The following is a 57671-nucleotide window of genomic DNA, read 5'->3' as shown; positions in this document are numbered from 1 at the left end:
GATCCCGGCAGCGTCATCACCTACACGGTGACCGGCGTGAACACCGGAGAGACCGCGCTGGCGCCGGTGAGCATCAGCGACGACCTCTCGGACGTCCTCGCCCACGCCGTCTACAACGACGACGCCACGGCGACCGTGATCGACGGATCCGCGCCCGCTCCGGTCGTGGACGGTGACGAGCTCACCTGGTCGGGCGCGCTCGCCGTCGGTCAGCGCGTCACCATCACGTACTCGGTGACCGTGAACGGCGACGCAGGTGGTGCGACGATCGCGAACACGGTCGCGGGAACCGCCACCCCGCCCGGTGGCGGGGAGCTCACGCCGCCTCCGGTGACGACCGAGAACCCGGTCGGTACCCCGGGCTTCACCTTCGTCAAGACGGCCGATCCCGGTTCGGAGAAGGCCGTGGCCGCGGGAAGCGTGGTCACCTACCGGCTCGTCGGCACCAACACGGGGGAGACCGGGCTGGATGACGTCGTCATCACGGATGACCTCTCCGGCGTGCTGCGGCATGCCGACCTCCGACCCGGTGCGACCGCCGTCGTGGGTGACCGCGCGGTGGCGGCTCCCGCGGTGGACGGGAACCAGCTGCGCTGGAGCGGCAGCCTCGCCCAGGGAGAGAGCATCACCATCACGTACTCCGTGATCGTGCACGCTGACGCGGCAGGCGCGAAGCTGCACAACGTGGCTGTGGGGACGGCCACTCCTCCCGGCGGTGAGACGATCACGCCGCCGACGAGTTCGACCGATAACCCGGTGCTGACGCCGCTCGCGCTCACCGGCGGAATCCTGGCCCCGTGGGTGCTGGCTCTGGCGATCGCTCTGCTGCTCGGCGGTGCCGTGCTGCTGATCGTGCGCCGACGCCGCTCGCAGGCCTGACGCTCGTCGGGAAGGCCCCGTCCGTCGTGATGCGACGGGCGGGGCCTTCGGCGTGTGCAGTCGGCGGGTGGTTGGCGCCGGCGCTCAGTCGGGCAGGAGGCCGTGACGGGCCGCCTGCTCCAACGCCTCGGAGCGATTGCCGGCGTCGAGCTTGCGGTAGATGCTGCGGAGCTGGGTCTTGAGGGTGTTCTGCGAGACGCGCAGCTCAGCGGCGATCGTCGGCAGCGGCGCACCGGACGTCAGCGTGCGCAGCACCACCTGCTCACGGGGGGTCAGGCGGGGGCGGCTCTCGAAGGACGGCAGAGCGGATCGCCGGGGGAAGGTGGCGCGACCGGTCGGATCGAGGTCGGCGCGGACCGCACCGAAGTCCTCCGCGCCCAGGAGCACGAGCGGAGTGGTGAGGCCGCGGTCCGCGAGCTGCGCGCTCAACGTCGCGCTCGACGGCTGCGCGGCGGCCGGGGACACCCGGCGCAGAGCGGCGCTGTGCACCGCCAGCGCTTCGGCGCGTTCTCGGGCCGTGGAGGGACGCAGGCGGGTCTGTCCCAGGAGTCGGACCACGTCAGCGGCCGCGCCGTCGATGAGAGCCAGACGTGCTCGCTTCACGACGGTGCCGAAACGATCGGACCCGGCATCGCGCTGGACGATGCTCTTCGCGGTGCCGACGTCGCCGAGGGCGAGGTGCAGCAGCACCCGCGGCCGGGAGAGCGCGTGGCGCACGTGGGCGGCGCTCGCCTCCCTCCCTCGGAGGCGCGCGAAAGACTCGAGGCGCTCCAGGCCCCCTGCTGCATCTCCCTCGTGCAGGGCGATCCACGCCTCCACGGAGGCCATCGTCGTCCAGTGCTCGCTCGTCGCTCGGTATGGCTCGAAGAAGCGGATGTGCTGCTTCGCCGCCGGGAGGTCGCCGTCCTCCACCGCGAGCATCGCACCGGCGATCCGGTAGAACGTGCTCTGGTAGCTGTCCAGGAGCTCCGGGTCCCACTCGCCGTCGCGCACGAGGGAGAAGTAGTGCCGCGCTTCGGGCAGGTCGCCGTTCAGGGCGTGGACACCCGCGAGGAGGCAGATGCCGTGGAAGCCGTTCGTGCTCCCGTGCGCCGCGGCGAGCGCCGTGGCCCGCTCCCAGACCTCGATGGCTTCGTCCAGCTGTCCGCCGTAGTACAGGGAGATGCCGATGTGCGTGCACATGAGTGGCACATCGCGGGCGTACTGCTGCCATTGCGATTCCGGTGTCTCCTGGAACAGCGCCAGGGCTCGCGCGGCCATCTGGGCGGCCGGCTCCGGCCGCCCGATGGCACGCAGGGAGGCGCTCTCCGCCGCCCAGATGAAGATCCGCTCCGTGGCTGACAGGGTGGGCCGACGGGAGTTCGCCGCAGCCACCGCCATGCGCAGCAGTTGGAGCCCCCGCTGGCGTCGGAGCCTGCTGGGTTTGAGGCTCATCCCCAGCAGCATGGCCACGAGCGGCTCCTGCTTGAGTCGTGCCACAGGGACGTCGGCGAGCAGCTCCGCGACCGCGCGCCGATCGCGGTGGAGCAGGCGATTCCACCCGGACATCGTGACGTGTTTCGCGAGCCGTAGATCGTCGTCCTCCAGGGCGAGTCGCAGCCCTTCGAGGGGCATGTCGCGGCGAATCGCCCCTTCTGCCGCGAGGCGTCGGAGGTGCGCGACTTCGCCGGGGAAGGATCGGCGCAGCTCACGGCGCAGCATGCCGCGCGTCAGCGGGGTGAGGGCGAAGGTGTCGCGTCCATCGTCCGACCACCGACCGAAGCCGAACGTCTCGGCCTGGTCGAGGGCTTTCGCGATGTCGGGGTCACGCGTGAGTGCGACGGCCAAGGGGAGATCGACCGAATCGGTCACGCTGATGCGCAACAGTCCCTCGAGGGTCTGCGTGTCGAACGCGCACTCGGCGAGCCGGTCCTGCAGATAGTCCTCGATCACGGTCGTCGCAGCGCGAAGCGACTCGGCATCCGCTCCGGCTCCGCGGAGGGCCAGCGCACGGATGAGCGCGGGGAAGCCCGCGGTCGCCTCCCGGATCTCGCCGGCCATGTCGTCATCGACCCCGAGCGCGCGAGAGATCTCCTCGGTGTCGAACATGAGGTCCGACGGCGCGATGACCTTCGTGTCGATCACGAGATCCAGACCCTCGCTGTCGAAGGGGCTGGGGCGATTGGTGGCGACGATCAGCCGCGTGCGCGGGGTGGTGGCGATGGCGCGGCACAGGGCGAACACGCCTTCGCGGTCCACGGGGGCCGCGTCGTCGAGTACCACGACCAGAGGACCTTCCGCGTGGCGCAGGCGCGAGGTCACGGCAGGCCATCCATCCTCCGCGAGGTCGTGTGCGACGTCTGTGCGCGGCAGAGCTCGAAGCAGAGCGCGGGCGAGCGCCGCGCTGGGCGCGGTGGCGGGCGAGGCGGTGATCCAGACCACGCGCGATGCAGTGGCGGACGCCCACTCCACGAGGGCGGTCGTCTTGCCCGACCCGGACGCGGCACGGATGAGCGTCAGAGGTGTGTCGGTCTCGAGTGTGGCGGTCAGCCGCGGCCTACTGATCGCGTGCGCCGATACTCGCGGTACATGTCCATCCCCCTGCGCGACAAATGCCGACACCCCAACCTCCCCAGGTCCCCGCCTCTACGATATTCCGAAATATCGGTGGGGCAAGCTCCCGGGGACGGTGTCGGCCGCTCGGGTGGAAGTCAGCCCATCAGGAACGAGAGCGATACCCCGACGACGATCGCGACACCCACGTAGATGAGGTTCGGCAGCTGGAATGAGTGGTCGAAGACGAACTTGCCCATCTTCGTCGTGCCGGTCTGGTCGAACGCCACGGTGGCCACCTGGCTGCCGTTCGCCGGCAGCGTGTAGATCCCCATGGTCGACGGCCACAGCCCCACCAGTAGAGGTGCCGGAAGCCCGATCGTGATACCGATCGGCACGATCGCGTTGGTCGCGCTCGATTGGCTCGTGGTGAGCATGGCGACCGCGAAGAGTGCCATCGCGAAGAGCAGCGCGCCGAGGAAGGCCGACGATCCGGAGACCACCGATCCGAGCCCGTCGACGATGAGGGTCTGGTTCGCCGCCACGAACGTGTTGGCGAGCCAGGCGATACCGAACAGGGCGATGGCCCCCACGATGCCGGCGGGGAAGGTCGGCTGCTTGGGGACGTCGGCGGCCTTGACCTTGCAGAACACGAAGATCAGGGCGGCGATGATGCCCATCGTGACCTCGATGATGACGGTCACACTGAGTCGGACGGGATCGCCGGCATCGTCGGTCCCGATCACCGGACGCAGATTCTCGAACAGCCCGAAGAACACGATCACCGCGACGCCTGCGAGGAACAGGGAGGCCGAGAGCACGGCCGTCGGCGGGAGCTTGTGCTCGTGCGCGTCCACCGCCGGGGGCTTGATCTGGTGGTCGGCCAGGCGTCGCTGGAACTCCGGGTCGTCGTCGAGGTCCTTGCCATGACGCATCATCACGAGCGCGGCGACGAAGAGCCCGGCGATGGAGGCCGGCCACATGATGAGCAGCAGTCCTCCGAGATCCACGCCCTGCGGCGCGAGCAGGACCACCATCGATGCGGTCGCGGCCGAGACGGGCGAGCACAGGATGCCGACTTGCGAGGCGACGGCCGAGACCGAGAGGGCGCGTTCGGGGCGGATCTTCTGCTGGTAGGAGACATCGTAGATCACGGGCAACAGCGGGTAGAAGATGTTGCCCGTGCCGGCCCCGACGGTGAAGAGGAACGACATGGCCGGGGCGAGGAACACGACCGACTTCGGTTTGCGCCGGATCACTCTGGCCGCGACGGACACCATCCAGTCGATACCTCCGGCGGCTTGCATGGTGGAGGCGGCAGTGATCACGGTGATGACGATGAAGACCGCGTCGACCGGGGCGTTGCCCGGCGCTTCGCCGAACACGAAGATGAGGAGGGCGACGCCCACCAGCCCCCAGACGCCGAGACCGATCCCGCTGGTGCGCGTGCCCATGTAGATCGCACCGACGACGATGATCAGCTGTGCGAGGAGGATCCACACGTTGTCGTTCATGACGACGGCCCCTTCGTGATCGGAGCGGACCCGGTGAGCACGGTCGTCGGCAGTTCGGTCTCGACGATCTTCCCGTCGATCGCCTCGACCCGCAGGGCGAGCGCGTCCTCGACAGGACTGATGGCGGTGACGAACTCGGAGTTCGCGAAGTGCAGCGACTGAAGGTTGCCGACGGCATAGCCCATGGAGAGCTCCCCGCTGAGGAGGGAGGCGTGAAAGAGAGGGCGCCGCTGATCCTCGGCGTCGTAGTGCGGGCAGAAGCTGCCGTTCAGGAACCCGAGTCCCTCGGGGAGCACCTGGAGGGTCGGACCGTAGCTGTCGGTCGTGCCGCCCTCGAACCAGCAGATGCCACCGGCGCTGCCACCGGTGAACACGACGTTCGAGTCGGGATCCTCCCACATCTCACGCATGATGACGTCGAGGCCCTGTCTCTTCCATACGTCGAGCATGTTCGCGGTGTTGCCGCCGCCGACGTGGATCACGTCGAACCCTCTCACGAAGCCCGCCAGGTCGTCGACCGCACGATGGAAGAGGGGGAGATGGTGCGGTGCGCACCGGTCCGAGTCGTAGGTGGAGTAGAAGCTCAGGATGTACGCGGCGTCGTCGCCGGTCGCCGTCCCGACGAAGAGGACCCGGGGTCGCTCCTTGCCGGTGAGTCCAAGGATGTAGTCGTGCGTCGGGTCGTTCCGCCGCTCCATCATGGCCTTACCGGCCCCAGTAGCCACCACGTGAGACATCGGCCGCCCTCCGACTAGATCGTGCCGCCACCATAGAGGGGCGGCACCCGCGGCGTCCAGAGGGTCTTCACCCCGGGCGGAGGAACGTATATCGGTACATCACCCGCCGCCTTCGGGTAGTGGATAACGTGTTACCCGGTGACCGGGGTTCACCCCCTCGCCCCGGTCACCGAGTGGCTTGTCCATCCGGAGCAGTGCGTTGCTCGGCGAGCCGCGCACGCAGAGCAGCGGTGCCGTCGTGATCCGTGGTGCCTAACCGTGGAGGCGTGCGGCGACGACCACGCCCTCGAGCAGTGCCACAGTCCGACTCCGTGCGCCCGCCGGGTGAAGACCGAGCGCCGTCGTGAGCTCGAGGGCGAGCGCGGCGTGCCCGGCGGCGTTCGGGTGGAAGGGATCGTTCATCAGGCCCCACGGCACCTCGCCGTCTCCGAGCGCGGCGAAGCGGGCGAACTGATCCACGAGGATGACGTCGTCGTCCGCGGCGACCCGACGCACCGCTGCGGCGAACTCGCCGATCCGCGCGCGCTCCGGGGCGTTGGCGACATCGATCGCGGGCGGCGTCTGCAGCACCGGGACGGCACCGAGTCCGCGCACGCGGACGACGAAGTCGTGCAGGGACGAGGCATACTCCTCCGGGGAGACCTCGGTGCGCTCGCCGCCGGTCGCGGCATCGTTCGTGCCGATCATGAGCGTGACGACATCGGGCCGCCAGGACTCGACGCGGCGGTCCCAGTCGTCGAGGATGTCGCTGATGCGGTGCCCGCTGATCGCTGTGTTCATGACCACGTCGCGCACGCGCTCGCGCTCGCCCCGGATGATCTCGTGCAGGTGCTCGGGGTAGCTGCGGACCCCCTGCGTGTGGACCAGGCCGTGGGTGATGGAATCGCCCGTGATCACCCAGTTCAGCGGTTCGGCGCCGACAAGGGCGTCGGCGAGGCGGCGGAGGTCGGCGGTGGCGGATTCGGCGTTCGGCACGGCATAGAGCCTATCGCCGCGGCCATCCTCACCGCGCTTCTGCGTGCGGGACGACCGCCCGCGGGCGCTGCGGATGCGAAAGACTGAAGGCATGACCTCTTCTGCGCTCGACACCCTCCTCGCCCGCATCGTCGAGAGCGGCGTGATCGATGAACCGGTCGCCGAGAACGGCCTCGTGTACGGGAGAGCGAGCATCGACGCGGCGGGCACGGTGGTGAAGGTCAACGTCGATCCCGAGTTCGACGGCGACCACGACGACGAGATCGACCAGGAGGCGTTGATCGCTGCGATCTCGCGCATCCTGTCGGTCAGCGAGTCCCGGTGGCGGGCCGTGGTCGACGAGGTGGCGACCGAGATCGACGATGCGGTCGACGATGAGCCGGTCGTCGAGCAGATCGATCTGCGTGATGACCTCGAGGCCACGTCGGTCGTGGTGTTCGCCGACGCCGTGCTGCTCGCCTTCCTCGCGCCGAAGCAGTTCCCCGATGCGCGGATTCTCGTGCAGTTGGATGAGGATCTCGAGGTCGACGGCATCGAGGTCCGAGAAGACCTGCTCGACCACGCATGACCACGCGCATCGAGGACTATGCCCTGCTGAGCAACTGCCGCACGGCGGCGCTCGTCTCGCGCGCAGGAAGCATCGATTGGCTGTGTCTGCCGCGGCTCGACTCGGCGTCGACGTTCGCGGCCATGCTCGGAGACGAGTCCCACGGTCGCTGGCTGCTGCATCCGACAGACCCCGGGGCCGTGAGCACCCGGCGATACGACGAAGACACCTTCGTGCTCGTGACCCGGTGGGAGAGCGGGGACGCGGTCGCCGAAGTGCACGACTTCATGCCGATCGGCCTCGACCCCGATGCCGCCATCCGCCGTAGCGACCTCATCCGCAGGGTCGTCGGGGTGCGCGGCTCGATGCGCTTCGAGCAGCGGCTGAGCATCCGCTTCGACTACGCCAGGGTGATGCCGTGGGTGCGTCAGGTCGGTTCGCACGATGCACCGTGTCTGGTCGCGATGGGCGGTCCCGATGCCGTGGCCGTGCGTGGCGCCGCTCTGGAGCCGATCGACCATCAGCATCGTGGCGAGCTGACGGTGACCGCCGGTGAGACGCGCGACCTCCACCTGACCTGGTTCCCGTCGCACCTCGACCTCCCTCCCACCCTCGACGGCGAGAAGGAACTCGGCGCGACGAAGCAGTGGTGGCAGGACTGGGCTGACCGGATCTCGCACGACGGTCCGCACCGCGACGAGGTGGTCAGGTCGCTGCTGATCCTGCGGGCGCTGACCAATCATGAGACGGGCGGCATCGCAGCTGCGGCGACGATGGCACTGCCCGAGGAGATCGGAGGCAGGCGCAACTGGGACTATCGCTACGTCTGGTTGCGTGATGCCGCTCTGACCCTCGAGGCCCTGTGCGCGCACGGCTTCCTCGGCGTGGCAGGCCAGTGGCGGGAGTGGCTGCTGCGAGCGGTCGCCGGTGATCCCGCCGATCTGCAGATCATGTACGGCCCGGCGGGAGAGCGAGATCTTCCGGAGCGTGCTCTGCCGCACCTGCCCGGGTACGAGGCGTCCACGCCCGTGCGGATCGGCAACGGCGCAGCCGACCAGTATCAGGCGGATGTCGTCGGCGAAGTCGTGGTGACGCTGTCGGCCGCGCGGGCGGCGGGACTCACCGAGTCGGGCTTCTCCTGGCCGCTGGAGCGCGAGTTGCTGCGGTTCGCCTCCGAGCAGATCGAGCGTCCGGATCAGGGCCTGTGGGAGATCCGCGGTGAGCCTCGGTACTTCACCCATTCGCGGGTGATGATGTGGGCGGCGTTCGACCGTGCGGTGCGCGCGGTCGAGGAGCACGGCTTCGACGGCCCCGTCGAGCGGTGGCGTGGGCTGCGCGATCGGATGCGCGAGGAGATCGATCGTGACGGCGTCGTCGACGGCCACTTCGTGCAGCACTACGAGACGACCGAGGTCGACGCCTCGCTCCTGCTCCTTCCGCAGGTGGGCTACTGTCGGCCGGACGACCCGCGGATGCGGGCGACGGTCGCACGGATCGAGCAGACCCTGATGGCGGGCGGGCTGGTGCGGCGGTACCGCACGGCGACGGGGGTGGACGGCCTCGCCGGGACGGAGGGAGCCTTCCTCGCGTGTTCGTTCTGGCTGGTCGAGCAGTACGCCATGACCGGACGGCGCGCTGAGGCGCAGGCACTCATGGAGAGGCTGTGCGCACTGGCGAACGACGTGGGGATGCTGTCGGAGGAGTACGACCCGGTGGCGGGGCGGCAGCTCGGCAACACCCCGCAGGCGTTCTCCCACCTTGCGCTCGTGCGGGCTGCCGATGCCCTGTCGCGGACGGAACCGCGGACGCGCTGACCTTTCCCGCGGTGCGGGCCCTTCCTAGGATGTGGACATGGCGGAACCGGTGAAGAAGCGGGACCCTCTGGTCCAGCGCCAGAGGTTCTCCGTCAACGCGGCTCTCGATGACGCCTTCTTCGTGTTCGCCGGTCTCGCCGCGGTCTGGCTCGCGTACCTCATCGTCACCGAAGCGTTCTCGTGGGGCTGGTGGGCCATCGCCTTCGCGGTCGTGTTCTGGCTGCTCCTCGCCTACCTCGTCCTGCCGAGACTGCACGCGATCCTCACGCGCATCTACGTGCCCAGTTACTTCATCGGCCGCGCACGCACGAGTGACGGCCTGCTCGGCGACCCGGTGAACCTGGCCGTCCTCGGCTCGGAGGAGCAGCTCACCCGGTGCATGGCCGAGGCCGGATGGACGCGTGCCGACGACATCACCGCGGAGTCGACGTGGCGCATCGTGCTGTCGACCGTGCTGCGGCGCAGCTACGACGAGGCACCGGTCAGCCCGCTCTTCCTGTTCGGTCGTCGGCAGGACCTCGCATATCAGCAGGAGGTCGAGGGCAACCCCGCCAAGCGGCACCACGTGCGGTTCTGGCGCTGCCCCGAGGGGTGGATGCTGCCCGGCGGTCACCGCGTGGATTGGGTGGCTGCCGGCACCTTCGATCGGGCCGTCGGCTTCTCGCTCTTCACCCTCCAGATCACCCACAAGATCGATGCGGACATCGATATCGAACGCGATCACATCGTCGGCACGCTGCGCCGCGCGCACAGCGGGGTGCGCATCGTCATCATCCGCGACTTCTCCACGGGCTATCACTCGCGAAACGGCGGCGGCGACAGCATCCACACCGACGGCGACCTGCCGGTCATCGATCTCCGCGGCGTCACGAAGGCACCTGCCTCGGGCTCCGCCGGGGAGCCCGAGGAGCAGGCGCCGGTCACGGAACTGCGGGGGCTGTCGTGAAACGCCCTCTGGCCACGGGGCTCGGCGCCGTGCTGATGTCGCTCCGCGTAGCGTGGGGGTTCATCTCGATCCTCATCTACGCGCTGAACTGGGCGGCGATCAGAGAAGAGGTCTTCTCTTCCGAGAACGGCCTGGAGGCGGTGCCCGGGGACGTCGCCGATCTCCTGATCGTCATCGGTCTCTGCGCGCTCGGCGTCTGGTACGTGTTCTACGGCGTGCTCGCCGGGCTCGTGTTCGCCGGAGCCAACTGGGCGCGCATCGTGGCGATGAGCTTCGCCTCGCTCAGCATCATCGTCGTGTTCCTCGACTGGTGGAACGCCGGCATCCCCGTGACGTTCCGCACATCGCTCGCGAGCGTGGCCCTCGACATCCTCGTGCTGCTCGCCCTGTCGGCGCAGAGTGCACGCGGCTATGCCCGGCGCAACGACCCCCGCTCGATCACAACCACTTCTTATACTTGAACACCCCGTAGAGGGCGACGGCGAACGCGGCCATCGCGCCGATCGCCATCGGATACCCGAAGGCCCAGTGCAGCTCGGGCATGACGTCGAAGTTCATCCCGTAGACCGTGCCGACGAGCGTCGGCGCGAAGATGATCGCCGCCCAGGAGGAGATCTTCTTGATCTCGTCGTTCTGTGCGAGCCCGGCCTCGGTCTGGCGGCGGGCCACGAGCGCGGAGTGCACGGTCAGCGCGTTCTCGAGGATGGCCCGGAACGAGTCGACCCGCTCGTTGACGCGGATCGTGTGGTCGAGGACGTCACGCAGCGACCGCTGCAGCTCCTCGTCGATGCGGTACTTCTCGGACCCGCGACGCAGCCACTCCAGCATCCCGCTCAGAGGATGCACCGCCCGCTGGAAGTTGATCACTTCGCGGGAGAGTTCATAGATGCGCCGGGAGAGCGCGCTGTCGTCGGCGCCGTCGCCGAAGAGCTGGTCCTCGATCTCGTCGATGTCGTTGAGGAGCCCCGCCACGATCGGCTCGTACCCGTCGACGACCTCGTCGAGGATCGCGTAGAGCACCGCTTCCGGTCCCATCGCGAGCAGCTCGGGGTGGGCCTCCATGCGCATCCGGACGGCGGCGAGGTTCGGCGACTCGGCGTGGCGGATGGTCACCACGAAATCGGGGCCGACGAAGAGGTGCAGCTCGCCGAACTCGATCGACTCCTCCTTGTCGCGGTACCGGGCGGGGCGGAGGACGGCGAACAGGGTGTCGCCGTAGCGCTCCACCTTCGAGCGCTGGTGCCCGGAGAGCGCATCCTCGACGGCGAGAGGGTGCAGGTCGAACTCCCGGGCGACCGAGGCCACTTCCTCGGGGCTGGGCCGGTACAGCCCGATCCAGGCGATGCCCCCGGCCGCATCCAGCATCCGGTAGGTCTCGTCCAGGTTCTTGGGGGTCTCCACGCGACGTCCGTGGACGTACACGCCGTTGTCGATGAGCGCCATGATGCGGCTCCGTTCTCGCGGGCGCACGGCAGCGGAGAGCTCCGTGCGCGGATTCGTCAGGGGGCGGATGACGCCACCGACGCTGCGGGAAGGACGTGCGCGTGCGGATCGGAGGATCAACGCGAGAGCGCAGGGAGTCGCGACGCAGCGAAGGCGGCGTCGTAACTATCACCGGACATCGCCATCACCGCCTTTCGGGACTCTTCGGGTCGAGCGACCCAACGCGCCAGCATACTCCTGTCGCCTGGGAACGGTGTCCACGGATCCGCGCACCACGAGGAGTGTGACCATGCCCTGGATACTGGTCACGACGCAGAGCGTGCACCTCAATGCGAGTCGCGCCCGACGCAGGTACCGGAGGTTCCTCGATCGTCTTCCGCACCGGGAGCATGCTCCCGACCCCGCGGAGCTGGTCGCGGAGAAGGACTGCTCCCGTGCCCGCTGGGTGCGCGAGGTTCTCTCGACGACCCGCGAGCAGGATCGACACCTCGCCGTGCTGACGGCGCTTGAGGGTTTCACGATCCGCGAAGCCGTCGGCATCGGCGAACCGGCTGCCAAGGTGCGGCTCTCGCGGCTCCGTGCCCGCCTCTCCCAGACGCCGCATGACCTCTCGATGACACGGTCGCACCGACATCGGCAGCTTCCACCTCGGGTAGCGCCCGCGGGCCTCAGGGGAGCAGTGTCGCGGTGTTGCCAGTGGTGATCGCCCACCGTGCTTCGGCCGAGAGCGAGGATGCCGCGAGCTGCAGGGCCGTCGCCTCGGGGGTCTGCACGGGGAATGCGCTGCCGAAGACCCAGCGCTCCGGGTCGTCCCCGAGCCGGTCGGCGACGTGCGTCGGCCCGTTGACGTGCCACAGGTCCAGACGCAGCCCCCGTGGGGCGCTGTCGCCGAGGTGCCGGTTCAGCTCGATCCAGTCCGCCCGGTTGAGGCCGCTCAGCAGCAGCGGATGTGCAGGGGTCTCCCGCACGAGGTCCGCGATCCGGTGCACCTCGACGTCGACCGCGGGGGAGAGCGGATGCCGCACCCTGGCGTCGTCGAGCCGGGCGATCAGCTGCAGCGGGAGGTCGCGTTCGGCACACGCTTCGAGCACCGGGCGCACGGTGGCGACGTCATAGCGGTGGAACCCCGGAGCGACGCGGACGCCCCGGGCACCCGCGTCCACCGCGTCGTCGAGCTCGTCCTGCCAGCCGGGGTCGCGCGGGTCGAGCGTCACGCACACGCGGAACAGCGGGTCGTCTGCGCAGGAGGAGAGCACGGCCTCATTGCCGGTGCGGGTGTCGAAGCCGAACAGTGATGCCAGGTGCGAGACCCAGACGGAGCGCAGCCCGAAGCGGTGGGCGTAGGCGCGCAGGTCATCGGCATCCGCGGCGGACGAGAGCCGATACGGCCACTGGCCCACGAAGCACGTGGTGTCGGTGGCGCCGAGGTCGGCGAAGGCGCGCAGCATCCGGTGCGCCTGGGCGGTCACGCGGCCACCTCCGTGAGCCAGCGGGCGACCGTGCCGCCGAACACCCGCTCCTCCGTGTCGGTGTCGAGTCCGGCCCCGAGCACCTTGCCGACGTTGGCCGCGAGGTCGATGTGGTGCAGGTCCGACCCGAAGACGACCCGGTCGGGACCGAGTCGCTGCACGGCGAGGGCGACCTCGCCAGCGCCGATGATCGTGCCCGAGGTGTCGACCGCGATGTTCGGCACCGAGCGAACGGTGTTCACCGCCGACTCCGGCTGACCGCCCAGGTGCGCCATCAGGAAACGTGCGTCGGGATGGCGTCGGGCGGCGGCCGCGATGTGATCGGCCGTGGATTCGTAGGGGAAGCGGCCGATGGTCTTGCGCCAGGCATGGGCGAGCACGATCAGGCGGTGCTCCGCGGCGTATTCGAGGATCGGATCGGTGAGCGGATCGTCGGCGAGTGTCGCGATCCAGAGCTTGATGCCGATCATCCCGCGCTCCTCGACGTTGCGCCGCAGGTCGTCGAGGCTGTCGCGGCCGAAGCGCGGATTGACGTAGCAGTAGCCGCGCAGCCGATCGGGGTGGCGGCGCAGCTCCCCCGCCAGCACGGCGTTCATCCGCCTGACCTCGTCGAGGTTCGGGTGGGGCTGGAAGCCCCCGATGTTGCTGCACAGGAACAGGTCGATGCCGAGCCGCGCGCCTGCCTCGAACACCTCGGGGTCGAAACGGCCCTCGTCGAGATGCGTGTGCGCGTCGATGCCGGTCACGCTGTCGCCTCACGAGCGGCCACGGCGGCGCGGCGCAGCGTCTCGTCGATGTCGGCCTCCGTGTGGGCGGCGTTGACGTAGACCACGCGGTAGAACGAGAGCCCGACGCGGAAGGCCGCCCGCAGGAATGCCTGCAGCTCCTCGTTCGGCCCCACGAACTGCAGGCACGCGGGGTGTCCCACGAGGCGGAGGCCGGAGCCGACCTCGGCGAACAGCGCGTTCAGACCATCCTGCAGTCGCGTTCCGGACGCATGGAGGCGGGCGATCACGCCGCGGTCGCGGATCGCGGTCATCGTCGCCGTGGCCGCCGCGAGCGAGAGGGTCTCGCCCCCGTACGTCGAGGTCACGACGACCTCGCCGCGGTCGAGCACGGCGAGCACCTCACGTCGCCCGCAGTAGACGGCGAGCGGCATCCCGTTCGCGATCCCCTTGCCGAACACCGACAGGTCGGGGAGCACCCCGGTCGCCTCGGCCATCCCACCGAGGGCCACCCGGAAGCCGGTGACCATCTCGTCGTAGGCCAGCAGCGCGCCGTGCCGGTCGGCGAGCTCGCGCAGGTAGCGGTAGAAGTCGGCGGCGTCGGGCACGGCGGGGTAGTCGGCCGCGACGAGGATGACCGCGATCTCCGAGCCGCGGGTGAGGAACAGGCGGTCGAGGGTCGCACGGTCGTCCCAGGCGACTGCATGGTGCAGGGCGGCGAGGGCCGCAGGGACTCCGGCCACGGCGTCCCTGGTCGCCCCCGGGAGCACCCTGGCGCCCGCGGCGAGGGAATTGAGCCAGCCGTTGTATCCGATCTGCACGACCCGGTCGCGGCCGGTGTGCGCGCGGGCGATGCGGATCACGGCGGCCAGCGCTTCGCCGCCGGTCTTCAGGAAGCGAGCGGCTTCGGCACCGGGCACGAGCGAGCAGAACAGCTCGGCGGTCGTCGTCTCGAGCGGATGCGGGTGGCCGAACAGGATGCCGTCGTCGAGCTGGGCGCGGATCGCGGCGTCGACGGTGGGATCCGCATAGCCGAGCGTGACGGGACCGAGGGCGCACCGGTAGTCGATGAACTCGCGTCCGCGGTCGTCCCAGACGCGGCATCCTCGTCCGCGGACGATCACCTCCGGCTCGTCGGGCAGCAGGGTCGGCGTCTTGGAGTTCGTGCTCGAGCCGACCGGCATCACCGCCAGCGCACGCTGCCGCCATCCGGTGGTCGTCTGCGGGGTCTGCATGCGGGGCCTCTCTGCCGTGTGTGGTCCGTCGGGTCCGGTCTAGATGAGCGCGACGACCTCGCCGCCGCGCGCCGCGGAGGCCTGGGCGGCCTTGGCGATCTCGACCGTGCGGATGCCGACGCTGGCATCCGGCTGGGGCTGTCGCCCCGCACCCAGGGCGTGCACGAACTCGTCGAGCAGCAGCGCGTCGAGATCCGCACCCACCGGGCTCCAGGTCTCGCCCTGCGCGTCGTGCCCGGCGACGCCCTTCGCGAAGGGGCTGACCGTGATGGTGCCGCGCTCGGCGACGATCTGCAGCGTGAGTCCGCCCCACGTGGCCGAGCTCATCGGCCAGCTCCAGGAGCAGTCGATCGTGGCGATCACGCCGCTCGGGTACTGGATCGTGACGAGCCCGCCGGTCTCGACCGAGAGCTCTCGCTGTGCGTGCAGGATGCTGTTCGACACGGCGCGGACGGACTGCGCCCGCTCGCCCAGCAGTTCGTCGAGGATGTCGGCGCAGTGCACGACGTGATCGACCAGGGCGCCGCCGCCGGCCAGCTCGGGGTCGGTGAACCATGCCCGGTCCTGTGGGAGCTTGCCGTTGTTGATGCCCGTGACTCCGAGGATCCGCCCGAGGCGACCACTGCGCAGTTCGTCGATCGCATCGCGCACGCCGGGGGCGAAGCGCACCGGGTAGGCGACCATCAGGATGACGCCGGCCCGGTCGCAGGCATCGCGCATCGCGACGGCATCCTCGACGGTCGTGGCCAGGGGCTTCTCGCACAGCACGTGCACTCCGGCGGCGGCCGCACGCTCGACGAGGGCGCGATGCCGGGAGTTCTCTGCGGCGATGACGACGGCGTCGGGCTTCCATGCGAAGGCCTCGTCGTAGGTCTCGACGTACGCGACGCCGAGTTCGGCGGCCAGGGCGGCACCGCGAGGGGCGTCGTCCGGTGCCGTCGCGCCGTCGGGGTCGGCGGTGATGAGCTCGATCGACGGCATCGCCTTCAGCGCGTGCACGTAGCTCAGGGCGTGCGTGTGCGCGAAGGAGAGGACGGCGATCCGCAGGGCGGCGGGAGCGGTCATCGGGCGGCCTCCTCGGTCTCGGAGCGGGCGGAGTCGTCGTGGAGGGGGAGCGCGACCGGCGCACCGGCGGCGATCGAGGCGTACGCGGCCTCGGCCACGGCGACGGCCTCGATGCCGTCAGCGGGACCGACCCTGGCGTCACGTCCCTCGCGGAGGGCGGCCACGAAGTCCGCGATCTCGGCGTAGTACGGGCTCTCCTCCGGCGACATCGGGGGCAGGTAGTCGGTGGCTCCGGCGTCGAGCACCGCGTCGGTGCGCAGGGCGTGGTCTTCGGCGCTGTCGTAGCGCAGGCGCCCCTCGGAGCCGGTGACCTCGACGCTGGTGCGGAACGGCATCCCCGGTGCCACCCAGCTGGCGTGCAGGTGACTGATCACCCCGTTGCGGTGGGTCAGCACGACGTGCGCGGTGACGGGCGCGGGAACCCGGTCCTCGACGGTGGGCGGGTTCTGCACCGCGTAGACGGTGGCGACGGGGCCGGCGAACCACACCGCCTGGTCGATGTCGTGGATCATCAGATCGCGGATGACACCGCCGCCGGTGCTCTCCGAGAAGAACCAGGGCGTCTGTGGGGCGGAGCCGGCTCGGCTGAACCGCTGCACCGCGAGGGCGCCGATGCGACCTGCGTCGATCCCCGCCTTGATCTGCGCGTACTCGCCCATGTACCGCACGACGTGCGCGGGGAAGAGTTGCACGCCCGCCTCCTCGGCGGCCTGGGCGACGGTGGTCGCGGCTTCGGCGGTCGCCGCGAGCGGCTTCTCGCAGATCACATCGCGCCCACGGCCGATCGCACGCAGGGCGAAGTCGGCGTGGGTGCTGCTGGGGGTCACGATGTCGACGAGGTCGACCAGTCCGATGAGGGTGTCGACATCGGCGACGAGCTCGAACCCGTACTCCTCGGCGATCTCCTCGGCCCCGACGAGGGACGTCACGTACCCCTCGACGCCGAGCGCCCGCCAGGCGTCGGCGTGCACGCGCGAGATGCCTCCCGCGCCGATGAGTCCGACCTTCAACGTGCTCACTGCTTCTCCTCGGTGTTCTCGACGTCCGTGTCATCGGCTGCGGCCGACTCGTGCAGCAGGGGCGTGATCGGCGGGGCCGGCATGTCCTCAATGCCGTAGATCTGGGCGGCATGCCGCTGGAAGGCGTGCACGACGGCACCGTGCGCTGCGGCCTCCGCGCCCAGACGGGCCTCGGCGATCGGCACCTGGAACGGCAGCCCGAGGTGGCCGGGCAGGGCGGCCCGCAGGGGGGCGAGCAGCTGCTCGTGCGCCGCGGAGAGTCCGCCGCCGATCACGATCATCGCCGGGTCGACCGTCATCGTCAGGGTGGCGATGCCATGGGCGAGTTCATCGATGAAGCCGTCGAGCTCCTGCTGCGCCGCGGCGTCGCCGCCGCGTGCCTTCGCGAAGACCTCGGCTGCCGTCGGGGCGGTGCGCCACGAGATCTGCCCGGTCTCGGTGTTCAGACCGCGGAAGGCGAGGCGGCCGATGTCTCCGGCGGCGTTGTGGATGCCGCGGCGCGGGCGACCGCCGAGGATGAGTCCCATCGCGATGCGGTTGCCGACCGAGAGGTAGATGACGTCGTCGACCAGCTGCGCGACACCCAGGTGGTGCTCGGCGACCGCGGCCAGACGCACGCCGTTGTCGACCGCGACCGGGCAGCCGAGGGCGTGTCGCAGCTGGGAGCCGATGTCGATGCCCGACCACTCGGGGATGACGACCGAGGTGGTCACCCGCCCGGCGTCGTCGACGATGCCAGGGAGGGAGACGCCGACCGCGCGCACTCTGGAGGCGGGGATGGAGACGGCGGCGAGCGTGCGACGCACGTCATCGATCACGGCTGCGAGCTTCGAGGCGCCGTCCGGCTGCGCGGCGACACCGGTGTAGCTGCGCTGCGCGATCACGAGTCCGGCCAGATCGGCCAGCACGACGCGGACGCTCGCGACGCCGATGTCGACGCCCACCACGGTCCCGGCGGCGGCGTGGAACATGTAGCGGCGGGCCGGTCGCCCCGCACCGCCGCCGTTCCGCACCGGCGCGTCGACGATCAGCCCCGAGTCTCCGAGCGCGGTCACCGCGTTCTCGACGGAGGTGCGCGAGATCTCGAGCGATCGGGAGAGATCGTTGACGGTCGCGGGACCCGTGTCGCGCAGCTGCAGGGCGGATCGCGCAACGATCGAGAGTGGACTGGTCACGGCCATGTGCTGTCCCTTCTTCTTCTCCGTCGTCGGGTGCGATCAAATTAGCACACCGAATTCTCAGATCAAGCTTTGATGTTCTCGAACGGGAAACACGCCTGAAACAAGCCTCTGCGAACTTGTACTTGACGAATTATCCCATCCCAGTGTCATAATGAACCGTACTCAGCACGGTTCAAGCAAAGGAGCACCATGCGCGTCAGCAAGTTCATCGGCGTCGCCGCGGGAGTCGCGGCCGCCACCCTGTTGGCCGGATGTTCGGCCGGCGGAGGCAGCACCGCAGAGGGTGAGCAGGACATCACGGTCTGGCTCTACCCCGTCATCGCCGACGAGGCGGTGCACAAGGACTTCTGGGACTCGACGATCGCCGACTTCGAGAAGAAGAACGAGAACATCAACGTCACCTACGAGATCTTCCCGTGGGCGAACCGCGACGAGGCGCTCCAGACCGCGATCGCGGCGGGCAAGGGCCCGGATGTCGTCTACCTCATCCCCGACCAGCTCTCGGCGTACCAGAAGTCGATCGCTCCGCTCAACGACCTGTTGAGCGAGGAGCGCCAGAGCGAACTCCTGCCGAACGTGAAGAAGTCAGTCACGCTCGACGGAGACATCCTCGGCGCCCCAGTCCTCACCAGTGCGATGCCGCTCATCTGCAACGCCGCCGCCTTCGAGGCAGCCGGCGTCACCGAGTACCCCGAGACCTGGGACGACATCACCGCGATGGCGCCGAAGTTCACCGAGAAGGGCATGTACACCCTGAACTACCCGGCCTCCGCCGAGAACACCCTGAACCTCACCTACTACCCGCTGCTGTGGCAGGCGGGTGGAGAGGTCTACACCAAGGACGGCGACGTCGGGTTCGACAGCAAGGAAGGCACGCAGGCGCTGACCTTCCTCACCGATCTGGCCGAGGCCGGTGCACTCGACCCCGAGGCGCTCACCACCAACGTCCCGCTCGAGCAGACCGCGGTCGCTCAGGGCAGGGTCGCGTGCACGTGGAACAACGCCGTCACCGAGGTCGTGCCGTTCTGGGGTGAAGAGAACGTCAAGGTCCTCGCCCCGCTCACCGAGAAGGAGTCCGTGGCCTACGGCACCGTCGGGTCGCTCTCGGTGCTCAAGGGCTCCAAGGCGCAGGATGCGGCCGCGAAGTTCGCGGAATACGCCACCGGCGCCGACGTCGTCGAGCCGTACCTCAAGGCCGCCGGCTTCTTCTCGGCGCTCAGCACCACCGAGCCGCTGTACGCGGACGACCCGCTGCTCGGCGAGGTCGAGAAGTACGTCCCCGACACCACGGTCGGCGAGCTCAACGCCTCATCGCGTGCTCTCATGGGCGTGCTGGCTCCGGAGATCCAGGCGGCTCTGCTCGGGGACAAGTCCCCGGAGGACGCGCTGAAGGATGCTGCGGCCGCCGCGGCGCCGCTGGTCAAGAAGTAAGCAGTACCGGGGGCATGCGGAGCCCGAACTCCGCATGCCCCCGCCCCCTTCACTCCCCCCACGTGAGGTACCACTGATGACGACGGCAACCACGGCGAAGAGGCCCGCAGGTCGGGTCACGCGGGTTCTCGCGCGACGAGAGGCGCGGATCGCGTTCCTCTTCGTGCTCCCCGCCTTCCTCCTGTTCATCGCCTTCCGCTTCGGCCCGAGCATCGTCGGGGTCGCGCTGAGCTTCTTCGACTACGACATCACCGGCGAGATCGCCTGGCGCGGACTCGACCACTTCCAGCGCATGATCGCCGATCCGCTGTTCTGGCGGGCGATGGGCACCACTCTCATCTACACGGTGTTCGCGGTCCCGATCGCGCTGGTGCTCTCCACCGTAATGGCCCTCGGGGTGCGCCGCGCCTTCCGCGGCGCGCGGTTCTTCCGCTCGATCTTCTTCCTCCCCGTCATCACCTCGCTCGTGCTGGCCGGGTCGATCTTCGTCTGGATCTTCTCCGCGAACGGCCCCTGGTCGGCCCTGATGACCCCGCTGGGTCTCGGCGGATCCTGGCTCGGCAGCACCGTCCTCGTCATCCCGGCCATCATCGTGGTCGGCGTCTGGTCGCGGTTCGGCTACGGGATGATGATCCTCATCGCCGCGCTGCAGGATGTCCCGCGCGAGCTCGAGGAAGCGGCCCTGGTCGACGGTGCCAACGCCTGGCAGCGCTTCCGGTACATCATCCTCCCGGTGCTGCGCCCGACGTTCTTCTTCCTCGCGGTGATCGAGACGACCGCCGCCTTCCAGGTGTTCGACGTCATCTACGTCATGACCCAGGGTGGACCGGCGAACGCCAGCTACTCGCTCGTGTACATGCTCTACGACCAGGGCTTCCGCTACTTCGACTACGGCTACGCGGCGGCGATCGGTGTGGCCTTGTTCATCATGACCCTCGTCGTCGCGCTCATCCAGCGCCTGGTGATCGGAAAGCAGAAATGACCGCTCTGTTGCAGCCTCCGACGCAGACCTCGACGACGCCGCCGAAGATGTCGACGAAGCAGCGCCGCGCCTACCGTGCACTCCAGCCGACCGGGTGGGGGATCGTCGGGCGCTGGATCTGGCTGAGTCTGGCCGGCATCCTCAGCTTCTTCCCCTTCTACGCGATGGTCGTGCTGAGCCTGAAGCCCGGCATGGTCGTCGAGCTGCCCGGGTCGCTGCTGCCGTGGACGGACATCTCCTTCGACGCCTACGAACAGGTGCTCGCAGGGCAGAACATCCTCGGCTGGCTCGGCAACACCCTCATCTACTCGCTCGTCTCGGTCGTCGCGGTGCTGTTCCTCTCGGCGCTCGCGGGCTACGCCTTCGCGAAGAAGCGCTTCCGCGGCAAGGAGGTGATGTTCTGGTCGTTCCTCTCGATGGTGATGGTCCCGTTCCACGTCACCCTGATCCCGACGTTCATCCTGATGGCGAACCTTGGCGGCGTCGACACCTACTGGGGTCTGATCCTGCCGTCGCTCGCCAACGCGCAGGCCGTGTTCCTGATGCGTCAGTTCATCCAGGGGCTGCCCGATGAGCTGTTCGAGGCCGCGCGCATCGACGGAGCGGGAGAGTTCCGCATCTTCCTGCGGATCGTGCTGCCGCTGTGCAAGCCGATCCTCGCCACTCTCGGGATCTTCGTCTTCCTGTGGCACTGGAACGACTTCCTGTGGCCGCTCATCATCGCCAAGTCCAACGCGATGTTCACACTCACCGTCGGCATCTCGTCGCTGCAACAGCAGAACGTCCCGCTGAGCACCATGCTCGCCGGATCCGTCGTCGCGCTGCTGCCCATCTTCCTCGCGTACCTCATCGCTCAGCGGTACGTGCAGGAGGGCGTGGCCGGTACGGGCATCAAGGGCTGAGAAGAAGGGAAAGCAGCAACGTGACTCAGCACAGATTCGATTCAGAGGCGGAACTCGAGGAGGCTCTCGCGACACCGAGCGCCGGCCTCATCGAGGACCTCGCATGCGGGGCGGGCGACCTCGTGATCCTCGGCGCCGGCGGCAAGATGGGCCCGACGCTTGCGATGCTCGCGCGCCGCGGGATGGACGCGGCCGGGCGTCAGGGAGACGCCGTCCACGCCGTCTCCCGCTTCGGTGACGCCGCGATCCGCGAGCGTCTGGAGAACGCCGGCGTCAAGGTCGTCCCGTTCGACCTGATCGAGAACGACGACTTCTCCTCGCTACCGGATGCTCCGAACGTGGTGTTCATGGTCGGCGCGAAGTTCGGCGCCGCCACCAACGCCTCCTGGGCGTGGGAGGTCAACGCCGCCCTGCCCGACCGCGTCGCCCGCCGCTACCGCGACAGCGCGATCTCGGTGCTCTCGACCGGCAACATCTACCCCTTCCTGCCCGCCTCCTCCGGCGGAGCATCCGAAGAGGTCTCGCCCGCGCCCATCGGCGAGTACGCGCAGTCCTGCCTCGGCCGGGAGCGCGTGTTCGAGTTCGGCGCTCAGGAACGCGGCACCAAGGTCGCGATCATCCGCCTGAACTACGCCGTCGACCTGCGCTACGGCGTGCTCGCCGACATCGGCAGCGCCGTGCACGCGGGGCAGCCCGTGTCGGTCGCCACGGCCAACGTCAACGTCATCTGGCAGGGCTACGCGAACGAGGTCGTGCTGCGCAGCCTCGTACACGCCTCGACCGACCCGTTCACGATCAACCTCACCGGACCGGAGCTGCTGAGCGTCGAGTCGATCGCCCGCCGCTTCGGCACCCTGTTCGGCCGTGAGGTCGAGATCGTCGACGAGCCGCAGCCGACCGCGCTGCTCAGCGACGCCCGCCGCTGCATGGCGCTGTTCGGCTATCCGTCGGTGTCGGCCGAGACCCTGATCGGCCTGCAGGCCGAGTGGATCGACGCCGCCCTGCCCATGATCGCCAAGCCGACCAAGTGGGCCGTCCGGGACGGGAAGTTCTGATGGCCGTTCCCCGGTTGCGACCGAAGGCTGCCGCGACCCTCGCCCGTGGCGCCGTGATCCCGGCGCACCCGCTCGCGCTCACGCCCGAGCGACGCATCGACGAGCGTCGACAGCGCGCGCTCACCCGCTATTACCTCGATGCCGGTGCCGGGGGCATCGCCGTCGGGGTGCACACGACCCAGTTCGAGATCCGCGACCCCGAGCACGCCCTCTTCGAGCCCGTGCTGGCGCTCGCCGCGGAGGAGATGGATGCGCGCGCGGGTGACGACATCGTGCGCATCGCGGGCGTCGCAGGCGGCACGTCTCAGGCCGTCGCCGAGGCAGAGCTCGCCCGCGGGCTGGGCTACGACGCCGTCCTGGTGAGTCCTCGCGTCGCGGGCGCCGACGAGCGTGCCCTGCTCGAACGCGCCCGCGCCGTGGGCGAGGTGCTGCCGGTCGTCGGCTTCTATCTGCAGACGGCGATCGGTGGGCCGGTGCTCGACCGGGAGTTCTGGCGGGAGTTCGCCTCGATCCCGGCCGTCGTCGCCGTCAAGGCCGCGCCCTTTGACCGGTACCGCACCCTCGAACTCGTGCGCGGCGTCGCCGCCTCCGGCCGTGCCGACGAGATCGCGCTCTACACCGGCAACGACGACGCGATCGTCGCCGATCTGCTCTCCGAGTTCCACGTGGATTCGCCCACCGGACCGCGCACGCTGCGCTTCGTCGGTGGGCTGCTCGGACAGTGGGCGGTCGGGACCCGTGCCGCGGTCGGTCTGCTCGAACGCGCGCAGCGCGCGATGGGCGGAGACGCGGAGGCGTACCGTGAGCTCGGGCTCGTCGCATCCGACATGGTCGACGTCAATCAGGCGGTGTTCGATCCGGGCAACGACTTCCACGGGGTGATCGCGGGCGTCCACGAGATGCTCCGGCAGCAGGGTCTGCTCGACGGCATCTGGTGCCTCGATCCCGCGGAAGGGCTCTCGCCGGGTCAGTCCGAGGAGATCGAGCGGGTGCGTCGCGCGTACCCCGCCCTCAACGACGACGCCTTCATCGCCGAGAACCTCGAGGCCTGGCTGGCATGAGTGCTGCGACGAGTGCGCCGACCGTGGTCGCGGTCGTCTCGGACGAGCTCTTCGCGGAGTTCTTCTCGCCGGAGGATGCCGAGCGGTTGCGTGTGGTCGCCGCGGGGCTGGGCGGCGCATTCGTGCGCGTGGACCGGCTCTCCGATGCGGAGCTCGCCCAGGCGCGCATCGTCATCACGAGCTGGGGCGTCGGGCCGTTCGACGCCGCCGTGCTCGCCGCGCTGCCGCAGCTCCAGCTGATCGCACACACCGGTGCCACGATCAAGCCCTTCGCGACCGATGCGGTGTTCGACCGCGGCATCCTGGTCACTCAGGCGGGCGCGGGGATGGCGCGATCGGTGGCCGAGGTGTCGCTGACGTTCACGCTCGCACTGCTGCACCGGGTGCCCGAGATGCACAACGCGCTGCGGGAGACCGCGGGGTGGTGGGACGCGGACGCCGTGGGCGTGCAGCGTGAGATCCTCGGCGCGCCCATCGCCGTGATCGGCGCCTCGCGCACCGGACGGGCATATCTGGAGCTGATCCGAGCGGTCGGCGCCGAGGCGCTGCTGGTCGATCCGACGATCGACGCGGAGGAGGCCGCAGCTCTCGGAGCCGAGCTCGTGTCGCTCGATGAGGCGTTGCAGCGCGCGCAGATCGTCGCCGTGCACGCGCCCACCCTCCCGGAGACGCATCACCTGATCGGTCGGCGCGAGCTCGCACTCATGCGCGACGGCGCCGGACTCGTGAACACGGCGCGCTCCTGGCTGGTCGATGAGGTCGCGCTGATCGATGAGCTGCGGAGCGGCCGGATCAGCGCCGCGGTCGACGTGTTCGACGAGGAGCCGTTCGCCACGGACAGCCCGTTTCGCTCGCTGCCCGGGGTGCTCGTGACCCCGCACCGCGCGGCGGGCACGAGCCAGGGACGGCTGCGCCAGGGGCGGATCGTCGCCGACGAGCTCGACGCCTTCGCCGCAGGTCGTCCCCTCGCGCACACCGTCTCCCGCGACCAGCTGTCTTCGATGGCATGACCCGGTCGCCGCTGCGTGTTGCTTTCGCCGGACTCGCGCACTCGCATCCGTACACCGACGCCGTCAACGTCCGTGCGCTCGGCGCCGAGGTCCTCGGAGTCCACGATGCGGACGCGGCAACGGCCACTGCGTTCGCGGCGCGCTTCGGCGGTGTGGCGACGGCATCCGTGGGCGAGATGCTCGCGCTGCGGCCCGACCTCGTCATCGCGACGCCGCGGCCGCACGAGGTCGCGCCGGTCCTGCGGGCTCTCGGCGCGGCGTCCGCACCCGTCTTCGTGAACAAGGTGATCGCGGCGACGGCGGATCAGCTCGGGGACGTGGATCGCGCGCTGGCATCGTCGGCCGCCCCCATCGGCACGAGCTCGGTCCTCCGGTTCGCCCCCGCGCTCGTCGCCCTTGCAGCCGAGGTCGATGCGGACGAGGTGCTCGGTCTCCGCGTGCATGCTCAGCACGACAACGCGGCCTTCCAGCTGCCCGACCGCTCCTGGCAGGACGACCCGCTGCGCGGCGGAGGCACGCTCATGACGGTCGGGGTGCACGCCTGGGAGATGCTCGACGTCGTCCTGCCGGGGGCGGTGCTGGTCGAAGGATCGGGCTGGACCCGCGTGCGCAGCGGATCCGGCACCGCATCCGAGGATGCCGCGGGGTTCGACGTGACACTGCGGCTTCCCGGAGCGCAGCGCGAGGTGCCGGTGCAGGCGCTCGTCACGGGAGTGCCCGGTCCGGACGTGTACACGGTCGACGTGATCACCCGCGGAGGCATCCGTTCCGTCGCTCTCGACGGGGAAGACGCGAACGACACGCTCGGGTTCCGCGGCCTGATCCGTGCGCTGCTCGATGCGGCGCCACAGGGTGCGACGGTCGCCGCGTGGTCGGCGGCGCGTGTCGTCGTGGCGAACACGATCCGTGCCGCCGAGATCGCTCGGGGTGAGCGGTGAGCGGGGCGAGGATCCGCGCTGCTGTCGCGGAGGATGAGGCCGGGCTCGCGGCATTGTGGGCGACGGCGTTCGCGCCTCCGCTCACCCCCGACCAGTGGGTCGTCGACAGCGAGCGGCTTGCGCACACGCTCGTGGCTGAAGACGACGAGGGTCTCTGCGGATCCATCTACGGCCTGCCCAAGCGCCTCCGGGAGTCCGAGGGTGGCATCGCCGAGGTGCACGCCATCGGGAGCGTCGCGGTCGCCGCGCATGCGAGAGGTCAGGGGCTCGCGCGTCGACTTGTCGCCGCGACCCTGGAAGTCGGGCAGGGCGCTGACTGGGCGTTGCTGTTCACCGGTGCGCCGGAGGTGTACCGCTCGAGCAGGTTCGAGACCTTCTCGATGCCGCGGGCCCTCGCCGGGCGCTGGGGGGCATGCGCGATGTCCGCCCCTGCGGTGACTCCGGTCGTGACCGAACCCGTCGGGCCCGGAAGCTTCGACACGGTGAGAGCGGTCTACGAGCGCTCGCGCGAGGGGCGCGTCGTCCTCGCGCCGGTGCGCAGCGAGCGGGACTGGGCGATGGCGGAGGTGCGGATGAGCGGGACGACCCTGTACCGGCGGGTCGAGGGATCGGCCGTTCTCGGATACGCGATCGCCGAGCACCGCGGCGAGATCGGCTCCCTCCTGGAAAGTGCCGTGCTCCCGGACGCCGACGATCCGGCCGGAGTGCACCGCGCCCTGCTCGCCGCGGTTTCCGCGGACTGGGCATCCGCCGGTGTGAGATCCTGCGATCTCGCGGTGCCCGCGCTGCCGGAGGACGAGCGCGTGATGAGGGACTTCGCCCCCGAGGCTGTGCGCCAGGACGACCGCACCGGGATGATCTGCCCGCTCCGCCGCGCGCCGCGACTGCACGGCATCCGCCACTTCACGGCGGGCGACTACTTCTGAGCGATGCGCTCGGAGAGAGCACTGGGGACTGGGGATCGATCGGATGATGCGTCCCGGCCGGAGGGCCGGACCGACGCCAGAGCGCGGCGATGAAGCCGCAAGGAGGATGACCATGACCCAGCTGGATGACACCCGTAGCGAGACGGCGGCCCTGCGCAGCCGGCGCATGCTGCTCGCCGGATTCGGTGCGGCCGCACTGGGCGGCGTGGCCGCCGTCGGCACCTCGTCGCCCGCGCGAGCGGCCGACCCGATCGCACCGCAGAGTTCCTCAGGCTCGGACTCGGTCGCCAACGGCGGTACGGCCGCCGCACTCGCCAAGCGCAAGGGCAAGGACGGCGACCTCGTGCGCACCACCGGGTACGCGGCGGTCGGAGACGGCGGCGACGGTCTGTACCGATTTGTGAAGAAGGATGCCCCGGCGGCCAACGGCGGCACCGTGCTGGCCGGGCCCAAGGGTGGCGCCTGGGTGCTCGTGCACGACGGGATCGTCGACTTCCGGATGTTCGGGATCAAGGATGCGAGCATCGCCGCCGATGATGCGCTCGACGCGATGGTGAACGACGCGAGCATCCACCGCATCGAGGCGCACAGCGACCTCAACTTCGTGCGCCGGCACAGATTCTCCCGGTCGAACATCGCGTTCGACTTCGGCGGTCACCTCATGACGACCGACGGCATCGAGAACGCGGGGAAGGATGATCCCTTCGCGGCGGTCATGTTCTTCCGTGGCGAGGTGACCGATGCCGTCCACGAGGCGCGACTGAACGAGGCTGTCCCCGATCTCGGTGACGTCTTCCCGGTGGCCGACTCCTCGTTTTTCACCGTCGGCGACTGGTACGCCGCCGAGGTCAACGCCCTGGCAGGTCGGTGGGAGCGCGAGCTGCAGCGCCTCGTGCAGGTGACGCAGATCGTGGATGGCACGCACATCCGCATCAACTACAAGAACGGCTGGCCGCTCGGCAAGGACCGCACGATGACCTGGCGGCGTGTGGTGCCGGTGCAGGACGTGACGGTGTCGAACCTGAAGTTCCTGGGCACCGGGACCGACGAGTACACGGGCTCCCACCCGCTGGCGTTCGAGTACGCGGTGCGCTGCGACGTGGACCACATCGATGGGACGGGGACCTTCTGGCCGCTCATCCAGCGCCGGTGGAACACCTACTACTCGACGGTGAGCTGCACGCTCAAGAACCCGACCTCGGTCACCTGGGGAGGCGCCGGCTACCTGACGCAGCAGATCTACTGCCTCTACGGATACGTCGCCAACTGCCACACCGCGAACGCCCGGCACCTGAACGACTTCACCGCGAGTGCGTACTGCCTGGTGGAGAACTGCCACGGCGACGGTGACGACCAGGGGCCGTTCGTCACCCACGGCCAGTACGAGCACGATCTCACCTACACCGGCAACTCGGGACTCATGACCTTCGCGAACTCCGGTGCGGCCTGGGGGTCTGCGGCCAAGCGCATCACGGTGCGCAAGCACGTGTGCTCGTGGTTCGTCGCCCGCGTGCGCATCACCGATCTCACGCTCGAAGACGTGCAGGTGGTCGGCAAGCCGTCGCTCGCCGGCTCCGGGATGCTGTGGATCAACGCCGACGGCGCGCAGCTGCGCGGGTGCACCGCATCCGACACCCTCGTGATCACGCAGGCGTCCGACAACTCGGGGCGGCCCACCGTGATCGCCGACTCGCACTTCACGTTCGTCGCCCCGGGCGAGCTCACCAACGCCACGGTGAAGACGCCCGTCACGTTCGTCGACACCGTGCTCGACCGGGTCGGCGGCATGAAGATCGCCGGCTCGGGTGCGGTCACGTTCCGTGGCTCGACGCTGAACGCGGCGGACGACGCGGCGCCGATCGTGTCGTCATCCGGGCACCTGCGGTTCGAGGGCTCGACGCTCCGCAACGCCCGCATCGATGCCGCGCGGGGTGAGCGGCAAGCGGTCGAGATCGCGGGTTCGGATGTCGCGATCAAGGGTGGGACCGGCATCTCCCGGACCGGCGACGGCGAGCTGCACCTGGCCCTGTCGGACAGCACTTTCCGTGCCGAGGGGTCGGCGTCGCACGTCTCGCTCAAGAAGGGGGCGACCCACTACCGTGCGGTCGGCAACCGGTTCGAGGGCGGAGCGCTGGAGCTGGCGGATGGTGCCTTCGGCGGCGCATCCACGCTCCTGCACACCGGCAACGTCGAGTCGGGCGTGACCCGCGCAGCCTTCCCTGGCGAGGGCGACCGCGTGGTCGACGCGGGCAACCTCGTCGTCTGAGTCCGGCCACCCCCTCGCGAGTGCACGGGATGTCTGCGAGTGCACGGCTCCGTGACGCGACGAAGCCGTGCACTCGACGGGAAGCCGTGCATCGCGAAGGAGGTGGGGAGGGGGCTAGGGCGTGACCAGGGCGGCGCTGCGCTGCCAGAGAGCCTCGGCGAGGGCGGCGTCGTTCACCTGGGGGTTGACCCTCGCGGTGAGCTGTCGCTCGTCATAGTAGGCGCCGGAGAACCAGGTCTCATCGGGGGTTCCCTCGATGAACCAGCGCAGAGTGGCACCGCCCTTGTCCGCCCCGATGAGCATGAGGTGCTTGAGCGGCGTGCGGTACAGCAGCCGCATGATGCTCGACGAGTCCGATGCGAAGTTCGTCTGCACCGTGCCGGGGTGGAAGGCGACCGCGCTCAGTCCGTCGGCATGGAACTTCGTGTGCAGACTCTTGGCGAACAGCACGTTCGCGAGCTTCGCATCGCCATAGGCCTTGTTCGGGCTGAAGCGACGGGTGTTGTCGAGGTCGTCGACATCGAGGTGGCCGAAGAGGCGATGGGCGATGCTCGAGGTGTTGACGACCGCGCCCCCGGATGCCAGCAGTTGCGGCAGCAGCAGGCTCGTGAGCAGGAACGGTGCCAGGTGGTTGACCTGCATGGTCTTCTCGAAGCCGTCCACGGTCGGGGTCTGGTCGCCGAAGATGCCGCCCGCGTTGTTCGCCAGCACGTCGATGCCGTCATCGCCGACGGCATCCGCGATCTTCTCGGCCAGGGTTCGCACGTCGTCGAGACGCGCGAAGTCGGCGGTGAACCACGTGGCGTCCGTCTCCTCGGCGACGGCGCGGGTCTTCTCGGCGGACCGGCCGACCAGGATGAGCCGGTGGGAGGACGCCGCGAGCTGGCGGGCGGCAGCGGACCCGATCCCGTCGGATGCTCCGGTGAGGACGATCGTCTTCGGCGGCACGGGGCGCGTCAATCGGTTTCGGCGGACGGGGTGATGCGCCGGACCGCCCGCGTCACATGCTCGGCGATCACGGCCTGCGCCCTCTCGGGGTCGCCGCTCGCGATCGCGTCGACGATCTGCTGGTGACTGCGCACGTGCTCCTCCTGCTCGGCGGGGTCGAGGGCGGCGTTGGCGGCGTGCAGGAAGCCCGTGATGCGACCGCGCAGCTGTCCGCTCAGTTCGTCCAGGAAGCGGTGCTCGGCGAGATCGGCGAGGGTCTCGTGGAAGAGGCGATCCTGGCGCAGCACCTCGTCGATGTCTCCCGGAGCCGCATCCGACATCGCCTGGATGATCGCACCGAGCCGCGCCGCCGAGTCCTCGTTCCACCGTTCCTGCACGCGGATCGCCATGAACTGCTCGAGCACGATGCGCAGACTCGAGATCTCCTCGAGGTCCTGCGCACTCAACTGGGCGACGCGCGCGCCGCGACGGGGCTCGCGCGTGATGAGGCGCTCCTCGGCGAGGCGGGTCAGGGCCTCGCGCACCGGGATGTGGCTGACACCGAGGCGGTCGGCGAGCTTTCGCTCGACGAGGCGCTCCCCGGGGGCGAGCTCGCCGGAGTGGATGGCCGAGCGCAGCTCGTCCGTGACCTGTTCGGCGATGTTCTGATCCGAGACGCTGCGCATTCGGGTGCCCTCCTCGATCCGCGGTGCGGTCAGCTCGTCGAGCGGGCGCGTGATCGTTCGCTCGATGCTATGGCAGATTTCTCCTGAGTGGCGGGATGACGACCCGCGGAGACGTGACCAGAACGTGATCGCATCCGCTCGATTCGCTCTAGACGTATCGGCGCGTTTGCTACATGCTATAGCGAAACCCTTACTCACCTCATGCATCACCCGACCCTTGGAGGCACCCATGTCGCGTCGTCGTGTATTGCTCGGCGGAGCAGCGCTGCTCACCGCCGTGCTCATCACCGCTGGCTGCAGCAGCACCCCGTCGAACTCCGACGGCCAGGCGCAGGAAGGTGGCACTCTCACCGTCGCCGCGGCGCAGGGCATCCCGCAGCTCAACCCGGCCATCCGCACGTTCGCCTGGGAGGAGGTGCTGTTCCCACTGCTCTGGAACGGCCTGACCAAGACCGACGAGTCCGGTGAGATCGTCGGCGACCTCGCCGAGAAGTGGGAGGCCTCGGAGGACCAGAAGACCTGGACCTTCACCCTCCGCGAAGGCGTCACATTCTCCAACGGCGACCCGTTCACCGCCGAGGATGCCGTGGCATCGTTCGACTACTACCTGGACCCCGAGACCGCGACCCAGGAGAAGAACAAGATCGACATGGTGACGGATGTCACCGCATCCGACGAGAAGACCGTCGTCATCACGCTCTCCGAGCCGATCGCGACCTTCGCCGCCGGCATCGTCTGGGTCAAGATGCTCGACGTCGACGCGCTCGACACGATCGACAAGGAGCCGATCGGCACCGGTCCCTACATCGTCGACAAGTTCACGCCCGACGACAGCCTGACCCTCGTGCCGAACCCCGAGTACTTCGGTGAGGACCCCGCGCTCGACGAGATCACGATCGTCAAGGCCGCCGAATCCACCGCTGCCGTCACGGGCCTGCGCTCGGGCGATCTCGATGTGCTGTGGTCCGTTCCGCAGGGTGACGTCGCGGGCCTCGAGGGCGGCGGCGACATCGCGCTCGTCAGGCCCGAGAACCCGAGCCAGTGGCCGTCGTGGGAGGTCGACACGCAGTCCGCTCCGTTCAACGACGCGCGCGCACGTCAGGCTCTCGCCTACGCGACCGACCGCGAGGCCATCCTCGAGGCCGCGTATTACGGGCAGGGCACGGTCTCGCCCACCAACAACGCGCTCGGCGAAGTGAACCCGTGGTTCGGCGGCGACCTGACCGACTACTCCTACGACCTCGACAAGGCCAAGGAGCTGTTCGCCGAGGTGGGTATCACCGAGGGCAGCACACTCACCTGGTGGGGCATCGCGGGGCAGTACCCCGAGTGGAACACCAGCGGTGAGATCCTGCAGGCGAGCCTGAAGGAGATCGGCATCACGCTCAAGATCGACAACAATGACATCGGCACCTGGGTGGACTCGTTCTACCCGGCGGGCAAGAGCTTTCCCGGCTACATCGTGCCCAACTTCCAGTCGACGCCCCCGGAGCCCGCATACTCGCTGAACTTCTACCTCGAGGGCCGCTGCGAGTGCAACTGGGTCGACCCCGATTTCCAGCAGGCGTTCGCGGATGCCGTCGCCGAGCCGGACGAGGCCGCGCGTGCCGAGAAGTGGGGCACGGTGCAGACGATCATCAACCAGCAGGTTCCGCTGATCGTGCCGCTGCAGTCCACGGTGGTCACCGCGACCAGCACCGAGGTCGACGGCGTCTGGGTCGAGGGCGGCGGGCAGCTGCACCTCGAGAACGCGCAGCTCAAGGGCTGACGTGGCACTGTCCATCCTTCGGCGGGTGGCGATCAGCATCGCGATGCTGATCGCCACCTCGCTTCTCGTCTTCGTCGTCCTCCGGCTGCTGCCGGGCGACCCCGTCATCACCCGTCTCGGCTCGACGCCGGGCGTGGATGCCGAGATGCTCCAGCGCCTGCGCGAAGAGGCCGGCCTCGACGCCCCGATCATCGAGCAGTACCTCCGCTGGATCGGCGGCGTCTTCACCGGCGACTTCGGGCAGTCGTACTTCAATCAGTACTCGGTCACCGAGCTCATCGCGCAGCGACTCCCCGCCACGCTCGAGCTCACCCTGATCGGCATCCTGCTGGCCGTGCTCATCGCGACCCCCGCCGCCGTGATCGCCTCGCTGCGCCCGCTCGGCGTGGTCGACCGCATCCTCACCGCGATCTCGACCGCCGGCATGGCGCTTCCGCAGTTCCTGATCGGCATCGTGCTGATCGTGGTCTTCGCAGTGCAGCTCAAAGTGCTGCCTGCCCGCGGCTACACGCCGTTCAGCGAGGATCCGGGCGACAACCTCGTGCGGATGATCCTGCCCGCCTTCACGCTTGCCTTCGCCGCGGCGCCCCTGCTCATGCGGTTCCTGCGGGCGTCGATGGTCGAGGTGCTCGACGCCCCGTACATCCGCACCGCCCGCGGCAAGGGCCAGTCGGCGAGCGGGGTCGTGATCGGGCATGCGCTGCGTAACGCCCTCATCCCCGGGCTCACGATGCTCGGCCTCATCGTCGGCTACACGCTCGGCGGCGTCGTGATCGTCGAGTACGTGTTCGGCGTTCCCGGACTCGGCTCCCTCGCGATCGATGCGGTGTTCAAGCGCGACTACGCCGTGCTGCAGTCGGTCGTGCTGCTGATCTCCGCGATGTTCATCCTCACCACGCTCATCGTCGACCTCCTCTACGGCGTGCTCGACCCGCGTCTTCGTGCAAGGAGCAGCCGTGGCTGACACCCTCACCCTCGCTCTGCGCTCGACCCGCCCGCGTCGCCGGCTCGCGCTCGCCTCGTGGATCCCGCTCGCCCTCCTCGCCGTCATCGTGCTGGCCTGCGTGCTCGCGCCGGTCATCGCCCCGTACGACCCGTCGGCGCAGTCCCCCGATCGCTTCGCCGGACCCTCGGCCGTGCACGTGTTCGGCACCGACGAGCTCGGGCGCGACCTCTTCAGTCGCGTGCTCTACGGCGGACAGCTGACGATCTTCATCGCCGGTGGCGCCACGCTGGTCGCGATGGTGCTCGGTATCGCCTGGGGCATGGCGGCCGCCTTCGCCCGCGGCATCTGGGACGAGATCCTCATGCGCCTGGCCGACACGGTCATGGCGATCCCGCAGATCCTGTTCGCCCTGGTGTTCATCTCGGCGTTCGGCGCCGACCCGGTAAAGCTGGCCGTGATCATCGGCATCCTGCTCACGCCCACCACCGCGCGCCTCGTGCGCTCCTCGGTGCTCAGCGAGCTGCAGGAGGACTACTTCACCGCGGCCGTCGCCTTCGGATCGAAGCACAGCCGTCTGCTGTTCGCCGAGGTGCTGCCCAATGCCCGTGGCCCGATCGTGGTGCAGGCGGCCATCAACGCCGCCAACGCCATCCTGCTCGAGGCGTCGATGAGCTTCGTCGGGCTCGGCATCGCGCCGCCCGAGGCGACCTGGGGCACCCTCGTGCAGCAGGGCTACCAGAAGATGTACCAGTCGATCGGGTACGTGCTGTTTCCGGCGCTGTTCATCTTCGTCACCATCTGGCTGCTCAACGTGCTCGCCGATCAGTTCGGCGGCGATCGGAAGGGGAAGGGTCGATGACCGATGCCACGCCCGTCCTGCAGGTGCAGGATCTCACCGTCTCCTACGGCGACGCGATGCCGGTCAAGGGCATCAGGTTCACGGTGCGCCCCGGCGAGCGGATCGGTCTGGTCGGCGAGTCCGGTTCGGGCAAGTCGCTCACGGCTCTGTCGATCATGCGACTCAACGACGGCGCGAAGCTCGGTGGCAGCATTCGTCTGCGCGATCGCGAGCTGCTCACGCTGAGCAAGCGGGAGATGACGCGGGTGCGTGGCGGCGAGATCGCTATGGTCTACCAGGACCCGATGTCGTCCCTCAACCCCGTGCGCACGATCGGACACCAGCTCGTCGAGGCGATTCGCCTGCACGACCGGGTCTCGAAGGAGGCCGCGCGGACCCGGGCCGTCGAGCTGCTGACCGAGGTGGGCGTCCCGCTCCCCGAGGAGCGCCTTGCGCAATACCCGCACGAGTTCTCGGGTGGAATGCGGCAGCGCGTGATGATCGCGATGGCCATGTCGTCGCGGCCGGCCGTGCTGATCGCCGACGAGCCCACCACGGCGCTCGACGTCACCACGCAGTCGCGCATCATCGACCTGCTCGACCGGCTGGCGGATGAGCACGGGACCGCAGTCGTGCTCATCACCCACGACCTCGGCGTCGCGGCCGGCTTCTGCGAGCGCATCCACGTCATGCGGCACGGGCGGGTGATCGAGGAGGCTCCGGTCGACAAGCTCTACGCCGAACCGGAGCACCCCTACACGAAGGCGCTGCTCGGGGCCGTGGTCGATCTCACGATCGACGTGCATGAGCCGATCCGCACCGCCGCGGAGGTGCTCGAACGCGGCACCGAGCCGGTCGTCGAAGCCGGCTCGATCAGCGCGGTCGACCGCGCCCGCGAGTCGGGTGATGTCCTGGTCGACGTGCAGGGCGTGTCGAAGGTGTTCACGCTCGGGTCGGGTCGGCGGGTGACCGCGGTCGACGACGTGTCGTTCCAGATCCGCCGCGGCGAGACCGTGGGGCTTGTGGGCGAGTCCGGTTCGGGCAAGTCGACGGTCTCGAAGGCCGTGCTCGCGCTCGGAGGGATCGATGCCGGGACCGTGGTCTTCGACGGGCATCGCCCGCACGAGATGCGGGGCGAGGAGCTGCGGCACCTGCGGCGTCGGATGCAGATGGTCTTCCAGGATCCGTTCTCTGCGTTGAACCGGCGGCAGACCGTGTCGCAGATCATCGAGGCGCCGCTGCTCGCGCACGGAATCGGCAACCGGGTGACCCGCGCCGAGAAGGTCCGCGAGGCAATGCACCGCGTGCGACTGGACGAGGAGTTCGCGCACCGGCTCCCCCGCTCGATGTCGGGCGGACAGTGTCAGCGCGTGTCGATCGCGCGATCGCTCGTGCTCGAACCCGAGTTCCTGGTGCTCGACGAGTCGGTGTCGGCGCTCGACGTGTCGATCCAGGCGCAGGTGCTCAACCTGCTGCGCGACCTACAGGCGGAGCTGGGCCTGACCTACCTCTTCATCAGCCACGACCTCGCCGTCATCCGGTACATGTCGTCGACGGTGGCCGTGATGAAGCAGGGGCGGATCGTCGAGATCGGCGCCCGCGACGCCCTGTTCGCGAACCCTCAGCACGAGTACACGCGCGGGCTCATGGCTGCGATCCCGGTGGCCGACCCGGTGCTGGAGCGTCGGCGCCGTGCCGAGGCCGCGGCGCTCTGGCAGGCTCAGGGGATGACGACCGGCGTGGTGCCGGTCGGCTCGGGACGAGGCGCATGATGACCGGGGCCGCGATCGGAGATCGCATCCGCATTCCCCGCACACAGGCGCGCCTCGGTGTCGCCCGACGCGACATCACCCCGCCCACCGGCATCCGTGCGAAGAACTGGGGTCCCGCCGATTGGGAGCGCTCCGAGGGGGCGCACCGTCCTTTCGAGCTCACCGCGCTCGCCGTGATCTCGTCCAACGACCGGCCGCGGCTGCTGCTGGCGGTCGACGGCACGTGGTGGCGCCGTGTCGCCGACGAGCAGGCAGTGCGCGGGGCGATCCTGTCGGGTCTCGGACTCGAGCCCGATCAGCTGATGCTCTCGCTCTCGCACACGCACGCCGGCGCGGTGCTCTGTGCGGCCGACGCGCATCTGCCGGGCGGAGAGCTGATCCCGGGGTACCTCGAGGCGCTCGCCGCCGCGGGCATCGCCGCCGGCCGTGAGGCGCTCGACGGCGCCGTTCCCGGACTCATCGAGTGGACCACGGGGCGCTGCACGCTCGCCGCCGACCGGGAGCTCGACGTGGACGGCCGACCACTGGTGGGGTACAACCCCGCGGGCGAGGCCGACGACACCGTGATGATCGGTCGGCTCAGCGTCGAAGGTGTCGTCCGGGGCACGCTCGTCAACTACGCGTGCCACCCGACGACGCTCGCGTGGCAGAATCGCGAGGTCTCACCGGACTACGTCGGAGCGATGCGCGAGATCGTCGAGTCCGCCACGGATGCGCCGTGCCTTTTCGTGCAGGGAGCCTCGGGTGAGCTGGCCCCGCGCGAGCAGTACACCGGCGATGTCACGGTCGCCGACAGGCACGGACGCTCGCTCGGCCACGCGGTGCTCGCCGCTCTCGACGCCCTCCCGGCTCCGGGCGAGGAGCTGACCCTCGACGGGATCGTGGAGTCGGGGGCACCCCTCGCGATCTGGACCGGGCGTGCGGTCGCCGGCGGGGAGGATGCGGCGGGATCGATGACGTCGGTGGAGCTGCCGCTGAGAGAGCTGCCGACGCTCGATGAGCTCGCCGAGGAGTGGAAGGACATCGACCCGCGATCTCGCGAGGAGCGTCTCGGCCGTGCCCGCAACCTGCGCGACGGATACATCGAGGGGCCGACCGTGCAGCACCCGGTCTGGGCCTGGCGCCTCGGCGATGCCGTGATCGTCGGGCATCCGGGCGAGGCGTACTCGCGTCTGCAGACCACGCTGCGCGCACGCTTCCCGGAGACGCCGATCGTGCTGATGAACCTCACGAACGGGCCCGGCTTCGTGTATCTGCCGACCCGGGATGCCTACGAGCGGGGCGCGTACCAGGCCTGGCAGACGCCGCTCGCACCCGGCGCGCTCGACGCGCTCGAGGAGCACGCCGTCGCGGTCGTGGCCGATCTGCTCGACCGCTGACCGCAGCGTCGACTACACTTGCTATAGCAAATCGTGAACCCCAGAGGAGAGCCATGACCGCCCCCATCCCTGTCGGCTCCGTCGCCATCGTCACCGGAGGATCCGCCGGCATCGGCTGGGAGATCGGCCAGCGCCTCGCCGCCGACGGCTACGTCGTCGTCGCCGCCGACCGCGTGCCCGGCCTCACCGCGGGCGAGAACCCCGCCGGCATCCTCTGGCGCGAGCTCGACGTGACCGACCACGCCGGCGTCGACCGGGTGTTCGGCGAGATCGAGGCCGAGCTCGGGCCGATCGAGGTGCTCGTCAACAACGCGGGCATCCAGCGCCATCGGGGCATCGAGGATCTCAGCTGGGACGAGTGGGCCGCCGTGGTCGACGTCAACCTGCACGGGGTCTTCTCGGCGTTGCAGGCGGCCGGCAAGCGGATGCTGGAGCGCGGCGAAGGCCGCATCGTCAACATCTCCTCCATCTCCTCTCGCGGCTCCGCCGGCCGCGCCCCCTACGCCACGACCAAGGCCGCGGTGATCGGCCTGACCTCGACCGCCGGAGCTGAGTGGGCCTCGCGCGGGGTGCGGGTCAACGCGGTCGCCCCCGGCTACGTCGACACCGGCGTCTTCCGCCAGGGTGTCGAGGCGGGCACGCTCAGCCTCGACACGATCCTGTCGCGCATCCCGGCGAAGCGCCTGGCCGAGGCGAGCGAGATCGCCGCGGCGGTCAGCTTCCTCGTCTCCGACCAGTCGCGCTACATGAACGGCCAGACCCTCTACGTCGACGGCGGCTTCATGGTCGACTACGGCGTCCCGCTCGCGAAGAAGCCCGCATGACGACCATCGCCCGCATCGACACGGCCACGGCCGTGCTGTCGCTCCCGGCCCCGCTGCAGTTGGGCGCGATGACCGTGACACGCAGGGAGTACAGCGCCGTGCGGGCGACCGACGCCGACGGCACGACCGGCGTCGCCTACTGCCTCTCGCGAGAAGCGCCGATGGCCGAGATCGTCGACCGCCTCGTGGCCGCCCATGCGGTCGGTGCGGACGCCGATGACCCGGCCTCGACCTGGGAGCGGATGCTGCGCGGCAGTGCCATCGTCGGCCGGGTGGGTCTGGTGCGGCGTGCCATCGGACTCGTCGACATCGCGCTGTGGGACATCGCTGCCCAGCGTGCGGGAGTCCCCCTGTGGTCCCTGCTCGGCACGGGTGACGCTCCGCGCGATTCGATGCTGGTCGCGGCCTACCCGTCACCGACGCGGAGTCCCCGCGAGGTCGCCGACGAGGTGCTCGCTCAGGCCGACGGCTGGACGAACGTGAAGATCTCGCGATCGCCCGATCCCGCGTACATGCGCGAGCTCATCGCGACGCTCACCGCCGAGCTCCCCGCCGCCACCGGACTGGTCGTCGACGTCGGTTTCGGATGGCCGGATCCCGATGCCGCGCTCGCCGAGATCGCGCAGTGGGGCGACCCGCAGCTCGCCTGGCTCGAGGACCCGCTGCTCCCCGAAGACGCCGCGGGGTGTGCGCGGATCCGCCGGGAATCGGGGCTCCCGGTCTCGGTGGGCGACGAGGTCACCGATCCTGCCGTGCTCCGTGCTCTCGTCGAAGAGGGCGCGGTCGACGTGCTGCGGCTCGACGTCGTCGCGATCGGCGGGGTGACCCCGGCGCGCGAGATGATCGCGTGGGCGGCCGGCCGCGGTGTCCCGGTCTCGGGGCACGTCTATCCTGAGGTCACCGCGCACCTGGGCATCGGGGTCGAGACGTTCGCGCGCGGGGTCAACCCCTACGACCCGGCGCCGTCGTTCATCATCGGCGGACCCTCGTTCGAGGGCCGGGTGCGGCCGACGGATGCCGTGGGCCTCGGCTTCGACCTGGATCCCGCCGTCTTCCGATTCGAGAGGGACTGAGATGACAGACTCCCCGCGCAGCGTCGTGGTCACCGGCAGCGGCAAGGGCATCGGTCGGGCCGTCGCCGAGCGCCTCACCGCCGATGGGTGGATCGTGGTCGGGCTCGAGCGTTCGTCGGGATCCGGCACGGTCGAAGACGGGGTCGTGGCCGAGGTCGTCCTCGGCGACGCGGCCGACCGGGCCGCGCACGAGCGCGCCGCCGCTGCCGCCCTGGCGCGGGCGCCACTCGCCGGGTGGGTCAACAACGCCGGCATCACGAAGCGCACGGCGCTGCACGACCTCGATGAAGACACCGTGCGTGAGATCCTCGGCATCAACGGCTTCGGCTACATCTGGGGCTGTGCGACCGCGGTGTCGGCCTTCGTCGACCAGGGGCTCGCGGGCGCGATCGTCAACATCGGTTCGATCCACGGACGCTCCAGCTTCACCGACCACGCCGCCTACGAGTTCACGAAGGGCGGCATCGACGCTCTCACCCGCAGCGTGGCCGTGTCGTACGGCGCACTCGGCATCCGTGCCAACACGGTCGCACCCGGGGGTGTGCGCACCCCGCACCTCGAAGCGCAGATCGCGCGCGCGGCAGACCCCGCCGCCGAAGAGCGTGCGCTCGCGGAAGGGCCGCCCATGGGCCGCATCGCCCGAGCCGAGGAGGTCGCCGCGGTCACCGCGTTCCTCCTTTCGGGCGAGGCGCCGTATCTCTCGGGCCAGTCGATCGCGGTCGACGGGGCGTGGACCGCATCCTTCGGCGACATCGCGATCGACCCGGCCCTGCGCGCGCGCTTCGAGGACTGACGGAAGACCCGCAGGCGCCTTTCAACGGAGGTACGCGTCCACGAGCAAGGCCCCGCGGATGACCCGCAGCTCGTCGATGATGCGCGCGAGGCTCTTCGCGCTCACCGAAGACAGCACGAGGTCGTGGGGACCCAGGGGCTCGAGCTTCCCGGTGCGGATGCGGACGACCTCCCAGCCCGCGGCGCGGAGGGCTCTGTCCTTGCGCAGATCCGCATCCTGTCTCTTGCCGACGTGCTCCAGACCGTGGCGGCCGACGGTGTCGTACTCGAGCGCGACGCGCAACTCCGGGAACACGATGTCGGGCCACACCTCGGTGTGACGGAAGAAGGGGCGGGACACCTTCACCGCGTTCACCGGCGCGTCGAACTCGATCAGTGCGTCGAGACCCGCACGCAGGCGTCCCTCCGCGGCGGATGCGGGGCGCGGCGCGCACTCGCTCACGAACGCGGTCCCCGCGGGCAGGTCGGGGGTCTTCGTGCAGAGCGCGGGCGCGGGACGAGGAGGTCGGCGCGGGAGGGCGCGTGCCTCGCCGAGCACGACCGGCTGCGGGCGAGCGAGCGCGGAGCACTCCGGGCACCACGCAGAGCGGCGCCGCGCCGGTCCCGGACGCTCGCGCTGCTCGGTGGGTGTGGCGGCGAACCGATGCCCGACCGCGCACTCCCAACAGAGGAGCACATCGGCCGCCAGGGGGATCTGTGACAGGACGATGCCGTGGTTGAGCTCCGGGTGGTACTGCCGGATCAGTTCCGGATACGCCGCCCATCCGGCACGGTAGGTGCCCACGTCGTACGGAACGGCGCGACTGCGGGAGAACTGCCGTCGCGCCCACCATTGCTTCACCGGTTCCGGCACGCGCCGACAGTATCCGTGAGCACCGACACCGCGTCGCCACTCCCGATGCCACCACTGGTGTCCCCGGTCCGTGCGACGATCCGCACGTCGACGGGAGAACGGGATGCATGGGGCAGCCACGGTGCTGCACGCCGACCTCGATGCGTTCTACGCGTCGGTCGAACAGCGTGATGCGCCGGAACTACGCGGTCGGCCGGTCATCGTGGGCGGCGGTGTCGTGCTGGCCGCGAGCTACGAGGCGAAGGCGCGCGGAGTGCGCACCGCCATGGGCGGGCGAAAGGCGCGGGAGCTCTGCCCGGATGCGGTCGTGGTCCCGCCGCGCATGGAGGCGTACTCCGCCGCCAGCAAGCAGGTGTTCACGATCTTCCGCGACACCACACCGCTTGTCGAGGGACTCTCGATCGATGAGGCGTTCCTCGAGGTCGGAGGCCTGAGGCGCATCGCCGGCAGCCCCGAGCAGATCGCGGCACGGTTGCGCGAACGCGTGCGAACGGAGGCGGGACTCGCCATCTCGGTCGGGGTCGCGCGCACCAAGTTCCTCGCCAAGGTCGCCAGCGCCGTGAGCAAACCCGACGGCCTGCTCGTCGTGGAGCCCGAGCGCGAGGAGGAGTTCCTGCTCCCCCTTCCGGTCGAGCGGCTATGGGGCGTCGGGGCGGTGACGGCCGAGAAGCTGCGCCGCTACGGCATCCGCACCGTCGGAGAGCTCGCCGAGCTCGAGGCGGCGACCGCCGAGCGGATGCTGGGCAAGGCCACGGGCGCGCACGTGCACGCGCTCGCTCGTCTGCGGGATCCGCGCCCTGTCGACACCACGCGCCGCCGGGGGTCGATCGGCTCGCAGCGCGCTCTCGGCAGCCGTCCCCGCGCTGCCGAGGAACTCGACCTCATCCTCACGCAGATCGTCGACCGGCTCGCTCGGCGCCTGCGTGACGGCGACCGCGTCTGCCGCACCGTCGTGCTGCGCCTGCGCTTCGGAGACTTCTCGAAAGCCACGCGCTCCCGCTCGCTCCGCGCACCGACCGACCGCACCGCCGTGCTGCTGACCGTCGCGCGCACACTGCTCGCCGCAGCGCAGGCCGAGATCGCCGACCGCGGCATCACCCTGATCGGCATCTCGCTGTCGCAGCTCGATCGCGCCGACCGTGTGCAGCCCGAGCTGCCGATCGACTGGGGCGATGAGGCGCGCCTCGACACCGTGCTGGACACCCTGCGCGACCGCTTCGGTGGGACCTCCGTCTCCCGGGCGGCGCAACTCGGTCGTGACCCCGGATGGTCCTCGCCGGTCCTCCCCGAGCACGAGTGAGCCGTACCGGGGCCTGCGCCGCGACGGAGCCCGCACGCGTTGCGAAGGGGAACTCACGGGAGGAAGGTGCGTTCTGGCGAGAGGGGCCTTCGTAGCGAGAGTTCTCCTTCGCAACGTGCGTCTCCTTCGCAACGTGCGTCTCCTGCGCAGGATGCGACGCGTGCGAGCGCAGCGGGCTCAGGCCTTGAGCATCGACGCCCGGGCGATCACGCCGCCGACCACGTCGAAGGTCGCGATGGTCTCCGTGGCGACCCCTGCGTTGATGACCTGCTCCTGCGCGACGACCCACCGCGTCCCGAACAGCACGCTGGTCTCGATCACGCACGACAGCTCGGGGTTCTGCAGGCGCGGCTCGTAGAAGGCACGGATCGCGGCGGAGCCGACCACGGGCTCGGTGGCGACGCCGGTGATCACGGCATCCTCGGCGTAGGTCGCGACGAACGCATCCAGGGCGTGCGCGTTGAACGCATCGAGTTGAGCCTGGACGGTGTCGAGGGCAGAGCGGTCGAGGGCGGGGCGGTCAGTCAATGCGAACTCCTCCGTTGACGTCGTAGGTGGCGCCGGTGATGAACCGGGCACGCTCCGACGCGAGCGATGCGATGATCCAGGCGACGTCTTCCGGCTGTCCGAACGCCCCGAGCGGGATGCCTGCCTCGAGCTTCTCGCGTCCCGCGCCCTGCAGCTGGTCGGTGATCGCGCTCGCGACCGGGCCGGGCGTGACGGCGTTCACGCGGATGCCTTCGGATGCCAGGTGCCGGGCGAAGCTGCGGGTGATCGCGAGGATCGCTCCCTTGCTGGCGGCGTAGTGGATGCCGGTCTGCAGGGCTCCGACCTGTCCGGCGATCGAGGCGATGTTGATCACGGAGCGATCCCCTTCTGCGGCGCGGAGCAGCGGGAGGGCACCGCGAGTGAGGAAGAAGGTGCCGCGGGCGTTGGTCTCGAGGACCATGTCCCATTCATCGAGGTCGATGTCGTCGTAAGGGGTGTACGGGCAGACGCCGCCGTTGTTGACGAGCACATGCAGCGAGCCCCACGCCGTCGTGACCTCTCCGACCAGGGCGTCGATCGAGGTGCGGTCCCGCAGGTCGAGACGTGAGACGCGCACCTCGGGCGAGCCCGCCGTGCGGCATTCCTCGGCGATGCGGAGGGCCTCGGCCTCGCGTCCGGCGTAGGTGATCCAGAGGGCGGCGCCCTCGCGGGCGAGTTCGAGAGCGGCGGCGGTTCCGATGCCGGAACTGGCCCCCGTGATCAGTGCGCGGCGAGTCATGGGTTCGATGCTATAGCAAAATTGCGCTCATGGAGATGGCGGAAATCGCGCTGTACATCCCTTTGCTAGATGCTATAGCATCGCAGTCATGACCGAGCCCTTCATCCTCGTCAGCGACTGCGACCTCCCGGGAACCGTGATCGAAGACACCCTCCGGCAGGCGGGATTGCGCGCCGAGCGTGCCGCCTCCGGCAGCATCGACGACATCGCCGCTCTCGGCGCCGACGCCGAGGGGCTCGTGGTGCAGTGGGCGCAGATCACCGGCGACGTGATGGACCGGATGCCGAACCTCCGCATCATCAGCCGCGTCGGCATCGGCTACGACATGGTCGATGTCGAGGCCGCGACCGCTCGCGGCATCGCCGTCGCGAACACTCCGAGCTACTGCATCGAAGAGGTCGCCGCGCATACGATCGCCATGATCATGACGCAGGCGCGCGGCCTCCCCGCCTACGACCGCGCCGTGCGGGCCGGCACGTGGAAGGCTGTCGATGCCCGCCCGCTCGCCGTGCGGCCCTCCACCACCACGGTTTCGGTGCTCGGCTTCGGTCGCATTGGTTCGATCGTCGCCCGCGGGTGCCGCGCCCTGGGCTTCCGGGTGCTCGTCGCCGACCCCTACGCCTCCGCCGACGCGGTGCGTGAGGCCGGGTGCGAGCTCGTCGCGATTCCGGATGCGGTGGCACAGGCCGACCTCCTCACGCTGCACGTGCCGCTCACCGACGACACCCGACACCTGATAGATGCCGCCGCGATCGCGACCATGAAGAAGGGGGCCGTCGTGGTGAACACGTGCCGCGGCCCGCTCATCGACGACGAGGCGCTTGCGGCCTCCCTGCGCGCCAGGCATCTGGGTGCCGCGGCCCTCGACGTGTTCGCGGGCGAACCGCTCGCCGCCGACTCCCCGCTCCGCGACCTCGATGAGGTGCTGCTCACGCCGCACGCCGCGTGGTTCTCGCCCGAGGCACTCGATGATCTGCCCGTGCACGCGGCCGAGAACATCACTCGATACCTGGCCGGCGAGTCGGTGCCGATCGTCAACCCGACCTACACCGCCGTGCGCTGACCGAAGGACCACTGTGGAGCTCCTGCGACTCGGCCCGATCGGCCAAGAACGTCCCTACGTCCGTGAGGCGGGGGTCGTCTACGACCTCACGCCACTGACACCCGACATCGACGGCGACTTCCTCGCAGCCGACGGCATCGCCCGCGTGCGTGAGGCCCTGGTCCGCGACGAGCTGGCAGCGGTCACGGTGGAGGGGCTGCGCATCGGCGCTCCGGTCGCCCGTCCGACCGCGGTGGTGTGCATCGGCCAGAACTATGCCGCGCATGCGGCGGAGTCCGGATCGCTGCCGCCCGAGCATCCGGTGATCTTCTTCAAGCACCCGAACACGGTCGTCGGCCCGGACGACGTCGTGTTGCTGCCGCCCGGCGCCGAGAAGGTCGACTGGGAGGTCGAACTGGCGGTCGTGATCGGCAGGACGGCCCGATACCTGCCGTCGCCGGATGCTGCGCGCGAGGTCATCGCCGGATACACGATCTCGAACGATGTCTCGGAGCGGGCGTACCAGCTCGAGGTGTCGGGCGGGCAGTGGTCGAAGGGCAAGTGCTCCGAGACATTCAATCCGCTCGGGCCCGCGCTGGTGCCGGCGGACGAGGTCGACCCGCAGGCGCTGCGACTGCGGTCGTTCGTGAACGGCGAACCGCGTCAGGACTCGTCGACGGCGGACATGATCTTCCCGGTGCTGCAGATCGTGCACGAGCTGAGTCAGTATCTGGTGCTCGAACCGGGGGATGTGATCAACACTGGCACCCCGGAGGGCGTCGCGCTGTCCGGGCGCTTCCCCTATCTGCAAGACGGCGATGAGATGACGATCGAGATCGATGGTCTCGGACGTCAGCGCCAGCGCACCGAGCGGGCGCACCTGGGCTGACGTCAGGCTCTCACCCGGCGGTCTCTGGCCGGGGCACGGTTCCTTTTGCTGAGTGCACCGTGTCCCGATCAGAGGCCGTCGGGCGTCTCGGGCACCCGCACGGACAGACGGCTCAGCCGGCGAACGGTGTGACGGAGACGCCGTGCACCCCCGGGCGCGCGGCGTACACCGATCCTGCGTCGGTGCCGTGGTCTGCCGAGAGCCCCTGCGCCGATGTCGTGATGTAGAGCGTGCCGAGGTCGTCGCCGCCGAACGTGCACGCCGAGACCTGCGGGACGGGGAGGGCGATCGTCTCCACCAGGGCTCCGGATGCGTCGTAGCCGTGCACCGCGCTGCCGCCCCAGAGTGCGACCCAGACGCTGCCGTCGGCGGCGACCGTCAGGCCGTCCGGCAGGCCCTGCTCCTCGGGGATGGTCGCGAAGGTGCGCCGGCCGCGAAGCTCGCCCTCGACGACGTCGAACACGTCGATGCGGTGGGTCATGGTGTCGACGTAGTAGACGCGACGACCGTCGGGCGAGAAGCCGACGCCGTTCGACACGGTCGTGTGCGCCAGCACGGTCGAGATCGCGAGGTCGGCGTCGAGTCGCAGCACGACCCCGGCATCCGGCGTCGCGTCGTAGGCCATCGAACCGGCGATCAGACGGCCGCGCGGGTCGCAGCACCCGTCGTTCATCCGCACACGCGGGTCATCGAGCAGGGTCGCGACGGCGCGGGCTTGACCGTCGACGTCGTCGGCCAGATACAGGGTGCGCGCGCCGACCGCCACCAAGCCGCCGCCGACGCGGGGTCGGGCGAAGGCCAGATACTCGTCGTCGAGGTGCTGGCGAGTCACGCCGTCACGGCGGAGGGTGAGCAGGTCGCCGGCAGTGCCGTCGACCCAGCGGAGTCCACCCCAGCCCGACCACCACACGGGTCCTTCGGCATGGTGGGCGACCGGACCGGTGACGTTGTCCGGGGTCATGCGTCGTCGCGCGGTTTCGGGCGCGGCGGTGCGGGACGCAGCGGATCGGCGATCGGTATCCGCTCGGGTTCGGGCGCGTCGGCGAGTGCAGCCTCGGCGGCGGCAGTCGGTGCCGGAGCTGCGGTGGGGTGTGCCGGCAGTTCCCGCGCGACCTGTTTCTCGAGCACGGTCACCGCGTCTTCGGAGAGCAGGATGAGTCCGTCGAGCTCTTCGCGCACCCGCTTGTAGGCGACGTTGCGCTCGGCTTGTGTCGCGGACTCATCGACGGCGACCTTGAGCAGTTGCTGCGCCCGCTCGAGGCGTTTGCGCTCCGGCTCCGTGAAGGTCGAATCGCGGAGGCGCCGGGCATCCTTCTCGGCGATCTCGAACGCGACGGCGTAATCGCCCACGGCCTGCAGGTACTCGGTGATCTGCTGCTCCGACACCTTCGCATCGGCGGACGCCGGTCGCAGGGCATCCGCGGTCTTCTTCGCGCGGAGGAACGCCGCGGTCAGGGGCTGGCGTCCGTCGCTCATGGCGGGGAACGCGATGAGCTTCGCCACGTCCAGCTCGTAGTCGAGCCAGCGCGCGGTGATCTCGTCATGCTCGGCGAACAGACGCGCGACCAGATCGTTCGGGGCGACGGACGCCGTCGTGTCGACGACGGAGGGTCCTCGACGCTTGTTCTGCTGGGTGAGCGCGCGCGCCTCGATCTCGGCGGTCTTCAGCTGCGCTTTGATGCGAAGGGTCTCCAGGCGGCGCTCGTGACGGCGCTTGGAGTTGCGCTCCCAGGCCTTCGCCGCACCGCCGGCCATTCCCATGATCGGGAAGATGAGCCACCAGTAGTTGCCGGCGAAGTTCCAGAAGCCCTGGATGAACTCTTCCATGATGGGTTCAGCCTACTGCGCACGGTGGTCGCCGTCCTCTCTCCTGCTCAGGGGTTCCCAAAGGCTTTGTCATTGATATAGTCAACGCAACTGACTTGCAAAGCCGGAACCGGAGAGTTGGACGATGATGACCCCTTCCCGCACGACGATGACGCTGGACTGCGACGGCATCGGCATCGCCGCAGAAGTCCGTGGATCGGGCCCCGCCGTGCTGCTGCTGCATGGGTATCCGGAGACCAAGGCCATGTGGGAGGAGGTCGCGGCGGAGCTCTCCACCACACATACGGTCGTCGCGACGGATCTGCGCGGCTACGGCGACTCGGCGAAGCCGCGCGGCGAGCGCTACTCCAAGCGCGAGATGGCGGCGGATCAGGTCCTCGCGATGCGGACGCTCGGCTTCGAACGCTTCGCCGTGGTGGGCCACGACCGGGGCGGGCGGGTCGGGCATCGGATGGCGCTCGACCATCCGGAGGCCGTGACGGCGCTGGCCGTGCTCGACATCGTGCCGACGCTGCACATGTTCGAGAACGTCGACCGCGAGATGGCGACCGCCTACTTCCACTGGTTCTTCCTCGCGCGCGCTGACGGGCTGCCCGAAGCGCTCATCTCCGCCGACCGCGAGACCTGGCTGCGCAGCCGCTTCACCGGTCGCCGACATGACGGTGATCGGCTGCCCGAGGCGTACGCGGAGTACCTCCGCTGTTTCGACGTCGACACCGTCCACGCGTCCGGCGCCGACTACCGCGCGGCCGCGGGCATCGACCTCGACCACGACCGCGCAGACCGCGCCGCAGGGCGCAGAGTGGATGTGCCCGTGCTCGCGCTGTGGGGAGAGCACAGCTACGTGGGGCGCAACTTCGATGTGCGCGCGGCGTGGACTCCCTACGCGCCTGCGGTCACCGGCGCACCGGTCGACGCGGATCACTACCTCGCCGAAGAGGCGCCGCGGGCCACGGCGGCCGCGCTCCGGGTCTTCCTCGCCGAGGCGGTCGCGGCATGAACGTCCGCACCCAGGCGATCGAACGCCTCGACGCACTCGTGTCCATCGAGACGCCGACCGGGGATGCCGCTGCGCTCGCCGAGGCGCAGGCTCTGGTGCGCTCCTGGATCGAACCCGTGCTGGGGGTGCGCGGCGAGATCGAGAGCGTCGACGGGGTCGAGCATCTGCTGTGGCGAGGGGGGTCCGCGCCGTCGGTGCTGCTGCTCGGGCACCTCGACACCGTGTTCCCCCAGGGCACCATCCGGCACCGGCCGTTCCGGCTCGAGGGCGACCGCGCGACCGGCCCGGGGGTCTTCGACATGAAGGCCGGGATCGTGATCATGGCCGCGGCCCTCGAACGTGTCGCTCATCCCGGTGAGGTCGCGGTGCTGCTCACCAGTGACGAGGAGGTCGGCTCGCTCACCTCGCGCGCCCTCATCGAACGCGAAGCCGCTCGCGCAGGCACTGTGCTGGTGCTGGAGCCGAGCCTCGACGGGGCGCTGAAGGTCGCCCGCCGCGGTGGAAGCATCTACCGCGTCGCGCTCACCGGGCGCGCGGCACATGCCGGACTCGAGCCGTGGAAGGGGCGCAGTGCCCTCATCGAGCTGGCGCACCACGTGCTCGCGCTGCCCGAGCTCGCCGACGAGGAGCGCGGCACCACGGTCAGCCCCACGGTCGCCCACGCGGGAACCGCGACGAACGTCATCCCGGAGCACGCGGAGGTACGCGTCGACGTCCGGGCCTGGACGCTCGACGAGCTGGAGCGGGTGGATGCCGCGATGCAGGGCCTCGACCCGCATACCGAGGGAGTGGGAGTCGAGGTCATCGGCGGGATCAACCGTCCGCCGATGGAGGAGCGTTCATCGGTCGACCTGCTGGCCTGCGCGCGGCTCGTCGCCGAACGGCTCGGTCATCCGGAGGTCGAGGCGGTGTCGGCCGGCGGTGCTTCGGACGGCAACTTCACGGCAGCCGTCGGTGCTCGCACCCTCGATGGTCTCGGACCCCGCGGTGCCGGGGCGCACGCCGACCACGAGTGGGTCTCGATCGACTCCATGATCGAGCGGATCGACCTGCTCGCTGGCATGCTCGACGAGCTGTCATCCGCTCGCACCCCTGCATCCTGAAGGAGATCTCTCACCCTGAAGGAGATTTCTCGTTCTGAAGGAGACTGCTCGCGCCGAAGGGCTCTCTCATCCTGAAGGAGATCTCTCGCTCTGAAGGATTCCTAGCCCAGAACGCTCCTTCGGGACGTGTTTTCTCCTTCGGGACGTGTTTTCTCCTTCGGGACGTGTGTTCTCCTTCAGGATGCGTGTTCTCCTTCAGGGCGCGTGTCCCTTCAGGGCGTGTGTTCTCCTTCAGGGCGTGTGTCCCTCCAGGCGCGCACACGGGCTCGGGTGTCAGGTCCCGGGAGCGTGCCGTTCGATGCTCTCCAGCAGCAGGTCGAGGGCGGTCTCCCAGGCACGCGGATCGCGCACGGCGGGAAGGGTGTCTCCGGCCCAGGTGATCGCGGGGAACTCTTCCGGGTCGAGCCGGCGGAAGTCCATCTGCCAGGTGAGCTCGTCGGAGTCCTGGACATCGGCGGGAAGAGCGGTCAGGGCGGCCTGGATGCTGGACGCTGAGCGGATCAGCTGCCCGAGCGCGCGGGCGTACAGCGCAGCCTGCTCACGGTCGTACCCGCCGCGGCGGAGAGCCCCGATCGAGAACTCCATCGACGAGAAGTCGGTCGGGCGGCGCAGCGCCATCTGCAACGCGAACTCCGGGTAGCGCATGTAGTGGTCGTGGATCAGGTGCGCCTGCCGTCGCAGGTCGTCGAGCCAGTCGTCGGTCGCCACCAGGCCGCCGCTGTAGGAGCGGGCGCGGAGGGTGTCGATCAGGGCGAGGAGCAGCTCGTCCTTATCGCGGAAGTGCCGGTAGATCGAGGTCGGGTGGGCGCCGAGCTCCTCGCCGATCGCCTGGAAGGTGAGCCGGTCGAGCCCCTCCCGTTCGACCACCCGGTCGGCGGCCGCGACGATGATGTCGCGGCTCAGGGAATCGCGGGCGCGGCGTGGGCGGGTGGTCGAGCTCGTGGCGCGAGTCGGCGTCTTCGCCGGTTCCGCGGCCTTCCGTGTCGCCATCGGGGCACTCCGTTCGTCGTCGCGTATCGGTCACGCAGAGATCACGGTACCCCACCGTCGTCACGGTGTCTGTCAGTGGCATCGACAAGGTGGCGGGACACTATCCGTAGCGACTAGCCAGTGTTATAGTCAACGTCATTGACCAGGTGAGAAGGAGCAAGGATGCTGCAGAGCCCGGAAGAGCCGACGACGGATGCGGTCGAGGAGCGCTTCGCCGTGCCGTACCTCATGACCGTGCGCCCCGCCTCGGGCGCGGAAGACCTCGCCCTGGTCATCGAGAATCATCCGGACGGTGCTCGCGGACGCCTCTGGCATGCACCCGACGCCCCGGGGGAGCCGTTGCCCTTCGAAGTCAGCACGGGCGCGATCGTCACGAACGACGGACGGTGGATCGTCGACCTCGACGACGGCGGCGGCTCCGAGGTCGGGACCCTCGTCGCCACCTCGCTCGACGGTCGTGAGCGCGTCGCACTGACCCCCGGCCGCGAGCCCTACGTCCTGCGCGGCCTCACGATGTCGTACGACGGCTCCGCCCTGGTGGCCACCGTCGTCGATGAAGACGGCTTCCACGTGCTGGTGATCCCGGCGGCTCCGTGGGGTGAGCCGAAGGTCGTCTACTCCCACCCCGTCGAGGCCTGGTTCGGTCTGCCGTCGGCCGACGCCTCGCTGGTCTCGATCGACACGACCGCCCACAACCCCGGTATCCGTCGTCCGCTGATCACGGTGGTCGACGCCGTGAGCGGCACGCCCGTCGCCACGCTCGACGACCTGCCGGCCGGGCCGGTCCGTGCCGTCGGCTTCTCCTCGGAGCCCGGGGATGAACGCCTGCTCCTCAACACCGAGCGCAGCGGTTTCTCGCGTCCGGCCATCTGGCATGTCCGCACGGGCCAGCGGCACGACTTCGACCTGCCCCACCTCGCCGGAGAGGTGATCGCCCTCGACTGGAACGCCGCTGCCGGGCGGGTGCTCGCTCTGCACGTCGACGGCGGCATCCATCGGCTGCTGGAGCTCGACGAAGCCGACGGCACGGCACGGACCATGCTCGAAGGAGGGAGTTTCGCGGAGCCGGACGTCGCGAGCCTGCATCCGTACTACTGGACGTCGTACTACGCGCCTCGGGGAGCGGTACGAGCGCTGCGCTCGAGCTGGGACGTGCCGCTGCGGGTGACCGAGGTCACCGCGGACGGGCGTGAGGTGACGCTCATCGCACCCGCGGAGGTTCCCCCCGGGCAACCGTTGACCTCGACCCTCGTCACGAGCGCCGACGGTACCGCGGTGCAGCTGTGGTCGGGGCGTCCTGCGGGGCGCGCACCGATCGGCACCGTGCTCGAGATCCACGGCGGCCCCAACCTGGTCGCCGTCGATCACTACAACCCGTCCGCGCAAGCCTGGATGGATGCCGGCTTCGCTTACGCGTCGCTCAACTACCGCGGCTCTGTGACGTTCGGGCGTGCGTTCCGAGAAGGTTTCTGGAACGCCGGGGGCGACCGGGAGATCGAGGATGTCGCGGCGGCGATCGCCTGGCTGCGCGCACAGGGCCTCGCGGATCCGGCGTCCACGTTCATCACCGGGGCGTCCTACGGCGGGCACATGACGCTGCTCAGTGTCGGACGTCTCCCCGAGCTGTTCGCCGGTGGCTTCGCCCACGTGGCGGTCGCCGACTGGTCGGTGACGATCGAGGCCATGAACCCCGCGGTGCGCACGGTGTGGAGTTCGTGGGTCCCGCCCGAGCTCGTCGAACGCTTCTCGGCCATCACCTACCTCGACGACGTCACGGCATCCGTCTGGGTCAATCAGGGCTCCGTCGACACCCGCACCCCGGTCATCGGAGTGCAGGGCTACGTCGATCGCCTGCGCGCCCGCGGCGGTGACGCCGTGCTCGAGATCTTCGAGGGCGGGCATGAGCCCACGGGTCTGAAGGGTGCCGCGCACGACCAGCGTCGCATGCACGAACTCGCCCTGCGGACCCTCGCCGGCGAGCGTTGGGATAACGAATCTCGCCACTAGTCACGAACATTGACTAAAAGGCTTGCTATCTTTTCCGGTCAGTCCTAGAGTCGGACCAACACCCGCACGACAGCACGTTCGCACTGTCCCTCAGTCGCACGATCACTGGAGATCCGTCCATGTCGAAATCACCGCTTCGCACCGCTGTACCCGCATCCCGCCGCGTGCTCATCGCCGCGCTGACCGTCACCGCGCTGGTCGGTTCCCTCGCCGCCTGCGCACCGTCGTCCGCGACGCCCGAACCCAGCGAGGTCGCCGTCGTCGACGGTGGCGAGCTCGTGATCGGCGCCGAGCAGGAGCCCGACTGCACCGACTGGATCGCTACGTGCGCCGGGTCGATCTGGGGCACCTACGTCATGCAGGTGCCGACCATGCCCGCCGTCTTCCACACCCGCCAGGTCGATGAGGAATGGGTGCCCGTCCCCTCCGACCTCGTCACCGAGGAGCCGGTGGCCGAGGTCGCTGCCGACGGCACGCAGACCATCACCTACTCGATCAACCCCGAAGCGGTGTGGTCGGACGGCGAGCCCATCACCTCGGCAGACTTCGCCTACACCGCGCTGCAGATCCGTGACGGCGACGACATCTTCGACAAGACCGGCTACGACCGCATCACCGCCGTCGACACGAGCGATCCGCAGACCGCGGTCGTCACGCTCGACTCCGCGTATGCCGGATGGCGCACACTGTTCAGCGTCTACGGCATCATGCCGTCGCACCTGCTCGAAGGGCAGGACCGCGCCGCGCTCATGACCGACGGCTACGACTTCAGCGGCGGCCCCTGGAAGATCGAGAAGTGGACCCGCGGCACCTCGGTCACCCTCGTGCCGAACGAGAACTACTGGGGTGAGAAGCCGCACCTCGACAGGGTGACCTTCCTGTTCCTGCCCGACACCACCGCGGCGTTCCAGGCACTCAAGAGCGGTCAGGTCAGCGCGCTCTACCCCTCGCCGCAGCTCGACGCGCTCACCCAGATCGAGGCGGGTCTGCCCGGCATCCGGTCCCAGGTCGATGCGCGCAGCGGCAACCTCGAGGCGATCTGGCTGAACAACGCCGCCGCCCCCTTCGACTCGGTCGCGGTGCGTCAGGCGCTCGCGTACTCGATCGACCGCGACGCGATCGTGAAGCGCCTGTTCGGAAGCCTCGGCATCGAGGAAGCCCAGCAGAGCTTCAACTCCCCGATGGTCGCGCCGTTCGCCGCCGACGACTTCTCGCGGTACACGCTCGACCTCGACAAGGTCGACGAGCTGATGGAAGGCGACGGCTGGTCGAAGAACTCCGACGACGTGTGGGCGAAGGACGGCGAGACGGCCACCTTCGCGGTCAAGACCCTCGCCGGCAACAAGCGCCGCGACCTCACCGTGCAGGTGCTGCAGTCGCAGCTCGCCGACGCCGGCTTCGAGATGACGATCGATCAGGTGACGCCCGCCGACCTGTTCGGCACGACCGCGCCGCAGGGCGACTTCCAGGCCGGCCTGTGGGCTCTCGTGGACACGTTCCCGGACCCCACGCTCAGCTCGACGTTCTCCTCGGTCAACATCCCGAGTGAGGCGAACGGCTACTCCGGCATCAACTTCTACCGCGTCGACATCCCGGGTCTCGACGACCTGCTCGGCCAGGTCGACAGCGAGATCGACACGGATGCCCGCATCGCGGCGTCGCACGAGGGGGACGCGTTGATCGCGGAGAACGTGCCGTCGCTGCCGCTGGACACGGTGCCGAACGTGCTGCTGTGGAGCGAGACGGTCGGCGGCCCCCTGCAGATCAACCCGGTCGAGGGTCCGTTCTGGAACCTCGCCGAATGGGGTCTGGCCGGCTGACGCCGACCGGGTTCGAGAGCCAGGACAGGGACGGGGCGACGACGTGATCACCTTCATCACACGGCGAGTGCTGTACTCGGTGCCGGTGATCCTCGTCGCCTCGTTCATCCTGTTCTGGGCCGTGCGCTCGACGTTCGATCCGCTCGCGAAGCTCCGGCAGGCGCAGGATCCGACGGCGATCGCCCGGGAGATCGAGCGGTTGGGGCTCGACCGTTCCATCCCCGAGCAGTACTTCCTCTGGCTGCGTGCGATGGTGACGGGCGACTGGGGGGTGAGCACCCGCACCGGCACTCCCGTGCTGCCCTTGATCGGCGAAGCGTTGTGGCCGACGCTCCAGCTCGCGTTCTGGGGGCTCGTCGTGGCCGTGCTGATCGCCGGAGGCGTGAGCGTCTATTCGGCCGTGCGACAGTACTCGCTCGGCGACAACCTGCTCACCGGAGCCTCGTACATCGGTATCGCGATGCCGGCGTTCTGGTTCGGGCTGATCCTCATCCAGACCTTCGCGGTGTGGCCGAAGGAGCAGTTCGGGCTCAGCGAGCCGCCCCTGTTCTTCATCGGGTTGCACTCCCCGGGGCAGACCGGAGCGCTCGACTACATCCGCCATCTGGTGCTGCCGGTCGCCGCGCTGATGATCGCGCTCGTCGCGTCGTGGAGCCGGTTCGGGCGCGCGGCCATGCTCGATGCGCTGTCGAGCGACTACGTGCGCACCGCACGGGCTAAGGGCGTCCCGCGACGACAGGTCATCTGGCGGCATGCGGTGCGCAACTCCCTCGCGCCGTTCGTGACGGTCGTGGCGCTGGATGCCGCGATCCTGATCGGCGGACTCGTCGTGACCGAGCAGATCTTCGCGATCCCCGGCATGGGGCGGCTGTTCCTGCAGTCCCTGGTCGCCGGTGACGTGTTCGTGCTGCTGCCGTGGATGCTCGTGGTCGCGGTCGCGGTGGTCCTCAGCAACCTGATCGCCGACATCGCCTACGCGGTGCTCGACCCGAGAGTGAGGCTGTCATGAGTGGTGCAGGCATCGCCGGGAGCGAGGAGCTGCTCACCGAGCAGGACCCGCAGAAGGCTCCCACCCGCCAGCTGCTGAAGGGCTTCCTGCGGCACCGACTGGGCGTCGTGAGCCTGGTGGTCCTCGTGGTCCTGGTGATCGCGTGCTTCGGCGCCGGTCTGATCGCGCCGTATGCGCAGGGACAGCAGGACCTGCTCCTCGGACCCACGCCGCCGTCGGCGGAGCACTGGCTCGGAACCGACGAGCTCGGGCGCGACTACTTCAGCGAGATCCTCTTCGCCGGTCAGGTGTCCCTCGCGATCGGGCTGGCGGTGGCGTTGCTCGCCACGCTCGTCGGCACGGCGGTCGGGGCGATCGCCGGCTACGTCGGCGGCTGGATCGGCGAACTGCTCATGCGCATCACCGACCTGTTCCTGATCGTCCCGGCGATCGCGCTGCTCGCCGTGATCCTGCAGGGGCTCGGGCCGTCACCCACGACGATCGTGTTCGCGCTCACGGCGCTGGGGTGGACGTACATCGCCCGCGTCGTCCGCGCGCAGGTGCTCTCGCTGCGGGAGAAGGACTTCATCGACGCGGCCAGGGGCATCGGCGCGTCGGGCCCGCGCATCGTCATCTCGCACCTGCTTCCGAACCTCGCGGGCGTGATCGCCGTCGCGATGAGTCTGGCCGTGGCCTCCTCGATCATCGCCGAGTCGACACTCAGCTTCCTCGGCTTCGGGGTGCAGCCGCCGCAGACCAGCTGGGGTTCGATGCTGAGCCAGGCCGCCGGCTACGTCGGAACCCCCCAGGTGTACCTGCTGTACTTCCCCGGACTGTTCATCCTCGTGACGGTGCTGTGCGTGAACTTCATCGGCGACGGACTGCGCGATGCGCTCGACCCGCAGGGGAAGAACCTGTGAGCGGGCGGGAGGTGCTCCTCGCGGTCGAGGACGTGTCGATCAGCTTCCCGACCGATGCCGGGCTCGCCAAAGCGGTCGAAGGAGTCTCCTTCGTGCTGCACGAGGGCGAGACGGTCGGCATCGTGGGGGAGTCGGGCTCAGGCAAGTCGATGACGGCGATGGCGATCATGGGCCTGCTGCCGAAGAAGGCCGTCGTCACCGGGTCGATCCGCTTCCGCGGGCAGGAGCTCGTCGGGCTCTCGGATGAGGAGCTGAGGGCGATCCGCGGCAACGACATCGCGATCGTGTTCCAGGACGCCCTGACCGCGCTCAACCCCGTCATGCGCGTCGGGGACCAGCTGATCGAGGCCGTGCGCGTGCACCGGCCGGAGTCGACGGCGGCCGAGCGCAGGACCAGGGCGGTCGAGCTGCTCGACCTGGTCGGCATCCCCTCGCCCGACCTGCGCGTCGACCGCTATCCGCACGAGTTCTCCGGAGGCATGCGGCAGCGCGTCATGATCGCGATGAGCATCGCGAACGAACCCGACCTGCTGATCGCCGACGAGCCCACGACCGCGCTCGATGTGACGGTGCAGGCGCAGGTGCTCGAGGTGCTGCGCGAGGTCCAGCGCCGGACCGGCACCACGGTGCTGCTCATCACGCACGACCTCGGGGTCGTCGCCGGCACCGCCGACCGCGTGCTCGTGATGTACGCGGGCGGGCTGGTCGAGACGGCCGACGTCGACCCGCTGTTCTACGAGACCGCACACCCGTACACCGCGGGACTGCTCGCCTCGCTGCCGCGCATCGACCGGCGGGCGTCGCGGGACGAACGGCTGTATCAGATCGCCGGGCAGCCCCCCGTGGCGACGGCCTGGCCCGCCGGATGCCGCTTCGCGCCGCGGTGCGCCCACGCGGTGGTCGGCCGCTGCGACGTGGCCGTTCCCGAACCGGTCGCGGTCGGTGAAGAGCACACGGCCGCCTGCGTGCGGGTCGGCGAGTGGCAGAAGGAGATCGTCTCATGAGCGCGCCCCTCAGCGTCCCGGTCCGCAGCGCGGGCCTGACCGTGCAGGACCTCGTCAAGGAGTACCGCGTCGGCGGTGGTCTGTTCGGTCGGACCCGTGACGTGGTGCAGGCCGTGTCGGAGGTGAGTCTGTCGATCGAGGGCGGGCAGACCTTCGGGCTCGTGGGCGAGTCCGGATGCGGCAAGTCGTCCCTCGGACGCAGCGTCGCCCGTCTGCAGTCCAGCGACGGCGGGTCGATCCGTCTCGGCGAGGACGACATCACCCGGGTCGAGGGGACGCGCCTGCGGGCCCTGCGTCGCCGCGTGCAGTTCGTGTTCCAAGACCCGTACGCCTCGCTGAACCCGCGCAAGTCGGTGCGGGCGACCCTCACCGAACCGCTCGTGATCCACGGGCTGCACCGTGGGGACCACGACCGCCGCGTCGAGGAACTGCTCGCGCAGGTCGGGCTGGACCCCGCGCACGCCGACCGGTTCCCGCATGAGTTCTCGGGCGGACAGCGGCAGCGGATCGGCATCGCCAGGGCGCTCGCCGTGGAACCCGAGGTGATCGTGCTCGACGAGCCGGTCAGTGCGCTCGACGTCAGCGTGCAGGCGGGCGTGCTCAACCTGCTCGACGATCTGCAGCGCGACCTCGGGCTCACGTACCTCTTCATCGCGCACGACCTCTCCGTGGTGCGGCACCTGAGCGACCGGGTCGGGGTCATGTACCTCGGCCGACTCGTCGAGGAAGGACCCGTCGACGAGCTGTACGAGCGGCCGCTGCATCCGTACACGCAGGCGCTGCTGTCGGCCATCCCGGTGCCCGATCCCCGAGCCGAGCGGGCACGCGAGCGCATCGTGCTCACCGGTGACGTGCCGAGTCCGGTGTCGCCGCCGAGCGGATGCCGCTTCCGCACCCGCTGCTGGAAGGCCACCGAGATCTGCGCTGAGGTCGTGCCGCCGCTCGTGGAGCCCGCGCTCGTCGCCCCCGGCAGCACGCATCGCGTCGCCTGCCACCACCCCGCC

General features: G+C 69.6%; 52 protein-coding genes (1 of these 52 running past the window's edge). 33 read left to right on the top strand and 19 right to left on the bottom strand.

Annotated elements, in window-relative coordinates; all coding sequences use genetic code 11:
- A protein-coding gene (locus E0W80_RS12190; protein WP_131492831.1) for a DUF11 domain-containing protein crosses the window boundary here: on the top strand, positions 1–879 show its end. Its footprint begins 4320 nt before the window's first position; the window shows 879 of its 5199 coding nt (coding positions 4321–5199); its start codon lies beyond the left edge, outside the window; the stop codon is at positions 877–879.
- Positions 880–963: 84 nt separating this feature from the next.
- On the opposite strand, the gene E0W80_RS12185 is transcribed toward E0W80_RS12190, so the two are convergent.
- The 4 genes from E0W80_RS12185 to E0W80_RS12170 form a co-directional block, all read right to left on the bottom strand.
- Positions 964–3480 carry a LuxR C-terminal-related transcriptional regulator gene (locus E0W80_RS12185; protein ID WP_131492829.1) on the bottom strand — a complete coding sequence of 839 codons (2517 nt, stop codon included), beginning with the start codon at positions 3478–3480 and terminating at the stop codon, positions 964–966.
- Between the two features lie 89 nt (positions 3481–3569).
- Complete coding sequence (locus E0W80_RS12180) at positions 3570–4925, bottom strand: anaerobic C4-dicarboxylate transporter family protein (protein WP_131492827.1); 1356 nt, start codon at positions 4923–4925, stop codon at positions 3570–3572.
- Complete coding sequence (locus E0W80_RS12175) at positions 4922–5662, bottom strand: peptidase E (protein ID WP_131492826.1); 741 nt, start codon at positions 5660–5662, stop codon at positions 4922–4924. The genes E0W80_RS12180 and E0W80_RS12175 overlap by 4 nt, the downstream gene beginning before the upstream one ends.
- A 252-nt stretch (positions 5663–5914) precedes the next feature.
- Positions 5915–6730, bottom strand: a complete 816-nt coding sequence (locus tag E0W80_RS12170) for a GDSL-type esterase/lipase family protein (protein ID WP_131492824.1) — start codon at positions 6728–6730, stop codon at positions 5915–5917.
- On the opposite strand from E0W80_RS12170, the gene E0W80_RS12165 reads away from it, so the two are divergent.
- The 4 genes from E0W80_RS12165 to E0W80_RS12150 are packed head-to-tail and all read left to right on the top strand — an operon-like array spanning position 6729 to position 10405.
- A complete protein-coding gene (locus E0W80_RS12165; protein WP_131492822.1) occupies positions 6729–7205 on the top strand; it encodes a cytochrome C5 in 477 nt (158 codons plus the stop codon). The genes E0W80_RS12170 and E0W80_RS12165 overlap by 2 nt on opposite strands.
- Positions 7202–8998, top strand: a complete 1797-nt coding sequence (locus E0W80_RS12160) for a glycoside hydrolase family 15 protein (RefSeq protein WP_131492820.1) — start codon at positions 7202–7204, stop codon at positions 8996–8998. The genes E0W80_RS12165 and E0W80_RS12160 overlap by 4 nt, the downstream gene beginning before the upstream one ends.
- 37 nt (positions 8999–9035) lie before the next feature.
- Entirely contained in the window at positions 9036–9944 is a 909-nt protein-coding gene (locus tag E0W80_RS12155) for an LssY C-terminal domain-containing protein (RefSeq protein ID WP_131492818.1), read from the top strand.
- Positions 9941–10405: a hypothetical protein gene (locus tag E0W80_RS12150; RefSeq protein WP_131492816.1), complete on the top strand. Its 465-nt coding sequence runs from the start codon at positions 9941–9943 to the stop codon at positions 10403–10405. Before E0W80_RS12155 ends, E0W80_RS12150 begins: the two co-directional genes overlap by 4 nt.
- Here E0W80_RS12150 and E0W80_RS12145 read toward each other — a convergent pair.
- The 7 genes from E0W80_RS12145 to E0W80_RS12115 form a co-directional block, all read right to left on the bottom strand.
- A complete protein-coding gene (locus E0W80_RS12145; protein WP_047523995.1) occupies positions 10383–11387 on the bottom strand; it encodes a magnesium and cobalt transport protein CorA in 1005 nt (334 codons plus the stop codon). The genes E0W80_RS12150 and E0W80_RS12145 overlap by 23 nt on opposite strands.
- Before the next feature lie 668 nt (positions 11388–12055).
- Positions 12056–12856 (bottom strand): hypothetical protein, encoded by an 801-nt coding sequence (locus E0W80_RS12140; RefSeq protein ID WP_131492814.1) that lies wholly within the window; start codon positions 12854–12856, stop codon positions 12056–12058.
- Positions 12853–13602 (bottom strand): amidohydrolase family protein, encoded by a 750-nt coding sequence (locus tag E0W80_RS12135; RefSeq protein ID WP_131492813.1) that lies wholly within the window; start codon positions 13600–13602, stop codon positions 12853–12855. Before E0W80_RS12135 ends, E0W80_RS12140 begins: the two co-directional genes overlap by 4 nt.
- Complete coding sequence (locus E0W80_RS12130) at positions 13599–14816, bottom strand: aminotransferase class III-fold pyridoxal phosphate-dependent enzyme (protein WP_131492811.1); 1218 nt, start codon at positions 14814–14816, stop codon at positions 13599–13601. The genes E0W80_RS12135 and E0W80_RS12130 overlap by 4 nt, the downstream gene beginning before the upstream one ends.
- Before the next feature lie 39 nt (positions 14817–14855).
- On the bottom strand, positions 14856–15881 hold the full coding sequence (locus tag E0W80_RS12125) for a Gfo/Idh/MocA family oxidoreductase (RefSeq protein ID WP_131492809.1): 1026 nt from the start codon (positions 15879–15881) through the stop codon (positions 14856–14858).
- Complete coding sequence (locus tag E0W80_RS12120; protein WP_131492807.1) at positions 15878–16900, bottom strand: Gfo/Idh/MocA family oxidoreductase; 1023 nt, start codon at positions 16898–16900, stop codon at positions 15878–15880. Before E0W80_RS12120 ends, E0W80_RS12125 begins: the two co-directional genes overlap by 4 nt.
- Entirely contained in the window at positions 16897–18081 is a 1185-nt protein-coding gene (locus tag E0W80_RS12115; RefSeq protein ID WP_131492805.1) for an ROK family transcriptional regulator, read from the bottom strand. The genes E0W80_RS12120 and E0W80_RS12115 overlap by 4 nt, the downstream gene beginning before the upstream one ends.
- Before the next feature lie 189 nt (positions 18082–18270).
- Between E0W80_RS12115 and E0W80_RS12110 the strand changes: the two genes are divergently transcribed.
- The 9 genes from E0W80_RS12110 (at position 18271) to E0W80_RS12070 (ending at position 28652) form a co-directional block, all read left to right on the top strand.
- Entirely contained in the window at positions 18271–19512 is a 1242-nt protein-coding gene (locus tag E0W80_RS12110) for a sugar ABC transporter substrate-binding protein (RefSeq protein ID WP_131492803.1), read from the top strand.
- Positions 19513–19588: 76 nt separating this feature from the next.
- On the top strand, positions 19589–20494 hold the full coding sequence (locus E0W80_RS12105) for a sugar ABC transporter permease (RefSeq protein WP_131492801.1): 906 nt from the start codon (positions 19589–19591) through the stop codon (positions 20492–20494).
- Positions 20491–21396, top strand: a complete 906-nt coding sequence (locus E0W80_RS12100; RefSeq protein WP_131492799.1) for a carbohydrate ABC transporter permease — start codon at positions 20491–20493, stop codon at positions 21394–21396. The genes E0W80_RS12105 and E0W80_RS12100 overlap by 4 nt, the downstream gene beginning before the upstream one ends.
- A 20-nt stretch (positions 21397–21416) precedes the next feature.
- Entirely contained in the window at positions 21417–22451 is a 1035-nt protein-coding gene (locus E0W80_RS12095) for an epimerase (RefSeq protein WP_131492797.1), read from the top strand.
- Positions 22451–23512 (top strand): dihydrodipicolinate synthase family protein, encoded by a 1062-nt coding sequence (locus tag E0W80_RS12090; RefSeq protein ID WP_131492795.1) that lies wholly within the window; start codon positions 22451–22453, stop codon positions 23510–23512. The genes E0W80_RS12095 and E0W80_RS12090 overlap by 1 nt, the downstream gene beginning before the upstream one ends.
- Positions 23509–24522, top strand: a complete 1014-nt coding sequence (locus tag E0W80_RS12085; protein ID WP_131492793.1) for a hydroxyacid dehydrogenase — start codon at positions 23509–23511, stop codon at positions 24520–24522. The genes E0W80_RS12090 and E0W80_RS12085 overlap by 4 nt, the downstream gene beginning before the upstream one ends.
- Positions 24519–25460: a hypothetical protein gene (locus E0W80_RS12080; protein ID WP_131492791.1), complete on the top strand. Its 942-nt coding sequence runs from the start codon at positions 24519–24521 to the stop codon at positions 25458–25460. The genes E0W80_RS12085 and E0W80_RS12080 overlap by 4 nt, the downstream gene beginning before the upstream one ends.
- Entirely contained in the window at positions 25457–26386 is a 930-nt protein-coding gene (locus E0W80_RS12075) for a GNAT family N-acetyltransferase (RefSeq protein ID WP_131492789.1), read from the top strand. The genes E0W80_RS12080 and E0W80_RS12075 overlap by 4 nt, the downstream gene beginning before the upstream one ends.
- A 112-nt stretch (positions 26387–26498) precedes the next feature.
- Entirely contained in the window at positions 26499–28652 is a 2154-nt protein-coding gene (locus E0W80_RS12070) for a peptidase C14 (RefSeq protein ID WP_131492788.1), read from the top strand.
- Positions 28653–28766: 114 nt separating this feature from the next.
- On the opposite strand, the gene E0W80_RS12065 is transcribed toward E0W80_RS12070, so the two are convergent.
- Positions 28767–29600, bottom strand: a complete 834-nt coding sequence (locus E0W80_RS12065; RefSeq protein ID WP_165875447.1) for an SDR family NAD(P)-dependent oxidoreductase — start codon at positions 29598–29600, stop codon at positions 28767–28769.
- An 8-nt stretch (positions 29601–29608) separates the two neighbouring features.
- Positions 29609–30265, bottom strand: coding sequence for a GntR family transcriptional regulator (locus tag E0W80_RS12060; protein WP_131492784.1), 657 nt, complete (start codon positions 30263–30265; stop codon positions 29609–29611).
- A gap of 229 nt (positions 30266–30494) precedes the next feature.
- Between E0W80_RS12060 and E0W80_RS12055 the strand changes: the two genes are divergently transcribed.
- The 8 genes from E0W80_RS12055 to E0W80_RS12020 are packed head-to-tail and all read left to right on the top strand — an operon-like array spanning position 30495 to position 39658.
- On the top strand, positions 30495–32033 hold the full coding sequence (locus E0W80_RS12055) for an ABC transporter substrate-binding protein (protein WP_165875446.1): 1539 nt from the start codon (positions 30495–30497) through the stop codon (positions 32031–32033).
- A 1-nt stretch (position 32034) separates the two neighbouring features.
- Positions 32035–32997: an ABC transporter permease gene (locus E0W80_RS12050; RefSeq protein ID WP_131492780.1), complete on the top strand. Its 963-nt coding sequence runs from the start codon at positions 32035–32037 to the stop codon at positions 32995–32997.
- Entirely contained in the window at positions 32990–33838 is an 849-nt protein-coding gene (locus E0W80_RS12045; protein WP_205802338.1) for an ABC transporter permease, read from the top strand. The genes E0W80_RS12050 and E0W80_RS12045 overlap by 8 nt, the downstream gene beginning before the upstream one ends.
- Positions 33835–35589, top strand: a complete 1755-nt coding sequence (locus E0W80_RS12040; RefSeq protein WP_131492777.1) for an ABC transporter ATP-binding protein — start codon at positions 33835–33837, stop codon at positions 35587–35589. The genes E0W80_RS12045 and E0W80_RS12040 overlap by 4 nt, the downstream gene beginning before the upstream one ends.
- On the top strand, positions 35586–36968 hold the full coding sequence (locus tag E0W80_RS12035; RefSeq protein ID WP_131492775.1) for a hypothetical protein: 1383 nt from the start codon (positions 35586–35588) through the stop codon (positions 36966–36968). The genes E0W80_RS12040 and E0W80_RS12035 overlap by 4 nt, the downstream gene beginning before the upstream one ends.
- Before the next feature lie 53 nt (positions 36969–37021).
- Positions 37022–37792 (top strand): SDR family oxidoreductase, encoded by a 771-nt coding sequence (locus E0W80_RS12030; RefSeq protein ID WP_131492773.1) that lies wholly within the window; start codon positions 37022–37024, stop codon positions 37790–37792.
- Entirely contained in the window at positions 37789–38865 is a 1077-nt protein-coding gene (locus E0W80_RS12025; RefSeq protein ID WP_131492772.1) for an enolase C-terminal domain-like protein, read from the top strand. The genes E0W80_RS12030 and E0W80_RS12025 overlap by 4 nt, the downstream gene beginning before the upstream one ends.
- Position 38866: 1 nt before the next feature.
- Positions 38867–39658, top strand: coding sequence for an SDR family oxidoreductase (locus tag E0W80_RS12020; RefSeq protein WP_131492770.1), 792 nt, complete (start codon positions 38867–38869; stop codon positions 39656–39658).
- Between the two features lie 21 nt (positions 39659–39679).
- Here the strand turns inward: E0W80_RS12020 and E0W80_RS12015 are convergent, their stop codons facing one another.
- A complete protein-coding gene (locus E0W80_RS12015; protein ID WP_131492768.1) occupies positions 39680–40510 on the bottom strand; it encodes a hypothetical protein in 831 nt (276 codons plus the stop codon).
- 103 nt (positions 40511–40613) lie between these two features.
- Between E0W80_RS12015 and dinB the strand changes: the two genes are divergently transcribed.
- Positions 40614–41810, top strand: coding sequence for a DNA polymerase IV (dinB, locus tag E0W80_RS12010; protein WP_131492766.1), 1197 nt, complete (start codon positions 40614–40616; stop codon positions 41808–41810).
- 177 nt (positions 41811–41987) lie between these two features.
- Here dinB and E0W80_RS12005 read toward each other — a convergent pair whose 3' ends face one another.
- Positions 41988–42338 carry a nuclear transport factor 2 family protein gene (locus tag E0W80_RS12005; RefSeq protein WP_131492764.1) on the bottom strand — a complete coding sequence of 117 codons (351 nt, stop codon included), beginning with the start codon at positions 42336–42338 and terminating at the stop codon, positions 41988–41990.
- The gene (locus E0W80_RS12000) at positions 42331–43077 is read right to left on the bottom strand and encodes an SDR family oxidoreductase (protein WP_131492762.1); all 747 of its coding nucleotides are present in this window, start codon (positions 43075–43077) and stop codon (positions 42331–42333) included. Before E0W80_RS12000 ends, E0W80_RS12005 begins: the two co-directional genes overlap by 8 nt.
- Before the next feature lie 88 nt (positions 43078–43165).
- Between E0W80_RS12000 and E0W80_RS11995 the strand changes: the two genes are divergently transcribed.
- Both E0W80_RS11995 and E0W80_RS11990 read left to right on the top strand, forming a co-directional pair.
- Positions 43166–44140 carry a C-terminal binding protein gene (locus E0W80_RS11995; RefSeq protein ID WP_131492760.1) on the top strand — a complete coding sequence of 325 codons (975 nt, stop codon included), beginning with the start codon at positions 43166–43168 and terminating at the stop codon, positions 44138–44140.
- Positions 44141–44153: 13 nt separating this feature from the next.
- Positions 44154–45008 (top strand): fumarylacetoacetate hydrolase family protein, encoded by an 855-nt coding sequence (locus E0W80_RS11990; protein WP_131492758.1) that lies wholly within the window; start codon positions 44154–44156, stop codon positions 45006–45008.
- A gap of 112 nt (positions 45009–45120) precedes the next feature.
- Here E0W80_RS11990 and E0W80_RS11985 read toward each other — a convergent pair whose 3' ends face one another.
- Positions 45121–45969, bottom strand: a complete 849-nt coding sequence (locus E0W80_RS11985; protein ID WP_131492756.1) for an SMP-30/gluconolactonase/LRE family protein — start codon at positions 45967–45969, stop codon at positions 45121–45123.
- Positions 45966–46835, bottom strand: coding sequence for a hypothetical protein (locus tag E0W80_RS11980; RefSeq protein WP_131492754.1), 870 nt, complete (start codon positions 46833–46835; stop codon positions 45966–45968). The genes E0W80_RS11985 and E0W80_RS11980 overlap by 4 nt, the downstream gene beginning before the upstream one ends.
- Positions 46836–46959: 124 nt before the next feature.
- Here E0W80_RS11980 and E0W80_RS11975 point away from each other — a divergent pair, with 124 nt between their 5' ends.
- Both E0W80_RS11975 and E0W80_RS11970 read left to right on the top strand, forming a co-directional pair.
- The gene (locus E0W80_RS11975) at positions 46960–47835 is read left to right on the top strand and encodes an alpha/beta hydrolase (RefSeq protein WP_131492752.1); all 876 of its coding nucleotides are present in this window, start codon (positions 46960–46962) and stop codon (positions 47833–47835) included.
- On the top strand, positions 47832–48938 hold the full coding sequence (locus E0W80_RS11970; RefSeq protein ID WP_131492750.1) for a M20 family metallopeptidase: 1107 nt from the start codon (positions 47832–47834) through the stop codon (positions 48936–48938). Before E0W80_RS11975 ends, E0W80_RS11970 begins: the two co-directional genes overlap by 4 nt.
- A 273-nt stretch (positions 48939–49211) precedes the next feature.
- On the opposite strand, the gene E0W80_RS11965 is transcribed toward E0W80_RS11970, so the two are convergent.
- Entirely contained in the window at positions 49212–49928 is a 717-nt protein-coding gene (locus tag E0W80_RS11965) for a TetR/AcrR family transcriptional regulator (protein WP_131492748.1), read from the bottom strand.
- Between the two features lie 162 nt (positions 49929–50090).
- Between E0W80_RS11965 and E0W80_RS11960 the strand changes: the two genes are divergently transcribed.
- The 6 genes from E0W80_RS11960 to E0W80_RS11935 form a co-directional block, all read left to right on the top strand.
- On the top strand, positions 50091–51935 hold the full coding sequence (locus tag E0W80_RS11960) for a prolyl oligopeptidase family serine peptidase (RefSeq protein ID WP_131492746.1): 1845 nt from the start codon (positions 50091–50093) through the stop codon (positions 51933–51935).
- Positions 51936–52054: 119 nt separating this feature from the next.
- The gene (locus E0W80_RS11955; protein ID WP_131492744.1) at positions 52055–53755 is read left to right on the top strand and encodes an ABC transporter substrate-binding protein; all 1701 of its coding nucleotides are present in this window, start codon (positions 52055–52057) and stop codon (positions 53753–53755) included.
- A 43-nt stretch (positions 53756–53798) separates the two neighbouring features.
- Complete coding sequence (locus tag E0W80_RS11950; RefSeq protein WP_047523704.1) at positions 53799–54764, top strand: ABC transporter permease; 966 nt, start codon at positions 53799–53801, stop codon at positions 54762–54764.
- The gene (locus E0W80_RS11945) at positions 54761–55663 is read left to right on the top strand and encodes an ABC transporter permease (protein WP_131492742.1); all 903 of its coding nucleotides are present in this window, start codon (positions 54761–54763) and stop codon (positions 55661–55663) included. The genes E0W80_RS11950 and E0W80_RS11945 overlap by 4 nt, the downstream gene beginning before the upstream one ends.
- Positions 55660–56667, top strand: a complete 1008-nt coding sequence (locus E0W80_RS11940; protein ID WP_131492740.1) for an ABC transporter ATP-binding protein — start codon at positions 55660–55662, stop codon at positions 56665–56667. Before E0W80_RS11945 ends, E0W80_RS11940 begins: the two co-directional genes overlap by 4 nt.
- On the top strand, positions 56664–57671 hold a 1008-nt coding region (locus tag E0W80_RS11935; RefSeq protein ID WP_131492739.1), incomplete at its 3' end, for an oligopeptide/dipeptide ABC transporter ATP-binding protein. The genes E0W80_RS11940 and E0W80_RS11935, both read left to right, overlap by 4 nt.

The sequence above is a fragment of the Microbacterium sp. PI-1 genome, from assembly GCF_004337555.1.
Lineage (GTDB): Bacteria > Actinomycetota > Actinomycetes > Actinomycetales > Microbacteriaceae > Microbacterium > Microbacterium aurugineum.
Note: the sequence above shows the minus strand (reverse complement) of the source record. Positions and strands in the feature narration are given on the sequence as shown.

Coding starts and splice junctions, on each gene's coding strand:
- E0W80_RS12160 (WP_131492820.1), top strand. CDS start 7,202: ATGACCACGCGCATCGAGGACTATGCCCTGCTGAGCAACTGCCGCACG.
- E0W80_RS12085 (WP_131492793.1), top strand. CDS start 23,509: ATGAGTGCTGCGACGAGTGCGCCGACCGTGGTCGCGGTCGTCTCGGAC.
- E0W80_RS12020 (WP_131492770.1), top strand. CDS start 38,867: ATGACAGACTCCCCGCGCAGCGTCGTGGTCACCGGCAGCGGCAAGGGC.
- E0W80_RS12070 (WP_131492788.1), top strand. CDS start 26,499: ATGACCCAGCTGGATGACACCCGTAGCGAGACGGCGGCCCTGCGCAGC.
- E0W80_RS12025 (WP_131492772.1), top strand. CDS start 37,789: ATGACGACCATCGCCCGCATCGACACGGCCACGGCCGTGCTGTCGCTC.
- E0W80_RS11970 (WP_131492750.1), top strand. CDS start 47,832: ATGAACGTCCGCACCCAGGCGATCGAACGCCTCGACGCACTCGTGTCC.
- dinB (WP_131492766.1), top strand. CDS start 40,614: ATGCATGGGGCAGCCACGGTGCTGCACGCCGACCTCGATGCGTTCTAC.
- E0W80_RS11960 (WP_131492746.1), top strand. CDS start 50,091: ATGCTGCAGAGCCCGGAAGAGCCGACGACGGATGCGGTCGAGGAGCGC.
- E0W80_RS12155 (WP_131492818.1), top strand. CDS start 9,036: ATGGCGGAACCGGTGAAGAAGCGGGACCCTCTGGTCCAGCGCCAGAGG.
- E0W80_RS12180 (WP_131492827.1), bottom strand. CDS start 4,925: ATGAACGACAACGTGTGGATCCTCCTCGCACAGCTGATCATCGTCGTC.
- E0W80_RS11985 (WP_131492756.1), bottom strand. CDS start 45,969: ATGACCCCGGACAACGTCACCGGTCCGGTCGCCCACCATGCCGAAGGA.
- E0W80_RS12030 (WP_131492773.1), top strand. CDS start 37,022: ATGACCGCCCCCATCCCTGTCGGCTCCGTCGCCATCGTCACCGGAGGA.
- E0W80_RS11975 (WP_131492752.1), top strand. CDS start 46,960: ATGATGACCCCTTCCCGCACGACGATGACGCTGGACTGCGACGGCATC.
- E0W80_RS12105 (WP_131492801.1), top strand. CDS start 19,589: ATGACGACGGCAACCACGGCGAAGAGGCCCGCAGGTCGGGTCACGCGG.
- E0W80_RS12060 (WP_131492784.1), bottom strand. CDS start 30,265: ATGCGCAGCGTCTCGGATCAGAACATCGCCGAACAGGTCACGGACGAG.
- E0W80_RS12125 (WP_131492809.1), bottom strand. CDS start 15,881: ATGACCGCTCCCGCCGCCCTGCGGATCGCCGTCCTCTCCTTCGCGCAC.
- E0W80_RS12035 (WP_131492775.1), top strand. CDS start 35,586: ATGATGACCGGGGCCGCGATCGGAGATCGCATCCGCATTCCCCGCACA.
- E0W80_RS12145 (WP_047523995.1), bottom strand. CDS start 11,387: ATGGCGCTCATCGACAACGGCGTGTACGTCCACGGACGTCGCGTGGAG.
- E0W80_RS12130 (WP_131492811.1), bottom strand. CDS start 14,816: ATGCAGACCCCGCAGACGACCACCGGATGGCGGCAGCGTGCGCTGGCG.
- E0W80_RS11955 (WP_131492744.1), top strand. CDS start 52,055: ATGTCGAAATCACCGCTTCGCACCGCTGTACCCGCATCCCGCCGCGTG.
- E0W80_RS12055 (WP_165875446.1), top strand. CDS start 30,495: ATGTCGCGTCGTCGTGTATTGCTCGGCGGAGCAGCGCTGCTCACCGCC.
- E0W80_RS12170 (WP_131492824.1), bottom strand. CDS start 6,730: ATGCCTTCAGTCTTTCGCATCCGCAGCGCCCGCGGGCGGTCGTCCCGC.
- E0W80_RS12115 (WP_131492805.1), bottom strand. CDS start 18,081: ATGGCCGTGACCAGTCCACTCTCGATCGTTGCGCGATCCGCCCTGCAG.
- E0W80_RS11980 (WP_131492754.1), bottom strand. CDS start 46,835: ATGGAAGAGTTCATCCAGGGCTTCTGGAACTTCGCCGGCAACTACTGG.
- E0W80_RS12110 (WP_131492803.1), top strand. CDS start 18,271: ATGCGCGTCAGCAAGTTCATCGGCGTCGCCGCGGGAGTCGCGGCCGCC.
- E0W80_RS12080 (WP_131492791.1), top strand. CDS start 24,519: ATGACCCGGTCGCCGCTGCGTGTTGCTTTCGCCGGACTCGCGCACTCG.
- E0W80_RS11995 (WP_131492760.1), top strand. CDS start 43,166: ATGACCGAGCCCTTCATCCTCGTCAGCGACTGCGACCTCCCGGGAACC.
- E0W80_RS12090 (WP_131492795.1), top strand. CDS start 22,451: ATGGCCGTTCCCCGGTTGCGACCGAAGGCTGCCGCGACCCTCGCCCGT.
- E0W80_RS11965 (WP_131492748.1), bottom strand. CDS start 49,928: ATGGCGACACGGAAGGCCGCGGAACCGGCGAAGACGCCGACTCGCGCC.
- E0W80_RS12040 (WP_131492777.1), top strand. CDS start 33,835: ATGACCGATGCCACGCCCGTCCTGCAGGTGCAGGATCTCACCGTCTCC.
- E0W80_RS11945 (WP_131492742.1), top strand. CDS start 54,761: ATGAGTGGTGCAGGCATCGCCGGGAGCGAGGAGCTGCTCACCGAGCAG.
- E0W80_RS12175 (WP_131492826.1), bottom strand. CDS start 5,662: ATGTCTCACGTGGTGGCTACTGGGGCCGGTAAGGCCATGATGGAGCGG.
- E0W80_RS12000 (WP_131492762.1), bottom strand. CDS start 43,077: ATGACTCGCCGCGCACTGATCACGGGGGCCAGTTCCGGCATCGGAACC.
- E0W80_RS12165 (WP_131492822.1), top strand. CDS start 6,729: ATGACCTCTTCTGCGCTCGACACCCTCCTCGCCCGCATCGTCGAGAGC.
- E0W80_RS12100 (WP_131492799.1), top strand. CDS start 20,491: ATGACCGCTCTGTTGCAGCCTCCGACGCAGACCTCGACGACGCCGCCG.